39 protein-coding genes are annotated in these 42,086 nt (G+C 73.3%); 24 read left to right on the top strand and 15 right to left on the bottom strand.

All coding sequences use genetic code 11. From position 1 onward, the window contains the following. The 3 genes from ACZ3UD_RS35020 to ACZ3UD_RS35010 form a co-directional block, all read left to right on the top strand. The coding region (locus ACZ3UD_RS35020; protein ID WP_132919430.1) for an acyl-CoA dehydrogenase family protein at nucleotides 1-94 on the top strand (94 nt) is incomplete at its 5' end. A gap of 153 nt (nucleotides 95-247) precedes the next feature. Next, nucleotides 248-1,105 carry an oxidoreductase gene (locus ACZ3UD_RS35015; RefSeq protein ID WP_465597229.1) on the top strand — a complete coding sequence of 286 codons (858 nt, stop codon included), beginning with the start codon at nucleotides 248-250 and terminating at the stop codon, nucleotides 1,103-1,105. A 64-nt stretch (nucleotides 1,106-1,169) separates the two neighbouring features. After that, on the top strand, nucleotides 1,170-1,637 hold the full coding sequence (locus tag ACZ3UD_RS35010) for a GNAT family N-acetyltransferase (RefSeq protein WP_465597225.1): 468 nt from the start codon (nucleotides 1,170-1,172) through the stop codon (nucleotides 1,635-1,637). A 4-nt stretch (nucleotides 1,638-1,641) separates the two neighbouring features. Here the strand turns inward: ACZ3UD_RS35010 and ACZ3UD_RS35005 are convergent, their stop codons facing one another. Next, on the bottom strand, nucleotides 1,642-2,238 hold the full coding sequence (locus ACZ3UD_RS35005) for an NAD(P)H-dependent oxidoreductase (RefSeq protein ID WP_465597222.1): 597 nt from the start codon (nucleotides 2,236-2,238) through the stop codon (nucleotides 1,642-1,644). 108 nt (nucleotides 2,239-2,346) lie between these two features. Between ACZ3UD_RS35005 and ACZ3UD_RS35000 the strand changes: the two genes are divergently transcribed. Beyond that, the gene (locus tag ACZ3UD_RS35000; RefSeq protein ID WP_465597219.1) at nucleotides 2,347-2,796 is read left to right on the top strand and encodes a MarR family winged helix-turn-helix transcriptional regulator; all 450 of its coding nucleotides are present in this window, start codon (nucleotides 2,347-2,349) and stop codon (nucleotides 2,794-2,796) included. Between the two features lie 6 nt (nucleotides 2,797-2,802). On the opposite strand, the gene ACZ3UD_RS34995 is transcribed toward ACZ3UD_RS35000, so the two are convergent. Further along, nucleotides 2,803-3,174 (bottom strand): MerR family transcriptional regulator, encoded by a 372-nt coding sequence (locus tag ACZ3UD_RS34995; RefSeq protein ID WP_465597216.1) that lies wholly within the window; start codon nucleotides 3,172-3,174, stop codon nucleotides 2,803-2,805. A gap of 168 nt (nucleotides 3,175-3,342) precedes the next feature. Here ACZ3UD_RS34995 and ACZ3UD_RS34990 point away from each other — a divergent pair, with 168 nt between their 5' ends. Continuing rightward, nucleotides 3,343-3,837, top strand: a complete 495-nt coding sequence (locus ACZ3UD_RS34990) for a peptidylprolyl isomerase (protein WP_465597213.1) — start codon at nucleotides 3,343-3,345, stop codon at nucleotides 3,835-3,837. A 157-nt stretch (nucleotides 3,838-3,994) separates the two neighbouring features. Then, nucleotides 3,995-4,798 carry an arylamine N-acetyltransferase family protein gene (locus ACZ3UD_RS34985; protein WP_465597211.1) on the top strand — a complete coding sequence of 268 codons (804 nt, stop codon included), beginning with the start codon at nucleotides 3,995-3,997 and terminating at the stop codon, nucleotides 4,796-4,798. Nucleotides 4,799-4,843: 45 nt separating this feature from the next. Here the strand turns inward: ACZ3UD_RS34985 and ACZ3UD_RS34980 are convergent, their stop codons facing one another. Together ACZ3UD_RS34980 and ACZ3UD_RS34975 are read right to left on the bottom strand one after the other, a co-directional pair. Then, a complete protein-coding gene (locus tag ACZ3UD_RS34980; RefSeq protein ID WP_465597209.1) occupies nucleotides 4,844-5,308 on the bottom strand; it encodes an LbetaH domain-containing protein in 465 nt (154 codons plus the stop codon). A gap of 38 nt (nucleotides 5,309-5,346) precedes the next feature. Further along, on the bottom strand, nucleotides 5,347-6,633 hold the full coding sequence (locus tag ACZ3UD_RS34975) for an LCP family protein (RefSeq protein WP_465597207.1): 1,287 nt from the start codon (nucleotides 6,631-6,633) through the stop codon (nucleotides 5,347-5,349). A 370-nt stretch (nucleotides 6,634-7,003) separates the two neighbouring features. On the opposite strand from ACZ3UD_RS34975, the gene ssuE reads away from it, so the two are divergent. From ssuE to ACZ3UD_RS34950, 5 genes are all read left to right on the top strand, one after another. Next, nucleotides 7,004-7,558, top strand: coding sequence for an NADPH-dependent FMN reductase (gene ssuE, locus ACZ3UD_RS34970; protein WP_465597204.1), 555 nt, complete (start codon nucleotides 7,004-7,006; stop codon nucleotides 7,556-7,558). A 256-nt stretch (nucleotides 7,559-7,814) separates the two neighbouring features. After that, nucleotides 7,815-8,603, top strand: coding sequence for an ABC transporter ATP-binding protein (locus tag ACZ3UD_RS34965; RefSeq protein ID WP_465597201.1), 789 nt, complete (start codon nucleotides 7,815-7,817; stop codon nucleotides 8,601-8,603). A 19-nt stretch (nucleotides 8,604-8,622) separates the two neighbouring features. Beyond that, entirely contained in the window at nucleotides 8,623-11,190 is a 2,568-nt protein-coding gene (locus tag ACZ3UD_RS34960; protein WP_465597198.1) for an ABC transporter permease, read from the top strand. A gap of 184 nt (nucleotides 11,191-11,374) precedes the next feature. After that, entirely contained in the window at nucleotides 11,375-13,345 is a 1,971-nt protein-coding gene (locus ACZ3UD_RS34955; RefSeq protein WP_465597195.1) for a hypothetical protein, read from the top strand. A 161-nt stretch (nucleotides 13,346-13,506) separates the two neighbouring features. Further along, entirely contained in the window at nucleotides 13,507-14,547 is a 1,041-nt protein-coding gene (locus tag ACZ3UD_RS34950) for a glycosyltransferase family 2 protein (RefSeq protein WP_465597192.1), read from the top strand. Nucleotides 14,548-14,655: 108 nt separating this feature from the next. Here the strand turns inward: ACZ3UD_RS34950 and ACZ3UD_RS34945 are convergent, their stop codons facing one another. The 3 genes from ACZ3UD_RS34945 to ACZ3UD_RS34935 form a co-directional block, all read right to left on the bottom strand. Further along, the gene (locus ACZ3UD_RS34945; RefSeq protein WP_465597189.1) at nucleotides 14,656-16,185 is read right to left on the bottom strand and encodes an LCP family protein; all 1,530 of its coding nucleotides are present in this window, start codon (nucleotides 16,183-16,185) and stop codon (nucleotides 14,656-14,658) included. Nucleotides 16,186-16,333: 148 nt separating this feature from the next. After that, complete coding sequence (locus tag ACZ3UD_RS34940; RefSeq protein WP_465597186.1) at nucleotides 16,334-17,554, bottom strand: LCP family protein; 1,221 nt, start codon at nucleotides 17,552-17,554, stop codon at nucleotides 16,334-16,336. A gap of 36 nt (nucleotides 17,555-17,590) precedes the next feature. Beyond that, nucleotides 17,591-18,382 (bottom strand): TIGR03089 family protein, encoded by a 792-nt coding sequence (locus ACZ3UD_RS34935; RefSeq protein ID WP_465597183.1) that lies wholly within the window; start codon nucleotides 18,380-18,382, stop codon nucleotides 17,591-17,593. Nucleotides 18,383-18,527: 145 nt separating this feature from the next. On the opposite strand from ACZ3UD_RS34935, the gene ACZ3UD_RS34930 reads away from it, so the two are divergent. Then, entirely contained in the window at nucleotides 18,528-18,719 is a 192-nt protein-coding gene (locus tag ACZ3UD_RS34930; RefSeq protein WP_465597180.1) for a hypothetical protein, read from the top strand. Nucleotides 18,720-19,039: 320 nt separating this feature from the next. Then, nucleotides 19,040-19,960, top strand: a complete 921-nt coding sequence (locus ACZ3UD_RS34925; RefSeq protein WP_465597177.1) for a DNA-3-methyladenine glycosylase family protein — start codon at nucleotides 19,040-19,042, stop codon at nucleotides 19,958-19,960. 325 nt (nucleotides 19,961-20,285) lie between these two features. Here the strand turns inward: ACZ3UD_RS34925 and ACZ3UD_RS34920 are convergent, their stop codons facing one another. Genes ACZ3UD_RS34920 through ACZ3UD_RS34910 form a run of 3 tightly spaced genes read right to left on the bottom strand, consistent with a single transcriptional unit; the run spans nucleotide 20,286 to nucleotide 23,154 of the window. After that, nucleotides 20,286-21,578 (bottom strand): coenzyme F420-0:L-glutamate ligase, encoded by a 1,293-nt coding sequence (locus ACZ3UD_RS34920; protein WP_465597174.1) that lies wholly within the window; start codon nucleotides 21,576-21,578, stop codon nucleotides 20,286-20,288. Beyond that, a complete protein-coding gene (gene cofD / locus ACZ3UD_RS34915; RefSeq protein WP_465597171.1) occupies nucleotides 21,575-22,534 on the bottom strand; it encodes a 2-phospho-L-lactate transferase in 960 nt (319 codons plus the stop codon). The genes ACZ3UD_RS34920 and cofD overlap by 4 nt, the downstream gene beginning before the upstream one ends. Nucleotides 22,535-22,575: 41 nt before the next feature. Beyond that, nucleotides 22,576-23,154: a cysteine dioxygenase gene (locus ACZ3UD_RS34910; RefSeq protein WP_465597232.1), complete on the bottom strand. Its 579-nt coding sequence runs from the start codon at nucleotides 23,152-23,154 to the stop codon at nucleotides 22,576-22,578. 677 nt (nucleotides 23,155-23,831) lie between these two features. Here ACZ3UD_RS34910 and ACZ3UD_RS34905 point away from each other — a divergent pair. The 3 genes from ACZ3UD_RS34905 (at nucleotide 23,832) to ACZ3UD_RS34895 (ending at nucleotide 29,939) form a co-directional block, all read left to right on the top strand. Beyond that, nucleotides 23,832-24,104, top strand: coding sequence for a WhiB family transcriptional regulator (locus ACZ3UD_RS34905; protein WP_030062195.1), 273 nt, complete (start codon nucleotides 23,832-23,834; stop codon nucleotides 24,102-24,104). Nucleotides 24,105-24,353: 249 nt separating this feature from the next. After that, entirely contained in the window at nucleotides 24,354-28,199 is a 3,846-nt protein-coding gene (locus ACZ3UD_RS34900) for a glycosyltransferase family 2 protein (RefSeq protein ID WP_465597167.1), read from the top strand. Nucleotides 28,200-28,205: 6 nt separating this feature from the next. After that, entirely contained in the window at nucleotides 28,206-29,939 is a 1,734-nt protein-coding gene (locus tag ACZ3UD_RS34895) for a DUF5719 family protein (RefSeq protein WP_465597165.1), read from the top strand. A 171-nt stretch (nucleotides 29,940-30,110) separates the two neighbouring features. On the opposite strand, the gene ACZ3UD_RS34890 is transcribed toward ACZ3UD_RS34895, so the two are convergent. Further along, on the bottom strand, nucleotides 30,111-30,563 hold the full coding sequence (locus tag ACZ3UD_RS34890; RefSeq protein ID WP_465597162.1) for a metallopeptidase family protein: 453 nt from the start codon (nucleotides 30,561-30,563) through the stop codon (nucleotides 30,111-30,113). Nucleotides 30,564-30,647: 84 nt separating this feature from the next. On the opposite strand from ACZ3UD_RS34890, the gene ACZ3UD_RS34885 reads away from it, so the two are divergent. The 6 genes from ACZ3UD_RS34885 to ahcY all read left to right on the top strand — a co-directional run bounded on the left by ACZ3UD_RS34885 (nucleotide 30,648) and on the right by ahcY (nucleotide 36,985). Beyond that, a complete protein-coding gene (locus ACZ3UD_RS34885) occupies nucleotides 30,648-31,091 on the top strand; it encodes a DUF3499 domain-containing protein (RefSeq protein WP_465597159.1) in 444 nt (147 codons plus the stop codon). Between the two features lie 127 nt (nucleotides 31,092-31,218). After that, the gene (locus ACZ3UD_RS34880) at nucleotides 31,219-32,604 is read left to right on the top strand and encodes a phosphomannomutase/phosphoglucomutase (RefSeq protein WP_465597156.1); all 1,386 of its coding nucleotides are present in this window, start codon (nucleotides 31,219-31,221) and stop codon (nucleotides 32,602-32,604) included. Nucleotides 32,605-32,714: 110 nt separating this feature from the next. Further along, the gene (locus ACZ3UD_RS34875) at nucleotides 32,715-32,897 is read left to right on the top strand and encodes a Trm112 family protein (protein ID WP_097237660.1); all 183 of its coding nucleotides are present in this window, start codon (nucleotides 32,715-32,717) and stop codon (nucleotides 32,895-32,897) included. Nucleotides 32,898-32,953: 56 nt separating this feature from the next. Next, nucleotides 32,954-34,198, top strand: a complete 1,245-nt coding sequence (locus tag ACZ3UD_RS34870; RefSeq protein WP_465597153.1) for an SIS domain-containing protein — start codon at nucleotides 32,954-32,956, stop codon at nucleotides 34,196-34,198. 24 nt (nucleotides 34,199-34,222) lie between these two features. Continuing rightward, complete coding sequence (locus ACZ3UD_RS34865) at nucleotides 34,223-35,200, top strand: cation diffusion facilitator family transporter (RefSeq protein ID WP_465597150.1); 978 nt, start codon at nucleotides 34,223-34,225, stop codon at nucleotides 35,198-35,200. Between the two features lie 336 nt (nucleotides 35,201-35,536). Then, the gene (ahcY, locus tag ACZ3UD_RS34860) at nucleotides 35,537-36,985 is read left to right on the top strand and encodes an adenosylhomocysteinase (RefSeq protein WP_465597147.1); all 1,449 of its coding nucleotides are present in this window, start codon (nucleotides 35,537-35,539) and stop codon (nucleotides 36,983-36,985) included. Between the two features lie 92 nt (nucleotides 36,986-37,077). Here the strand turns inward: ahcY and ACZ3UD_RS34855 are convergent, their stop codons facing one another. Both ACZ3UD_RS34855 and ACZ3UD_RS34850 read right to left on the bottom strand, forming a co-directional pair. Next, nucleotides 37,078-38,148, bottom strand: coding sequence for a hypothetical protein (locus ACZ3UD_RS34855; RefSeq protein ID WP_465597144.1), 1,071 nt, complete (start codon nucleotides 38,146-38,148; stop codon nucleotides 37,078-37,080). Further along, the gene (locus ACZ3UD_RS34850; protein WP_465597141.1) at nucleotides 38,145-38,657 is read right to left on the bottom strand and encodes a SigE family RNA polymerase sigma factor; all 513 of its coding nucleotides are present in this window, start codon (nucleotides 38,655-38,657) and stop codon (nucleotides 38,145-38,147) included. The genes ACZ3UD_RS34855 and ACZ3UD_RS34850 overlap by 4 nt, the downstream gene beginning before the upstream one ends. A 118-nt stretch (nucleotides 38,658-38,775) precedes the next feature. Between ACZ3UD_RS34850 and ACZ3UD_RS34845 the strand changes: the two genes are divergently transcribed. Further along, nucleotides 38,776-39,405, top strand: a complete 630-nt coding sequence (locus ACZ3UD_RS34845; protein WP_380613547.1) for a hypothetical protein — start codon at nucleotides 38,776-38,778, stop codon at nucleotides 39,403-39,405. Nucleotides 39,406-39,433: 28 nt separating this feature from the next. Here the strand turns inward: ACZ3UD_RS34845 and ACZ3UD_RS34840 are convergent, their stop codons facing one another. Beyond that, a complete protein-coding gene (locus ACZ3UD_RS34840) occupies nucleotides 39,434-40,435 on the bottom strand; it encodes an RDD family protein (RefSeq protein ID WP_465597137.1) in 1,002 nt (333 codons plus the stop codon). A 242-nt stretch (nucleotides 40,436-40,677) separates the two neighbouring features. On the opposite strand from ACZ3UD_RS34840, the gene ACZ3UD_RS34835 reads away from it, so the two are divergent. Beyond that, on the top strand, nucleotides 40,678-41,682 hold the full coding sequence (locus ACZ3UD_RS34835; RefSeq protein ID WP_465597134.1) for a stage II sporulation protein M: 1,005 nt from the start codon (nucleotides 40,678-40,680) through the stop codon (nucleotides 41,680-41,682). 167 nt (nucleotides 41,683-41,849) lie between these two features. On the opposite strand, the gene ACZ3UD_RS34830 is transcribed toward ACZ3UD_RS34835, so the two are convergent. Continuing rightward, on the bottom strand, nucleotides 41,850-42,086 hold a 237-nt coding region (locus tag ACZ3UD_RS34830), incomplete at its 5' end, for a hypothetical protein (RefSeq protein WP_465597131.1).

The raw sequence follows: 42,086 nt of genomic DNA, 5'->3' as shown, positions 1-42,086 counted from the left end.
GGTGGAGCGGATGATGCGTGACGCGAAGATCACCCAGATCTACGAGGGCACCAACCAGGTCCAGCGCATCGTGATGGCCCGCAACCTCCCGTAACCAGGCCCGACCTCGAACTCCTCGGAGCCCCTGGCCGATTCCGATCGGCCGGGGGCTCCGGCGTTTCCGGACGGGCCTCATCACCGGCCGCGGCGGTGTCGTATAAATGATCGTCAACTTTCCTGTAGTGCACCCGAGTACGGAGGAACGCGGATGACCGCCCACGAGACCACCGGCAAGGTCTGGCTGATCACCGGTGCCAACTCCGGCTTCGGCCAGGCCATCGCCGAGGCCGCCGTCGCCGCCGGCGACACCGTGGTCGCCGCCGCCCGGCGTCCCGAGGCGCTCGCCGAGCTGGCGGCCGCCCACCCCGGCCGGGTCGTCCCGGTCCGGCTGGACGTCACCGACCAGGAGCAGATCTCCGCCGTCGTCGAGGAGGCCGTGTCCCGGCTCGGCCGGATCGACGTCCTGGTGAACAATGCCGGGCGCGGCATGATCGGCGCCGTCGAGGAGACCACCGACCGCGAGCTGCGGGACCTCATGGACCTGCACTTCTTCGGTCCGGCCGCGCTCACCCGGGCCGTGCTGCCGCACATGCGGGCCCAGGGCTCGGGCGCCGTGGTGCAGATGAGCAGCATGGGCGGCCGGTTCTCCTTCCCCGGCGTCGGTGCCTACTCGGCCACCAAGTTCGCCCTGGAGGGGCTGTCCGAGGCGTTGGCCCAGGAGGTGGCCGGCTTCGGGATCAAGGTGCTGATCGTCGAGCCGGGCGCGTTCCGGACCGGCTTCGCGGGCGGCGGCGCCCTCGCCCGCTCCGCCCCGATCGACGCCTACGAGCCGGTGGTGGGCCCGGTCCGCACCGGCCTGCCGGACTCCGACGGCAAGCAGGCGGGCGACCCGGTGAAGGCCGCCGAGGCGATCCTGACCGCGCTGGACGCCGAGCAGACCCCGCTGCGGCTCGCGCTCGGCACCGACGCCGTGGACGCGATCCTCGGCAACCTGGACGGCGCGCGCAGCGAGGCCGAGGCCTGGGCGGCGGTCGGCCGCGCCACCGACTTCCCGGCCGGGGCGTAACACCGCGGGAATCCTCGCGACGGCGGGCAGCCGGACTGCTCAGACACGCCGTAGGCTGCCCGCCATGTCCACCACGCTCAGCCTCGCCGTGCTCACCCCCGACAACATCGACGCCGCCCTCGCCCTGCGGGTGCGCCCGGACCAGGAGGGCCTGGTCACACCGGTCGCGGAGTCGCTGGCCGAGGCGTACGTGCACGGGGAGACGGCCTGGCCCCGGCTGATCCTGGACGGCGGGCGGCCGGTCGGCTTCGTGATGGCCTTCTTCGACGTCCGCTTCGGCCCGGAGCGGCCCGGCGACCGCCCCCGCTCCGGCCTCTGGCGCCTGCTGGTCGACGCCGAGCGGCAGTGCGGCGGCTACGGCCGCTTCGCCGTCGAGCAGGTTTGCGCGGAGATCCGCCGCCGTGGCGGCACCCGCGCGACGGTTACCTATCACCCGGGCCCGGACGGCCCGGCCGGGTTCTACGCCCGGCTGGGCTTCCGCCCGACCGGCGAGCTGAGCGGCGGCCAGGAGGTGGCGGAGGTCGAGCTGTGAGGGCTCAGTCGAGCAGTGCGGCGGCCTGCGACCGGGCCTGCCGCAGCCACTCGGCCCGCTCGTCGGCGGGGGAGTCGGTGACGGTGCGGAACACCGTCCGCCGGACGTCGGTGACGCCGACGTACGGCAGCACGCAGGCCGTCCAGATCCGTTCCAGCGGGTCGCCGAACTCCTCGCGCTCCCGGGTCCCGGGGGTGTCCGAGGTGTTCAGCACCAGGGCCCGCCCGGCCCGCAGCAGTCCGGCCGGCTCGCCGTCGGCGGTGCCGAGCTTGTAGGCGACGCCGGGGGCCAGCACCCGCTGCACCCAGCCGGTCAGCACGGCGGGCGGCATGCCCCACCAGTTGGGGTGGATCAGCACCAGCGCGTCCAGGGTGGCCACCTCGGCGCGGTGCAGGGCGAGTTGGGGGTCGGCGGTGGCCCCGGCGTCGGCCACCGTGCCGGTCTCCTCGGCGGTGAGCAGCGGCGCGAACCCCTCGGCGTACAGGTCGTGCGCCCGTACCTCGCAGCGGCGCCCGCGCAGCTCGTCCGCCACGGCCTGGTACAGCGCGTGGTTGAAGCTGCCCGGCCGTGGATGCGCCAGGTAGACCCCGATCCGCTTCATGTTCCGCCCCCAAGGTGTTGGAGGTCGATGCTACTGGTGCCGCCGGGGTTGCGGGGTAGGAGCCCGGGACTGTGTGCGTACGCACGCAACCTCGGTACGATGAACGCCATGGACCGCGCCGATCTCACCCTGGGCCCGCTGTCGGAGCAGGACCACGCCTTCTACGGCCTGGTCTGGGCAGGAACCACCCTCGCCGCCCGGATCGACCGGGAGCTCACCCGGGTGCACGGGCTGCCGCTGTCCTGGTTCGAGGTGATGCTCTGGCTGAACGGCCAACGGGAGCCGGTGGCCGCCTCCGACCTCGGCGCGAAGACCATGCTCAGCCGCAGCCAGGTCTCCCGGGTCGTGGACGCCCTGGCAGGGCGCGGGCTGGTGTCCCGCGCGCCCTCCGCCTCGGACGCGCGCTCGGTGCGGATCGAGCTGACCGAGCAGGGCCGCGCGGTCTTCGCCGAGGCCGACACCACCCGGCGGGCCGTCCTCGCGCCGGTCTTCACCGAGCGGCTGGACGAGGCGGACATCGCCGCCCTGGAGACGGTCTGGCGCAAGCTGAAGGCCTGAGCCCCCCTACGCCGGCGCCGACTTCCCGGAGGCGCCGGCGATCACCTCGTCCAGCACCTCCCGCGAGCGCAGCAGGTCGGTGATCATCCGGTCGATCCGGTCGCGCTCCGCGGTGAGCTCCGCGACCAGCAGCGGCGTGGCGGTCCTGTTCGGGCCGCCGTCGCAGTCCCGCATGCAGGGCAGGATCTTGTGGATGGTGCGGCTGTGCAGCCCGGCCGCGAACAGCTCCTGGATGTGGACCACCCGGTCCACCGCCATCTCCGGGTACTCCCGGTGGCCGCCCTGGGTGCGTTGCGCGAGCAGCAGGCCCTGCTGCTCGTAGTACCGCAGCGAGCGCTCGCTCACGCCCGTCCGCCGGGCCAGTTCGCCGATCCGCATGCCGTCCACCCCGTCGTCCCGGTCGAGACGCCCGTCGAGTCACTTCAAGGTTTGAACCTGACGTCGATGCTAGCTTCCGCCCGGCGCTCGCCGGATAACACGCCGATCCGACCTCGCGCGCTCCGGGGGTGGCGCGCGACGGCGGGCCGCTCGTGCCATGATCCCTGCATGGGTTCCAACGTTTTCTTCGACATCACCATCAACGACGAGCCGGCCGGCCGCATCGTCTTCAAGCTCTTCGACGACGTCGTCCCGAAGACCGCCCGCAACTTCCGCGAGCTGGCCACCGGCCAGAACGGCTTCGGCTACGAGGGCTCCGGCTTCCACCGCGTGATCCCCGCCTTCATGCTGCAGGGCGGTGACTTCACCAACCACAACGGCACCGGTGGCAAGAGCATCTACGGCGAGAAGTTCGCGGACGAGAACTTCGACCTGAAGCACGACCGCCCGGGTCTGCTCTCGATGGCCAACGCCGGCCGCAACACCAACGGTTCGCAGTTCTTCATCACCACCGTCGTCACCGACTGGCTGGACGGCAAGCACGTCGTCTTCGGCGAGGTCGTCGAGGGCATGGACCTGGTGAAGAAGATCGAGGGCCTGGGCTCGCAGAGCGGCCGCACCTCGGCCAAGATCACCATCGCCAAGTCCGGCGAGATCGCCTGATCACCGTCCTCCGGGACCGGTGACAACCCGCCGCCCCGGAGCGGGGAGTCCGGCCTGCCGACCTCCCGCTCCGGGGCGGTGGCGTTCCCGCCCGCCGTGGACGTCCTAGGTCGAAGGACCGATGGCCGATCGCCCGCCGCCCGGGTGGAATGGGCGGGTGGATCACGAGACGGCGTACGAGGCACTGGCACCGGCCGTACGGGCGGCGTACCTGGAGCGGATCGGCGTGACGGAGCCCGGGCCGCCCTCGGTGGAGGGCCTGGCGCTGCTGCAGCGGGCCCACCTGCGGGCAGTCCCGTTCGAGAACCTGAGCATCCACCTCGGCGAGCCCGTGGTGCTGGAGCCGGCCGCCCTGGTGGCGAAGCTGGTGGACCGGCGGCGCGGCGGCTTCTGCTACGAACTCAACGGAGCCTTCGCCGAGTTGCTGCGCACACTGGGCTACCGGGTGAGCCTGCTGGCCGCCCGGGTCTTCGACGGGGAGCGGCCCGGGCCGCCGTTCGACCACCTGGCGCTGCGGGTCGACCTGGACGAACCCTGGCTGGTCGACGTGGGGTTCGGCCGCTTCAGCCTGCTCCCGCTGTGCCTGGACGAGCGCGGCGCCCAGCCCGACCCGCACGGCACGGTCGTGATCAGTCCGTACGGCGACCACGGCGAGCTGGACGTACGACTGGACGGCGTGCCGCAGTACCGGCTCGACCCGCGCCCGTACCGGCTGGCCGACTTCGGGCCGACCTGCTGGTGGCAGACCACCTCGCCGCAGTCCCACTTCACCCGGTCGACCACCTGCTCGCTGCTCGCCCCGGACGGCGGCCGAACCACCCTCAGCGGCACCCGGCTGATCCGGACCGCCCCCGACGGCGGCCGCACCGAGGAGCAACTCACCGACGCCGGGGCACTGTCCGCGTACCGGGAGCACTTCGGGATCGCGCTCGACCGGCTGCCGACCCCTCCGTCGGCCTGACGCCGGGGCGGAGGTGTGCCGACGGCCGGGAACCGCGGCGTGCCGTCAGACGGGGGCGGAGCTGGGCGCCCAAGTCCCTTCCCGCATGCCCACCTTGCGAGCGGGCACCCCGGCCCAGATCTCGCCCGGCCCGGTCGAGCGGGTGAGCACCGCGTTGGCGCCGACGACGGTGCCCGCGCCCACGGTCAGCACGCCGTCCTTGCACACCACCTTGGCGCCCGCGCACAGCACCGCGCCGTCCTCGACCACCACCCGCCGCATCGCGCTGCGCTCCTGCGGCACCCACGGGTCGGCCCGGCCGACGGTCACGCCGTTGTACAGCGTCACGTTCGCGCCGAGCGTGGTGTGCGGGTGCAGTACGGTGCCGAAGCCGCGGTGGAACACGGCGAGTCCGGGCCCGATCTCGCAGGCGGCCGGCACCTCCATGCCGTAGAGCGCGAGCGCCTCCTGGACCAGGCGGCCCAGGAGGCGGTGGCGTCGGCGGTAGACGAGTGCGGTGACGAGGGACATTCACCCATTGTGGCGGAAAGGTCGCCCGGAGTCGCCGGTTACTTGAAGTCCGGCACCGCGGTGTCGTTCTTGAAGGCGTCGAAGACCTGCTTGGACTTGCCGGCGTCCCACTGCACCGCGGACTCGCCGGTCTTGGTGTGGTAGTCCGCGTTGCCGATCGGGACGGTCATGGTCTTGCCGTTGCCGCCGTTGACGTCCTTCATGGCGAGGAAGAGCGAGCCCAGGTCGGTCAGCCCGCAGTCGTCGTCGACGATCAGGGTGCCGAGCGCCGAGTCGACCAGCGGGTAGAAGGTGAACGGGTTGAGCACATTGCCCGGGGAGGCGGCCTGGTGGGCGAGGGCGCCGAGGAACTTCTGCTGGTTGCGCATCCGGCCGAGGTCCTGGTCGGCCATCTGGTGGCGCTGGCGGACGAAGGCGAGGGCCTGCTTCCCGTTGAGGGTCTGGTCGCCGGCCTTGAGGTCGAGGCCGGAGTCCTTGTCCTTGACGTCCTGGTCGATGTGCATCTCGACGCCGCCGATGGAGTCCACGATGCCGACGAAGCCGGTGAAGCCTATCTCGGCGTAGTGGTCGATGTGGATGCCGGTGTTCATCTCCACGGTCTGCGCCAGGAGCCGGCCGGTGCCGTTGGCGAAGGCCGAGTTGATCTTCGAGGTGGTGGCCTTGACGGTCTTGCCGCTGCTCGTCTTGAACTCGGGGATCGGCACCCAGGAGTCGCGCGGGATGCTCATCAGGGTGTTCCCGTTGTCCCCGATGTGCAGGATCATCATCGAGTCGCTGCGCTTGCCCTCGACGTCGTGGCCGGTGTGCATGTCCTCCATCTGGGCATCGGTGAGGCCCTCGCGGCTGTCCGAGCCGACGATCAGCCAGTTGGTGCCCTTGCCCGCCGCCGGGCGGCCCGGGTAGTCGGCCAGCACGTTCTCGTGGTTGAGCTTGGAGTCCGCCCAGAAGTAGGTGGAGACGGCGGTCACCATCACGGCGATCAGCACGCCGAAGACCGACCACTTGACGATCCGGCGCCGCGGCCAGCGCTTGGCCTGGGCACCGGCCGGCCGCGCACCGGCCGGGCCGCCGGGGCCGCCGGGGCCGCCGGGACGGCCGGGACCGCCCGGACCGCCGGGGCCACCGGGCCGGACCGGGCCGCCGGGCACGGCCTGCGGCGGGACGCCGCCGTACCGGGACGGCTCGGGCTGCCGCGGCGCGGGCGCCCCCGGCCCGCGCGGGTTCAGCGAGGCCGGCAGCGGCGGCTCGGCCGCCGCCCCGCCTCCGCCGTTGCCTCCGTACGGGTTCCCGCCGCCGCCCGGGCGGCCCTCCTGCCACGTGTTCATGCCGTCGAGGATGCCCGACCCCGCTCGGCCTGACTCCCCCCCGGGGCCCCACCAGGCCTCTTGTAGCAATTTTGATGCACGTACCGGATCGTTCCGCCGAAACGTCCCGTCACCCGCGTTCCGGCTGCCGAAACGATTCTTGACCGCCTCGAACACAGCGTGTTTGCATTTCACGCATGGATCAGCGTTGGGCACTCACGCGTCGGCGGCACGTCGATCTGCGGCGTGGGGTGGCCTGTTCGCTCTGTCGCGGCTGACACTCGCGCCTCGCGCCCGTCGAGACGCCCCCTTCCGAGCACCGAACCGCAGCGCCCCGCCCGCTGCGGCGCCGTTTCGAAGAGCCGCCCCCGCTTCCAGCCAGAGGTGAACCATGGCCACCGTCCTGTCCGTTTCCGGCTCCCCGTCCGCCACCTCCCGCACCACCCGCCTGCTGCGCCACGTCGACGCCCGCCTCGCCGACCGCGGCCACCACGTCATCCCCTTCGAGGCCCGGAGCCTGCCCGCGCACGCGCTGCTGTCGGGAGACCTCGACCACCCCGAGATCGTCGCCGTCACCGAGCTGTTCGCCCGCGCCGACGGCGTGGTCATCGGCACCCCCGTCTACAAGGCCGCCTACTCGGGCCTGCTGAAGGCCCTGCTGGACGTGCTCCCGCAGTACGCACTGGCCGGCAAAGCCGTCCTGCCGCTGGCCACCGGCGGCTCTCCCGCGCACGTCCTCGCGGTCGACTACGCGCTGCGCCCGGTGCTCAGCTCGATGGGCGCCGACCACATCACCCAGGGCTGGTTCGTGCTCGACCGCCACATCACCGCCAGGGAGGACGGCACCACCCTGGTCGAGCGCGAGACCGACGCCCTGCTGGCCCCCGTCGTGGCGGGCTTCGCCGATGCCCTGGAGCGGTCGGCCGCACCCGCGCTGACCGGCTGAGCGGCGGCCGGCGCGACCCCGTACGGGGCGACCCCGAGACGGCCCGCGGCGCCCCCTAGGGGGAGGGGGCGCCGCACCCCGTAGAACCTTGGTTGCACCGCTTCATTCCGACGGAGGACGAGCGGCCCGCAACCGACTCCTACCGTGGATCCCACGTCCCCGCCCGCCTGAACGCGGCCCGATTCCGTCGGGTCCGCGGCCGACCGCGTCGGCAGGGTGGGGGCCAACGGGTGGGCCCACTTCCTAGGAGACTCCAGTGACGACGGCAGCAGCAGCCGTGTACGACCCCCAGCTTCCCGGCGGACCGTCCGCCGTCGCCGCGTCCGCCCGTCAGGTCACCAAGGCGTACGGCTCGGGCGAGACCAAGGTGACCGCCCTGGACGCGGTCGACGTGGACATCCAGCGCGGCCGCTTCACCGCGATCATGGGCCCCTCCGGCTCCGGCAAGTCGACGCTGATGCACTGCCTGGCCGGCCTGGACACGGTCAGCGGCGGTCGGATCTGGATCGGCGACACGGAGATCACCGGCCTCAAGGACAAGCAGCTGACCAGGCTGCGCCGCGACAAGATCGGCTTCATCTTCCAGGCCTTCAACCTGCTGCCGACCCTGAACGCGCTGGAGAACATCACGCTCCCGATGGACATCGCCGGCCGCAAGCCCGACCAGGCCTGGCTGGACCAGGTGGTGGAGACCGTCGGCCTGGCCGGCCGGCTCAAGCACCGCCCCACCCAGCTCTCCGGCGGCCAGCAGCAGCGCGTCGCGGTGGCCCGGGCACTGGCCGCCCGCCCCGAGATCATCTTCGGCGACGAGCCCACCGGGAACCTGGACTCCCGGGCCGGCGCCGAGGTGCTGACCTTCCTGCGCCGCTCGGTGGACGAGCTGGGCCAGACCATGGTCATGGTCACCCACGACCCGGTCGCCGCCGGCTACGCGGACCGCGTGCTCTTCCTCGCCGACGGCGTGATCGTCGACGAGATGCACGCGCCGACCGCCGACTCCGTCCTCGAACGCATGCGCCGTTTCGACGGCAAGCGCACCAGCTGAGCGGCGGGACGACCTCACCGTGCTGCTCAAGACCTCACTGCGGAGCTTCTTCGCCCACAAGGGCCGGATGGCGCTCTCGCTCATCGCCGTCGTGCTGTCGGTCGCCTTCGTGTCCGGCACCCTGGTGTTCTCCAACACCGCCACCAGCACCTTCTCCAAGCTGTTCGCCGCGACCGCCTCGGACATCTCGGTCCAGCCGCCCAAGCCGGCCGACGACGACCAGCAGGCCGGCGACAAGCCGCCGACCGTCCCGGTCTCGCTCGCCCAGCAGGTCGCCGCGGTGCCCGGGGTGAAGACGGCCGTCGGCCAGGTCATGGTCGGCAACGCCATCCTGGTCAACCCGGCCACCAACAAGCTGGTCGGCCCGACCACCGGCGCGCCCACCCTGCTCGGCAACTGGACCGACACCCCGCGCAACCCGGTGAAGATCACCTCCGGCCACGTCCCGCAGAACTCCGGCGAGCTGGTCCTGGACGCGGACACCGCCAAGAAGGCCAAGCTCGGCCTCGGCGACAAGCTGCGGGTCGACAACACCGGGGGGCAGCACCAGTACACGATCGTGGGCATCGCCACCTTCGTCACCACCAACCCGGGCGCGGCGCTGGCCTTCCTGGACACCCCGACCGCCCAGCAGGTGCTGCTCGGCGAGCAGGCCTACACCTCCGTCGAGGCCTTCGGTGACGGCAGTCGCAGCGACGACCAGCTCAAGGCCGACGCCCTGGCCAAGGTCGGCACCGGCTACCAGGTCAAGACCGCGACCGAGCAGAAGGACGAGAACACCAAGTCGATCGGCAGCGGCCTCAGCTTCATGAAGTACGCGATGCTCGGCTTCGCCGGCATCTCGCTGATCGTCGGCGGCTTCCTGATCATCAACACCTTCTCGATGCTGGTCGCCCAGCGCACCCGCGAGATCGGCCTGCTGCGCGCCATCGGCGGCAGCCGCCGGCAGGTGAACGGCTCGGTGCTGGTCGAGGCGCTGATCCTGGGCGTGCTCGGCTCGACCCTCGGGGTGGCGGTCGGCCTGGGTGTCGCGGTCGGCCTGATCAAGCTGATGAACGCGATCGGCATGGACCTCGACGCGAGCGACCTGGAGATCGGGCCCGACGTGTTCGTGGCCGGCTACGCGGTGGGCATCCTGATCACGGTCATCGCGGCCTGGATCCCGGCCCGCCGGGCCAGCCGGATCGCGCCGATGGCCGCCCTGCGCGACCACGGCACCCCGGCCGAGGCCCGCTCCAACATCGTCCGGACGATCACCGGCCTGGTGCTGACCGGGGGCGGCGCCGCGCTGCTGGTGCTCGCGGGCTCGGCGCAGAAGGCGTCCACCGGCGGCCAGCTCCTGGGCCTGGGCCTGCTGCTCACCCTGATCGGCTTCGTGGTCCTCGGCCCGCTGCTGGCCACCGTCGTCATCAAGGTGCTCGGGGCCCTGCTCCCGGCCCTGTTCGGGCCCTCCGGCAAGCTCGCCCAGCGCAACGCGATGCGCAACCCGCGCCGCACCGGCGCCACCGCCGCCGCGCTGATGATCGGGCTGGCGCTGGTGATCGGCTCGTCGGTGTTCAGCTCCTCGGCCGTCACCTCGGCCAGCGCGCAGATCGACAAGTCGGTGGGCGTGGACTACATCATCTCGGGCGGCCGCACCCCGGTCACCACCGACATGATGGACGCGGTGAAGCGGACCCCGGGCATCGACCACATCACCACCCAGGAGGCCTTCAACCACGCGAAGGTCCAGCTGCCCGGCGGGCAGAGCGCCAAGACGGACCTGACCGCCGTGCCGACCAGCTTCTTCGGCACCGACTTCCACCCCACGGTCACCGCCGGCGCGGTGGACTCGGTCGGACACGGCTCGCTGGGGATCGGCGAGACCTTCGCCAAGGACCACGACCTGAAGGTCGGCGACCGGCTGACCGTCGACTACGGCAAGGGCCGCACCCAGACCCTGCCGGTGGGCGTGGTCTTCGAGAAGGGCGGGCTGCTGGGCGACGGCACCTTCGTCGGCCTCGACACCATGACCGAGGTCGTCCCGGCCGCCGAGCAGCCTCCGGTCTGGACCTTCTTCGCCAAGGCCGCCTCCGGCACCGACGTCGCCAAGACGCTCACCGCCCTGGAGGACGCGCTCAAGCAGTATCCGCAGCTGACCGTCAAGGACCAGGCCGGCTACAAGGAGCTGGTGCAGTCCCAGGTCAACACCCTGCTCTACCTGATCTACGGACTGGTCGGCCTGTCGATCACCGTCGCCGTGCTCGGCGTGGTCAACACCCTGGCGCTGTCGGTGGTCGAGCGGACCCGTGAGATCGGCCTGCTGCGGGCGATCGGGCTCTCCCGCCGCCAGCTGCGCCGGATGATCCGACTGGAGTCCGTGGTGATCGCGGTGTTCGGCGCCGTCCTCGGCACCGGGCTGGGCCTGGCCTGGGGCATCACCGCCCAGCGGGTGCTGCGGGACCAGGGGCTCGGGACGCTCGCCGTCCCGAGCACCACGATCGTGGTGACGCTGGTCTCCTCGGTGGTGATCGGCCTGGTCGCCGCACTCGTCCCGGCCTTCCGGGCCGGACGCATGAACGTCCTCGCGGCCATCGCGACGGACTGACCCGGCGACGGGGGACGTCGGGTCGAACCCCCACGGGGGAACGGGGGAACGGGGGAACGGGGGAAACCGGGGGGAACGGGGGGGAACGGGGGCCAGGGGCCGGGCGCGCACAGCGCCCGGCCCCTGCGGCATGGACGGCCACCGGACGGCCGAGACGATCATCCGATACTGAGATGATCGCCGAATGCTCCCCTCGGACGCCCCGCCCCTGCCCAGCGCCGCACCCCTCACCGCCGCCGCGGCCGCCCGCTGGCGCGCCGCCCGGACCGCCTGGCGGCTGGACACCCGCCGGCTCGCGCTCGCCCCGGCCGCCTTCCTCGTCCTGGCCACCGCCGTGGAGCCGACCGACACCGGCGGCTGCAACGTCCATGGCGTCTGCCAGGACACCTGGGGCTCCACACTGGCGTTCTGGACGGTGCTGGCCGAGGTGGTCCTGCTGATCGCCAAGCCCCGGATCCGGGCGCTGGTCCCCCCGGTCGCCCTGGCGGTGCTCTGGTACGCCCCGGGCGGCCTGGTCTCCCCGCTCGGCCGCTGGTCGGCCGTCCTGATGAACCTGCTGCTCGCCGCCGTGCTGATCGGCGCCGAACTCGGCCGCCGCCGCGCCCGCCAGCAGCTGGACGAACTGGCGGCCCCGCCCGTCCCCTTCCCGTGGACGGCCGCCGGGGCGCCCTCGCCCGTCCACCCCGAGAAACCGCCGGTCGCCCGCCGCGCCCTCGGCGGCCTGCTGCTCCTGGCCGCCCTGGCGCTCCCGCTGTACGGCCTCTGGGCGCAGGCCGGGCAGCGGGCCGCCGACGAGCGGGCCACCCGGGTGGTCGGCACCGCCGGGGCGAGCGACCAGGACGGCGTGCTGACCGTCCGCTTCCGGCCGCCCGGCGGCGGCCCGGAGCGCACCGCCGCCCTGGACGTTCGGTGGCAGCGGCAGCCGCAGCCCGGCGAACCCGTCCCGCTGCTGGTGGACGGCGACTCGGTGCGCGCCCTCGGCGACGACTACGACCTCTCCGACGAGGTGACGCTCGGCGGCCTGAGCGCCCTGCTCGGCCTCCTGCTGCTCGGCTCGGACGCCGTCGCGCGGGCCCGCCGGGCCCGGCCCGCCTTCGAGGGCTCCGCGCCCGCCCTGGCCGTCCGGGTCCGCGCCGATGCCCGCGGCGACCTGCTGGTGCTGCCGCTGGACGGCCCGCCGGACGGGCCCGCGCTCTGGCGCGTGGTCGAGCGCGACCGCTACCGCTGGGCCCGCCACGGCGACCCGGACACCGACGGCCCGGCCTGGGTGCCCGACCTCCCGGAGAGCGAGGACGACGAGGACCACTCCGACCCGCCGTCCGACGAGGCCGGGCCCTACGACCGGCCGACCCCCGCGCAGGCCGTCGCCCGGCTGGCCCGGACCGGCCGCAGTGTCCCCGCCGTGCTCTACCGCGGCCCGGACGGCCCGGACCGGCAGCTCCTGGTCCGCCCCGGACTGCTGGACCACGACCCGCACTGGGTGGCCGCCGAAGTCGCCCCCGTCGCCCGGGCCCCGCGGCCGAACCGCAAGGCCGAGCGCGAACGCGAGCAGGAACTCGCCGTCGCCGAGCTCACCGCCGAGACGGTGGCCGCCGCCCACCCGGCCGGTCCGGACGCCCGACCGGTGGCCGCCCGCCGCTGGGAGATACCCGTGCCGCTGCGCGTGCTGCCCGGGCCCGCGATGGCGCTGCTGCTCGGCGTCGCCGTGGTGTTCCTGAGCGGCGGGGGCTGGTGGCAGGGGCTGCTGCGCCCGCTCTGGTTCGGCTCCTCGGCGATCCTCGCCTGCGGCCGTGCGCTGTCCTGGCAGATCGTGGCCGACCGGGACGGCCTGCGGGTGGCCGCCGCGCTGCGCGTCCGCCACTTCCGGTGGCAGCAGATCACCGCCGCCGCCGTGCACCGCCAGCGGCTGATCATCCGGCTGCGCGGCGGCGAGGACCTCTCCGTGGCCGGCTGGCCGATGTCCCGGCTGGCCCGCCACCTCGGCGAGCGGTACGACCCGGTGGAGCTGGCCCGGGTGGTCGCCACCGCCGCCCACCGCCCCGACCTGCGCCCCAAGCAGGCGCTGCCGGACCAGCTGGGCCGTCCGCAGCGCCTGGTGAACATCCTTGCGGTGGCCGGCTTCGCGCTGTTCACCGTCGTTCACCACTGGCTCTGAACCTGCCCCGAACCTGCACCGTTCCCACTCCGATTCGGGCCCGGGGGAACGGAGCGGTACGGTGGGCGTGATCACAGCGCCGGTACCGCCCTTCGGGGTACCCGAGGCCGCCCAGACCGGGACAAGACGGATACGCGTCGGCACCGGTACGGTTGGCCCCGATGAACACCAAGGCTGCTGAGGAGCTGCCGGCTGTTTCCGTGATCATGCCGGTGCTCAACGAGGAACGACACCTGCGCACGGCGGTACGGCGCATCCTGGACCAGGAGTACCCCGGGCCGATCGAAGTGGTGATCGCCCTCGGCCCCTCCACCGACCGTACCGCCGAGATCGCGGCCGCGCTGGTGGCCGAGGATCCGCGGGTGCGCACGGTGGAGAACCCCACCGGCCGGACCCCCGCGGGGCTGAACGCCGCCATCCGGGGCTCGCAGCACCCGATAGTGGTGCGCGTGGACGGCCACGGCCTGCTCACCCCGGGCTACATCACCACGGCGGTCCGGCTGCTCGGTGAGATGGACGCGGCCAACGTCGGCGGCATCATGCACGCCGAGGGCGAGACCGAGTGGGAGCACGCGGTCGCGGCCGCGATGACCTCCAAGATCGGTGTCGGCAACGCGGCCTTCCACACCGGCGGCCTGGCCGGCCCGGCGGACACCGTCTACCTCGGGGTGTTCCGGCGGGAGGTGCTGGAGAAGCTCGGCGGCTACAACGAGGAGTTCATCCGCGCCCAGGACTGGGAGCTGAACTACCGGATCCGCCAGGACGGCGGGCTGGTCTGGTTCACCCCGCAGCTCAAGGTGACCTACCGGCCCCGGCCGTCGGTCCGGGCGCTGGCCAAGCAGTACAAGGACTACGGCCGCTGGCGCCGGGTGGTCACCCGCTACCACCGCGGCTCGGTCAACCTGCGCTACCTCGCCCCGCCGTCCGCGCTGCTCGCGGTCGTGCTCGGGCTGGTGCTCGGAGCCGCCGTCCACCCGGCGTTCCTCGCGGTGCCCGGCGCCTACCTGCTGGGCATCCTGGGCGGCGCGGTGGTCGAGGGCCGCGGCCTGTCCCTCAAGGCCAAGGCGCTGCTGCCGGTGGCGCTCGCGACCATGCACCTCAGCTGGGGCTTCGGCTTCATCACCTCGCCCCGCTCACTGGCCCGCCGGGTGATAAGGAGCATCGGCCCGTCCTCGAAGGACGTGCTCTCCCGGGCGGGTTGAGGGTGGTGACCGCTACCGCCGTCACCCCCGGGGGCGGTTGAGGGCGGGTCGAGTGCGAGCCCGGCCGCCGTCCTCACCGATGACGACGGAACCCCCGCCCGCTGCCGGCTACTTGGCGCAGGCGTCGGTGTCGTCCGCCTGCACCCGCTGGAGGTCCTTCGGCGCCTCCGCCGGTGCCTGGGCGGGGGCCGCGAGGACGTCCTTGCCGAGCACCAGTACCAGTGCGCCCTTCGGGTCCGCCTTCGGGGCCTGCCGTGCGGCGTCCGCGGGCAGCCCGAGGGCGGCGGCCAGCGCGGCGGCCTCGGCCTCCTGGCCGGTCGGGTACGACACCGTGGTGGTCGCCGTGACCGCCGCGTCGGAGGCGACGGCGGCCTTGGCGAAGCCCTTCTCCTTCAGCTTCTCCACCGTCGGACCGGACTGCCCGCGCGTCCCGCTGCCGTTGCGCACCGTCACCCGGACGTCCTTGGCGTCCACCGCGGGAGCCGTGGTGGCCGGGGCGGTGGTGGCCGGGGCAGCGGAGGAGGGGGCGGCCGGGGCCGGGGTCTCGGCGGTCGGCGGGGTGGCCGTCCCGGTCAGCGAGCGGTCGCCCGCGATCATCGAGAACACCTGCCCGGCGTCGGGCTGCTTGAGGATCAGCCGGTCGTTGTCCCTGGGGTCGTCCAGGACCGGCACGGTGGCGAAGGTGATGTTCTTGGTGTCCACCTTGCTGATGTCCTGCGCCAGGTCCTTGAGCTTGTCGACGCTGCCGATGCCGGAGTCCACGGTGAGCGCCTTGGTGGCGGCGTCCGCGAGCTTGTAGAGCTTGGCGGGGCTGGTCAGGGTGTCGTCGCTCTTGATCTTGCGGATCATCGAGCTGATGAACTGCTGCTGGAGCGGGATCCGGGTGAGGTCGCCGCCGAAGCCGACCGCGTGCCGGGTGCGGACGAAGGCCAGTGCCTCCTCGCCCTGGACGGTGTGGCGGCCCTTGGACATCCTCAGGTGCGAGTCCTTGTCGTCGATGTCCTTGGCCGCGCAGACCTCCACGCCGCCGACGGCGGTGGACAGGGTCTTCACCGCCTCGAAGTTGACCTGCACGAAGTGGTCGACCCGGATCCCGGTCATCTTCTCGACGGTCTTCCAGGTGCAGCCCGCGTCGCGCCCGTCCTGGCCCAGGCTGGTGTTGAACATCTCCCGCGCCGAGCCGGGGATCTTCTTCCCCTGGTCGGTCCGGCACTCCGGGATCGGCACCATCAGGTCGCGCGGGATGCTGATCACGGTCGCGTTGGTGCGGTCCTTGGCGATGTGGAACAGCAGCGTCGTGTCGGCGTGCCCGGTGCTGCCCTCGTCGCCGTACTCGCGGCCGAGGCCCTGCCGGCTGTCCGTGCCGATCACCAGGATGTTCAGCGCGTCCCCGGCGGCCCGGGGCCGTTCGGCCTCGTCGCCCAGCTGGACCTTGACCGAGGTCAGGTTGTTGTTGAAGTGCTGGTAAAGGTAGTACGCCCCGCCGCAGCCCGCGACCATCACCAGCGCGCCGGTGCCGGCCGTCCACTTGAGTATTCGTCGGCGCCGGTTCCGCTTGGCGGCGGCCGCGGCCCGGCGCCTGGTCGTCCGGCGGCCCTCCCCGTTGCCCTGGCCGGTTTCCGGTATGTCCTGCTGCACGGGGCTCCCTACGTCCGGCCGGTCACGGGGGCGGCCCACTCGGGTAGCGGGCTGATCCGGACACACTAGACGAGCCGAACGGGGGAATCGTTCCTGATATGACATCCGTCACGAAAGAGCAATGGAGAGGTAAAGCCGACGTGGGGCGTCAGTGCTGCGCGCAGGCGTCCACGTCGGCCGTGCGTCCCTCGAAGGTGGGTGAGGCGCTCGCCGAGGGTGACGCCGTCGCCTGGTCCGACCCCGCCCCGGCGGACGGGCTCGCCCCCGCCGTGGGCACCGAGCCGGGCGGCTGGACGGCGATCGGCCGGTCGTCCCGCAGCGCGGTGAACAGCTGGGTGGTCTGCGGTTGCACGAACTCGTCCCGGTCCGAGTCGTAGCGGTACGGGCGGCGCGGCGCGGTCAGGAACACCACGTCCGGCGAGGGGATGCCGCGCAGGTCCTGGGTGAGGTCGTACAGCGCGCCCAGCGACGACAGTCTGCCGTCCGCCTTGATCGAGGAGGTGGCCGCGTCCAGCACCGGCCACAGCTTCGCCGGGTTCAGCAGCACCCCCTGCGACTGCACCTTGCGGATCAGCGAGGCCAGGAACTGCTGCTGACGGCCCATCCGCTGGGTGTCGCTGCCGTCGCCCAGGCTCTCCCGGGCCCGGACGTAGCCGAGCGCCTGCTCGCCGTGCAGCACCTGCCGGCCGGCCGGCAGGTCCAGCTTGGCGTCCTTGTCGTGGATCGGCTGCGGCACGCACACGTCGACCCCGCCGATCGCGTCCACCATCGTCTTGAAGCCGTTGAAGTCGAGGATCAGGTAGTGGTCCATCCTGATGCCGCTGAGCTGCTCGACGGTACGGATCGAACAGGCCGGGCCGCCCAGCTCGAAGGCCCAGTTGAACTGCATCAGCCCCGGCTTGCTCCGGGTGCTGTCCGGCTTCTCGCAGGCCGGGACGGTGACCATGACGTCGCGCGGGATGGAGACCGCCGTCGCGTGCTTACGGTCGGCGGCCAGGTGCAGCAGGATCGTGGTGTCCGAGCGCCGGGTGCCGGCCTCGCCGCCGTAGGAGGAGTTCGCGCCGGAGCGGTCGTCGCTGCCGATCAACAGGAGGTTCTCGGCGCCGCCGGCCCCGGCCGTACGGCTCGGGCGTTCGGCCTCCAGCTCGGCCAGCAGCTTGTCGGTGACCGAGTCGGTGCGGATGTTGCCGTCCAGCTTGCGGTAGGCGGTGTAGAGCAGCGCTCCGATGGCGACCAGCAGGAACGCGACGACGCCGGCGGTGATCATCAGCCACCGCCGGCGCCTGCGCGGGCGTCCGGGTCCGCTCGGGGGAGTGTCCGTCGGGGGAGCGTCATCGGTCGGGGGGTGCTCGGTGTCGTCCTCGGCCATGGCAGGGATCCCTACCCGCCGGGCCCTCGCCGGGGGTCAGCCGACGCGCAGTGTCACCCGTTCGGATTCGACCCGCTTCTCCCACTGCTCGGCGCTCAGGCCCTCGGAGTTGCGGCACAGCACCACCGAGGCGCCGGCCGCCAGCGGGGCCAGCAGACCGGCCTCCAGGCCCGCCCAGTCGTCGAAGGAGGACGTGGACAGGACGCGCGCGCCGGGTTCCAGACCGAGGCGCACGGCCCCCTCCCGGGCCAGCGCGACGGTCTGCTCGCCGGTCAGCTTCAGCGGCAGCCCGTCCACCGAGGTCTCCAGCGACGGCCCCTCCGGGGGCACGGGGGAGTACGGCGCGAAGCGGTCGCCCTGGCCGGGCACCTCGGCGGCGTAGTCGAGGAAGCCGTCCGGGCGCTGCGGGAAGCGGCCACCGAGCGGCCGCAGCGCGAGCGCGACGCGCTCGCCCTCGCACGCCTGGGCGGCCTCCAGGCCGTCCGGACCGCTCACCACCAGGTCGGCGGCGGCCGGGTCGCCGCCCGGCACCGCCGTCACCCCGACCGACCAGCAGGCCAGCAGCCAGACGGCGCTCTGCCAGTGGGCGGGCAGGAGCAGCGCGGCGCGGTCGCCCGGACCGGCGTTCAGCTCGTCCTGGAGGAGGTTGGCGGTCTTGGCGACCCAGTTGTCGAAGGTCCGGGCGGAGAGTTCCACCCGTTCGCCGGTGGCGTCGTCGTAGAAGGTGACCAGCGGGGCCGCGGGATCGACCGAAGGGGTGCCGCCGCGCAGGTATGCGTGCAGCAGCTCGACGGGGGTGCGGGCATCGGCAGCGAATGGCGCAGTCATGGTGCGCCCCAGCCTACGGCCTTCGGGTGGGAGGCAGGGAGGGGCGGCCGAGCGGGCGCGAGGCGGCACGGCGGGCCGCCCGGTTTGCGGCGACGATCCCCCTCATGTGCTCCCCGTCCAGGCCGTGTGCTCCTCAACCAAGGCTGTGAGCCCCTCGACCCAGGCCGTGCGCCGTTCGACCAGGGCCGCGCGTCGCGCCCTCCCGGCCGCGCTGCTCGCCGGATGCACCGCCGCCCTGCTGCTCCAACCCGCTCCCACCGCCACCGCCGCGCTCCTTGCGCCCGCCGCCGAACGCCGTGACTTCCCCGGCGGCGGCACGACCCTCTCGCTCCCCTGACCACCGGCCACCGGCTCGCGCCACGCGCCACCCGGCCGTTCGGACTCCTCGGCGTCGGCTGGGACGGTCCGGCGGCGGCGAAGGCCGGCGCCACCGTCCGGGTCCGCACCCGGGACGCCGCCGCCGACACCGAATGCCCCGGCGCCGCGCTCTACTCCCGGCCCTACGCACGGCCGCGGCGCGGCTGCAGGCGCGGTGACCGGAGCGTCGTCTGGCCGTTCGCCGATGTCCGGGGTCGCCCCCGCCCACTGGCCGCCCCGAAAGGCCCCCGCCTCAGCCCGTATCGTTCATAGCCCCAGGGACCACAGGAGGCGACGGCAGTGACGGGCGGCGAGGCGGTACGGCGCTGGCGGCCGGGCTTCCCGCTCGACGTGGCCCGGACGCTGCTGCCACTGCGCCGGGGCCCCGCCGATCCCTCCTACCGCACCGCCGGTGACGGCGCCGTCTGGCGCGCCTCCCGCACCCCGGCCGGCGTCGGCACCCTCCGGCTGCGGCCCCACCCCGCCGAGGGCGAAGTCGAGGCGACCGCCTGGGGCCCCGGCGCGCAGTGGCTGCTGGACCGGCTGCCCGCGCTGCTCGGGGCGGAGGACCACCCGGAGGCGCTGGTGCTGCCGCCCGGCCCGCTGCGGGACGCCCAGCGCCGTACGGCTGGGGTGCGGATCACCCGCACCGGCCTGGTGATGGAGTCCCTCGTACCGGCGATCCTGGAGCAGAAGGTCACCACCGACGAGGCCTACCGCGCCTGGCGCACCCTGCTGCGGGACTTCGGCACTCCGGCACCGGGCCCGGCCGAGGGCATGCGGGTGGCGCCGTCGGCCCGGGAGTGGGCGATGGTCCCGAGCTGGGAGTGGCACCGGGCGGGCGTGGACCCGAAGCGTTCGGCGACGGTGATGCGCGCGGTGCGGTTGGCACCCCGGCTGGAGGAGGCATCGGCGATGGGCCACGAGGAGGCCTTCGCCCGGCTGACGGCCGTTCCCGGCATCGGCGTCTGGACGGCCGCCGAGACGCTGCAGCGCAGCAACGGCGACCCGGACGCGGTGTCGGTCGGCGACTTCCACCTCCCCAACCTGGTCGGCTGGGCCCTGGCCGGGCGTCCCCGCAGCGACGACGCCCAGATGCTCGCCCTCCTGGAGCCCTACCGCCCGCACCGCTACCGCGTCTGCCGCCTCCTGATGGCCACCGGCGCCCGCGCCCCCCGCTACGGCCCGAGGCTCACCCCCAACGACCACCGCCACCGCTGACCCGGACGCCCACCAAAAAACCCACCCCCACCCACCCGCAGCCCACCCCCAGCAACCCCCACCCACCACCCCGTACCTCTCCCGCTAGCGAGAGGGACGCGCTGCGGAAGGGGGCGGCGCAGGGGGTGGCCCGGAGAGGGGCGTGACGGGTGATTTTCAGACTGCCACCGCACCCAACGCCCCACCCAACCGAATGGGCAGTCTGAAAATCATCCAGCCCCCGGAGCGGCCACCCCCGGAGCCGCCCCCGGCCACCCACCCTCCCGAAAGCCCCCCACAACAGACACCCCCACGCAACAGACACCCCGCTGCCCAGGCGCAGCCGCTACCGCACCTCGATGAAGCCGTCCACGCTCCGCTCCGCCCGCTCCCGCGGCGCCTGCGCCGGCCGGCCGACCGCCACGGCCCCCATCGGGTCCCACCCGTCCGGCAGGTCCAGCGCCGCCCGGACGGTGTCACGGCAGAACATCGTGGACGACACCCAGGCGGAGCCGTAACCCTCGCCGGTCAGTGCGACCAGCAGGTTCTGCACGGCCGCACCGGCGGCCACGGTGAACATCTCCCGCTCCGCCGTGGCCCGGCGCAGGTCCGGGTAGGCGTGCGAGCCGTCCATCACCAGGCAGGGGACCACCAGGTACGGCGCGTCGCGCAGGACGTTGCCGCGGGCGGTGCGGCGGGCGATCTTGGCGTCGTCCCAGCCGTCGAGTTCGCGCAGGTCGCGCCGCCAGGCCGCGAGCATCGCGTCCAGCAGCCGAACCCGGGTCTCGGCGGACTCCAGTAGGACGAACCGCCACGGCGTCGTGTGGTGCGGGGCCGGCGCGGTGACGGCGGCGGCGACGGCGCGGCGGACGGCGGCCGGGTCGACCGGGTCGGCGGTGAAGGCGCGGACGGTGCGCCGCAGGGTGACGGCCTGGCGCAGCGCCTCGGAGGTGCCGAGCCGGAACATGTCGTCGACGGCGGGCCGCACCAGCGGCCGGGTGCCGGCGCCGTCCTCGTCGGTGACGAGGTGTCCGAGGCCGCGCACGATCGCGACCGGGACGCCGGTGGCCTTGCCCTTCACCAGGTCGGCGGCGGCGGCGAGTTCGTCGGCGGTGGCGGTGACGGTGAGGACCAGCTCGTTGCCGTGGCTGTCGGTGCGGCCCCGGTGGTCCTCCAGGACGGACAGTCCGGCGGCGCCGATCGCGACGTCGGTGAGCCCGTTGCGCCAGGGCCGTCCGAAGGTGTCGGTGACGAGGACGGCGAGCCGGCGGCCGGTGAGCCGCTGGAGCCGGGCCCGCAGCGCGCGCGCCGAGGCGTCCGGGTCCTCGGGGAGCAGCAGGACCGTGCCGGGGGCGGTGTTGGAGGCGTCGACCCCGGCGGCGGCCATGACGAAGCCGTTGCGGTTCTCGACGATCCGGGCCGGTCCGCGCCGGGCGACCACCCGGACGGTCTCGGCGTCGATCGCGGCCTCGCGGTCGGCGGCGCGCAGCAGCCGGCCCTCGGCCTTGCTGACGATCTTCGAGGTGACCAGCAGGATGTCGCCGTCCTGGTACGTCCCGGCCTTGGCGATCAGCCCGGCGAGGTCGGCGCCCGCGTCGACCTCCGGGATCCCCTCGACGCCGAGGATTTCCAGTGTCACTTCCGCACCTGTTCCGCCAGCGCCAGCGCCGCCCGGGCCATCTCGGCGGTGGCCTCGACGTCGGTCATCAGCAGCGGGACGGCCCGGCAGGCGATCCCGGCGGCCTCGACGGCGGTGACGGCGTTCTCGTCCGCGGTGTCCACCAGCCAGCCGTCGATCAGCGCCGCGCCGTAGTCGAGCGCGACCGCCTCGGCGGTGGCCTCGACGCCGACGGCGGCGAGCACCTTGTCGGCCATGCCCCGCACCGGCGCCCCGCCGATGATCGGGGAGAGCCCGACCACCGGCGCCGGCGCGGCGGCGACGGCCTCCCGGATGCCGGGGACGGCCAGGATGGTGCCGATCGAGACGACCGGGTTGGAGGGCGGGAAGAGGATGACGTCGGCCTCGGCGATGGCCTCCAGCACACCGGGCGCGGGCTTGGCGGTGTCCGCGCCGACCGGGATGATCGCCTCGGCGTCGACGGCGGCGTGCAGCTTGACCCAGTACTCCTGGAAGTGGACCGCCCGGGTGCCCTGCTCGTCGGTGATCCGCACATGGGTCTCGACCCGGTCGTCGCTCATCGGGAGCAGCCGCACGCCGGGCTTCCAGCGCACGCACAGCGCCTCGGTGACCTGGCTGAGGCTGTACCCGGCGGTGAGCATCTGGCTGCGGACGAGGTGGGTGGCGAAGTCCCGGTCACCGAGCCCGAACCATTCGGGGCCGACGCCGTACTCCTTCATCTCGGCCTTGATCGACCAGGTCTCGTCCGTCCGGCCCCAGCCCTGTTCCTCGTGGATACCGCCGCCGAGGGTGTACATCACGGTGTCGAGGTCGGGACAGACCTTGAGGCCGTAGAGGTGGATGTCGTCGCCGGTGTTGCCGATGACGGTGATCTCGTCCTGCGGTCCGACCGCCGCGAGGAGTCCGCGCAGGAAGCGCGCCCCGCCGATTCCGCCTGCCAGTGCCACGATGCGCATGGAGCCATCCTGCCACGGTCGGACTCTTCGTCAGTCCGCGCTCAAGGCCTCTCGGCCCGCGCCCGCGGGTGCGGCTCCGGGTGCGGCCGGGGGTGCTGCTCGGGGACGGCGGTGGCGGCGCCGTACTGGTTCATCTCGGTCAGGCCCGGGGTGTAGAGGTGGATGGAGACGGCGGGTTCGAGCGCGCCGTTGACCACCTCGTGCAGGTAGCCGGAGGAGAACACCCGCTGGCCGCCGGGGCGCAGGGTGCGCACGCCCTCGCCTGCCCGGGTGAGGGAGCGCTCGATCAGCTCGCCCTGGACGACGGTCAGCACGCCGGAGGACTCGCCGTGGTCGTGGAAGCCGCTGCTCTGGCCGGGCAGCCAGCTGAGCAGCCAGACCTCGTAGCCGGGGCCGGTCTCCAGCCGGGCGTACCAGCGGGTGAGCGCGTCGTAGCGGACCAGCGGCTCCCAGCGGGCGCGGTCGGCGGCGATCTCGCGCACCAGCCGGGCGTACTCGGCGACGGTGCCGGGATGCCCGGGCAGGTCGGTGCGGGTGAGGTGGGGGAAGGCGAGCGGGTCGCCGGCGATGGAGACGTCGCTGAGCCCGTCCGTCCAAGGACGGGTACGGGGGAGGCCCAGGCGGGCGAGCTTGTTGCGGTCGCGGTTCCGTTTGCGGATGCGGATGATGCGCACGGGAGTCGTCCTCGGAGGGGTCGGCTGGTTCGTCGGGATCAGCCGGATCCGGGATGTCCTGGGGCGGGAATCGCGGGCGGCCTCTGTGTTTCCTGGGGGCGGCGCGCGGTGGGACGCGGGCGCCTAGATACAGCAGGAACAGAGGCGACAACAAGAGTTCACGGCACGGCGGAGGGTGGAACCGCTCCGGGGGCTGGCGAACTCTGACATAGGGGCAAGGACACCGCATGTGCGGGGTCGGTGTCAACCCGAAGGATGCGGCATTCGAGTGGGTTAGGTCCGGATCTTTCCCTGATGGGGTGATTCATCACCCTCTATGTTTCGATGGGAAGATCGCCGGGAAGGCAGGCCGATGACCGGCCTGTGATAGTGACGGGGCGTCATTCCGCGAATGGTTGGGGATGGTTCGATGCCGCCCGAGGCTTTCGAGCCAAAAGTCCGATGTGTCCGGATATGTATACTATTCGTAGCGGTTTGGTGCCAGGGAGTGAATCCCGGCCCCAATACCAGAGCTCGGCTTGACTGGGTCAGAGTGACGCAACTGTAATTTCACTCGTGTCGTCGGCCGCACGAGGCAACGGCAACCACGGGGACGCCAAGTAGGGGCAGAGGAGGCGCGCCACATGAGCGAGCTCTTTGAGCTGTTGATCGGGGACGGCATCGCGGAGGACGAGGAGGAACTCGGCTGGCAGGAGCGCGCGTTGTGCGCCCAGACCGACCCGGAGTCCTTCTTCCCCGAGAAGGGCGGCTCGACCCGCGAGGCCAAGAAGGTCTGCCTCGCCTGCGAGGTCCGATCGGAGTGCCTGGAGTACGCCCTCGCCAATGACGAGCGCTTCGGCATCTGGGGCGGCCTCTCCGAGCGCGAGCGCCGTCGGCTCAAGAAGAGCGCGGTCTGACCGGGGCGACCCCTGGCCCCCGCTGACCCTCCGACAACGACGGACAACCACACAGCTGAACGAGCGCCTCACCGCGACGGTGGGGCGCTTTCGTGTTCCCGGGCAGTACTTCCGGTGTTCCGAGCCCCTCCTTCACCGCCTCCGCACCGGCACCGCGCACGAGGCGGCCATCCGGAGCCGTTAGTGTGGTGCGCCATCCGGTTGCCGTTCACCGGCTGTGTCCACCGAGAACTGGGGCCCGCGCACTCGATGACCGTCTACAGCCACCAGAGCGGCTTCACCGCTTCCAGGCCGCCCGCCTACCCGCGTCACCTGGTCACCGCGGTGATCGTCTCGCACGACGGCGCCCGCTGGCTGCCGCAGGCCCTGGCCGGCCTGCTCGGCCAGGACCGCCAGGTCCAGCGGATCCTCGCGGTCGACACCGGATCCACCGACAACTCCCCGCAACTGCTCGCGAAAGCTCTCGACGACTTCGGCCTCGCCGACGGGATGCCCGAGAGCGGCCCGCTGGTCCTCGGCCGCCGGGCCGGCTTCGGCACCGCCGTCGCCGAGGCCGTCTTCAACAGCCCGCCGCTGCGTCCGGAGGACCTCCCGTACCGGCTCGACCCCTCCGGCTACGACCCGGTCACCGGCGGCTGGGACGACTTCGGCGACCCGCTCGCCCAGGAGGACGACCTCGGCCGCGGCGGCCCGCGCGAGACCCAGCCGGTCGAGTGGCTCTGGCTGCTGCACGACGACTGCGAACCGCAGACCGACGCGTTGCGCCGCCTCCTCCAGGTCGCCGACTCCACCCCCGGCGTCGGCGTGGTCGGCCCCAAGCTGCGCAGCTGGTACGACCGCCGCCAGCTCCTTGAGGTCGGCGTGACGATCGCCCGCTCCGGCCGCCGCTGGACCGGCCTCGACCGCCGCGAGCAGGACCAGGGCCAGCACGACCAGGTCCGCCCGGTGCTCGCCGTCTCCAGCGCCGGCATGCTGGTGCGACGGGACGTCTTCGAGGAACTCGGCGGCTTCGACAAGGCCCTCCCGCTGATGCGGGACGACACCGACTTCTGCTGGCGGGTCAACGCCGCCGGCCACCGCGTGGTGATCGCCCCCGACGCCGTGCTGCGGCACGCCGAGGCGGCCAGCCGCGAGCGCCGCGCCATCGACTGCGGCTCCTCCCACCCGCACCGGGTGGACAAGGCCGGCTCCGTCTTCACCTTGCTCGCCAACTGCAAGGGCGCGCTCTTCCCGTACGTGCTGCTGCGCCTGGTGCTCGGCACCCTGCTGCGGGCCGTCACCAACCTGCTCGGCAAGGACCCGCGCCAGGCCGTCGACGAACTGGCCGGCCTCGGCCACGAACTCATCCGCTTCCCGAGGGTGCTGGCCGCGCGCAAACGCCGCTCCCGGACCAGGGCGGCGGACGCCCTGGACGACCGCACGCTCTTCCCGGCCCCCGGCGCCACCGCCCGGCTGGCCGTCGAGGGCGTCATCGGCTCGCTCGGGATAGGGGGCGGCGACGACACCGGCAGCCGGCACGGCAGCGTCGAGGCCGGCGGCGACGAGGAGTCCGAGGACCTGGTCGTCGAGCAGTTCGCGCTGCTCAAGAAGCTGGCCCGGCGCCCCGCGCCGGTGCTGTTCGCAGCCCTGCTGGTGTTCGCCCTGGTCGCCTGCCGCAGCCTGCTCGGCGGCGGCGAGCTGTTCGGCGGCGCGCTGCTGCCCGCCTCCGACGGCGCCGGCGGCCTCTGGTCGATGTACGCGGACGCCTGGCACCCGATCGGCACCGGCTCCACCGCCGCCGCGCCGCCGTACCTCGGCGTGCTCGCGGTGTTCTCCTGGCTGCTGTTCGGCCACGCCGACCTCGCGCTCACCGTGCTGGTCGTGCTCACCGTCCCGCTCTCCGCGGTCAGCGCCTACCTGGTGTCCCGGCCGCTGCTGGACTCCAAGCTGGTCCGCGCCTGGGCCAGCGCCACCTACGCGCTGCTGCCCGCCGCGACCGGCGCGCTCGCCCAGGGCCGGATCGGCACCGCCGTCCTCGCCGTGCTGCTGCCCCCGCTGGCCCGCGCCGCCGCGATCGCGGCCGGCCTCGGCATCCGCGCGGAGAGCGCGGCCAAGGGCGCCCGCCCCGGCTGGCGGCCGGTCTGGATGACCGTCCTGCTGCTCACCCTGACCACCGCCTTCGTCCCGCTGACCTGGGCGCTCGCGGTGCCGCTGTGCCTGGCCACCCTGCTCGTCGCGGTGCTGCGCGGCGGCGCCTTCGGCTCCGGCGGTACGACGCTTCGACTGCTCGGCCTGCGCGTGCTGGTGATCCTCGCGGTGCCGGTCGCCGTGCTGGCCCCCTGGTCCCTGAAGGTGCTGTCGCACCCGCAGTGGCTGCTGCTGGAGGCCGGACTGCCCGGCCTGCACGGCGCCGGGGCGAGTGCGGCCGGCCTGCTGCTGGTCAACCCGGGCGGCGCCGGGGTGCCGCCGGTCTGGCTCTCCGCCGGTGTGGTGCTCGCCGCGCTCGCCGCGCTGCTGCGCGCCGACCGCCGCCGCGCGGTGCTCGCAGCCTGGGGCGCGGCCGGCGCCGGCCTGGTCTTCGCGGTCGCGGTGGCGGGCACCTCCGTCACCCCGGCCTCCGGCGGCCCGGTGGTGCCCGCCTGGGCCGGCCCGGCCACCCTGATCGCCGGGATCGCCCTGCTCGCCGCCGCCGCGATCGGCGCCGACGGCGCCAACGCCCGCGTCGCCGGGATCGCCTTCGGCTGGCGCCAGCCGGTCGCCGCCCTGGTGGTGGCCGCCGCCGTGCTGGCTCCGCTGGGCACCGGCCTGTGGTGGGCGCTGACCGGTGCCGGCGGCCCGCTGCACCGCGGCGACGCCGGCCAGGTGCCCGCCTTCATCGCCGAGGAGGCCGGCACCACCGACCGGTCCCGCACCCTCGTCGTCACCGGGGAGAAGGGCGCCGTCCGCTACACCGTGGTCCGCGGCGCCGGCCTGACGCTCGGCCAGGCCGAGTCCACCGTCGACCCGGCCACCGGCACCCAGGACGGCCTCAACAAGATGGTCGGCAGCCTGCTGGCCGGCTCCGGCGCCGACCAGGCGAACGCCCTGGCTGGCTACGGCATCGCCTACGTCCTCGTCCAGCGCCCGGTGATCGACGCCTTCAAGGACGTCCTGGACACCACCCCCGGCCTGGTCAAGGCCAACCAGGACGGCGACGCCGCGCTCTGGCAGGTCAACGGCGCCCCGGCGGTCCGCGCGGTGATCACCGCCCCGGGCGCCAACCCGGTGGTCGTCCCGGCCGGCGTGCGCGACCTCAGCACCACCGTCCCGGCCGGCCCGGAGGGCCGGGTGCTGCGCCTGGCCGAGGCCGCCGCCCCCGAGTGGAAGGCCACCGTGGACGGCACCGCCCTGGAGCCCACCACGGTGGACGGCTGGGCGCAGGGCTTCAAGCTCCCGGCCGCCGGCGGCAAGCTGTCCGTCACCCGTGCGGGCAGCCTCGCCCACACCGGCTGGATCTGGGCCCAGGTGCTGCTCGGCCTCACCATCCTGGTGTTGGCCCTGCCCGGCCGCCGCAGCCACAAGGACGACGACCTGCCCGAGGAGGTGGTGGCCGCCGCCGCGTTGGCCGCCGCCGCCCAGGCGCAGGCCCCCGCCCCCGGCAGCCGCCGGGCCCGCCGGATGGCCGAGCGCGGCGAGGGCGCCGAGCCCGGCGCCGAGGAGCCCGGGGTGTACGAGGGCCGGCCGGGCGCGGTCCCGGCCCAGTCGGCCGGCGAGCCGGTGACCGAGGCGGTCCAGGCGGCCGCCGCCGTCCAGGAGGCCGAGCCGTACAGCGACCCGTACCAGACCTACCAGCAGGCCGACCCGTACAGCTACGACCAGTACGCGGCCCAGCAGCCGGTGGCCGCGCCGTACGGCGGCCAGGGCTACGACACCCAGGGGTACGACGGCCAGCAGCAGGCCTACCCGCAGCAGGGCTACGAGCCGTACCAGCAGGGCCAGTACGGCTACGACCCGTACCAGCAGCAGCCCGAGCAGCACCAGCAGCCCTGGCTGCCGGGCCAGCAGCAGGGCGAGCCCTACTACGACCCGAACGACCCAGGCGGCCGGTACCCGCACCAGCACGGATCGGGGAGCTGACCCGCGATGAAGAAGCCCGCTTTCAGGAAGAAGTCCGGCGGCCGGGCCGAGGAGCCCTTCGAGCCGGCCGAGGCCATCGAGCCGGCACAGGCCTTCGAGCCGGCGCAGGCCGCCGAACCCGCCCGCGCCGAGGCGAAGGCCCCCGGCCGGTCCGCGGGGACGAAGACCACCCAGTCCCTGCTGGCCGCGGCCGTGGTGCTCGCGGCGGTGTTCGGGATCGCCCAGGTCCGCCAGCCGGCCGGCCCGGCCAAGGCGGACGGCGTCGCCCCGACCACCGCGCAGGTCGAGCGGACCGCGGCGGTCTGCCCGCAGCCGCTCCAGGGCCTGACCGGCTCGACCACGCTCACCGCCTACACCCCGCCCGGCACCGGCTCGGCCGCCGGCGGCGCCGGCTGGCTCTCCGACCAGGCCGCCCCCGCCACCCCGCCGACCACCGCGCCCTCGGCCGCCCCGACGGCGGGAGCCCCGGCGACCCCGGCCCCGAGCGGCTCGGGCGCCCCGGCGACCCCGGCCCCGGACAAGAACGCCGCGCCCGCCGACGCCAAGCTGACCGTCACCAAGCCCGGCACCCCGGCCACCGGCCCGGCCACCAACGGCGACGCCGCGCCCGGCACCGGGGCCGTCGCCACCGGCGCGCTCGCCCCCGGCTTCACCGTCACCCAGACCACGGTGGTCACCGAGCAGCGCGGCCTGGGCCTGTCCGGTCTCACGTGCACCCCGGCCGGCACCGACTTCTGGTTCGCCGGGGCCAGCACGGCCGGCGACCGGGTCGACTACGTCAGCCTGGTCAACACCGAGTCCTCCGCCGCCGTGGTCGACATCAAGCTGTACGGCGACAAGGGCCTGATCGACAACGACGCCGCCAACGGCATCACCGTCGCACCCGGCAGCTCGCAGTCGGTGCTGCTGTCCACCATCAGCAAGGGCGCCGTCACCGACCTCGCCGTGCACGTGGTGGTCCGCTCCGGGCGGGTCGGCGCAGCGCTGCACGCCGCCGACGGCAACAAGGGCGCCGACTGGATCCCCGCGTCGGCCGACCCGGCCGCCACCCAGGTGCTGCCCGGCCTGCCCGCCGACACCTCGGCGGCCCGCCTGGTGGTCTGGGCACCGCCGGAGGACGACGCCGACCTGAAGATCCAGCTCTCCGGCAAGAACGGCTGGTTCACCCCGGCCGGCAACGAGTCGATCCACGTCAAGGCGGGCATGGTGGCCGCCGTCGACCTCGGCAAGATCACCCGCGACGAGGTCGCCGGGCTGCGGCTGTCGCCCAGTGACGACAAGCACCCCACCCCGATCGTGGCCGGCCTGCGGGTCGACCGTACGGGGAACAACGGCAAGAGCGACGCGGCCTGGCTCACCGGCAGCAACCCGATCGGCGCCCGGGCCACCGTCGCCGACAACCGGGCCGGCGCCTCCACGCTGTTCCTGACGTCCACCGGCGACGCCGCCACCGTCAAGGTCACCGGCTCGGCCGGCAGCGGCGGCGGCACCCCGGCGACCAAGGAGGTCCAGATCCCGGCCGGCGGCACGGTGGCCGTCCCGGCGCCCGAGCCCGCCGGGCTGAACGGCGTCTTCGCGCTCACCGTGGAGACCGAGTCCGGTGGCCCGGTGGTGGCCGCCCGGATGCTCGCCGTCCCCACCAAGGACGTGCCGATGTTCACCGTCCAGGCACTGCGCGACGACCACAGCACCGTCAAGGTCCCGCAGGCCGCCCAGGACCCGGCCGTCGTCCTGCGCTGACCGCGCGCCAGGGGCGGGCACCCGTTCGCGGGTGCCCGCCCCTGGCTGTCACTCCTCGCTCGCCTCCGGGCGCTTTCGACCCGGTGCCGACGCTCCTCGTTCCGGCACTCGCTGCGCTCGTTTGTCGTTCGTCGCTTTCGGCACCGGTGCGCCCTTCGGCTCCCGAGGGGGTCACTCCTCGTCGTAGCGCGGGTCGATCGCGTCCGGCGACAGCCCCAGCAGCTCGGCCACCTGCTCGATCAGGATCTCGTGCACCAGCGCCGCCCGGTCCTCCCGGGTCTTCGCCCGGATCTCCACCGGCCGCCGGTACACCACGATCTGGCTCTTGCGCCCCTTCTCGCCCGGCGACACCCGGCCCAGCGGCACGCCGTCCTCGGTGTCGGCGCCGCCCGCCTCGTGCAGCGGCACCTCCTGGACGGCGAACTCCACCTCGATCAGCTGCGGCCAACGCCGCTCCAGCCGCTCGACCGACTCGCGCACGTAGTCGTCGAACAGTTCGGAGCGGGTGAGCGAGATCGGCACCTGGGGTGGCGCCAGGGGGCCGCGCAGCCCTCTGCCGTGCCGGTCGCGGTGCCGGGGGCGGCGCGTGGGCCCTGTCGATGACTGCGGTGCGGAGCTGTCCATATCACTGCCGAGAGTAGTCCTTGGGCGGTCGGAAGTGGACCACTCCGACGGGGAAACGCCCGGGGGATCGGCGCACTGACGAGCGTGCGGCGGGCGACACGGCACCGCCTCCGGGCAGGCGGTCTTCGCTCCCCGGCGGGGAGTGCGGTACCGTCCACCCTCGTGAGCTCTGTACGTCGTTGTTCGCGGACCGCGTGCGGCCGACCGGCCGTCGCGACGCTGACGTACGTCTACGCGGACTCCACCGCCGTACTGGGCCCGCTCGCCACCTACGCCGAGCCGCACTGCTACGACCTGTGCGCCGAGCACGCCGAGCGGCTCACCGCCCCGCGCGGCTGGGAGGTCGTCCGGCTCGCCGCCGAGGCCGGGCCGCTGCGCCGCAGCAGCGACGACCTGGAGGCCCTCGCCAACGCCGTGCGCGAGGCCGCCCGCCCGCCGACCCCCCGTCAGGGCCGCGCCGCCGAGGGCGAGTCCACCGAAGGCAGTCGCCGCGGCCACCTCCGGGTGCTGCGCTCTCCCGACAACTGACGCGTCACCCGGCACGGAGCGTTCGCCCGGCCCGGGTACGCTGCCCGTCTGACGTCACCGTGACCCGTCGACCGGACGGGCCGGTGGCCCGACGTATCGATCAGCACAGAACCAGGGTGGAGCCGCAGTGCGCGACCTCAAGCAGCTTGTGAAGGCGTACGACGTCCGAGGCGTCGTCCCGGACCAGTGGGACGAGAGCCTCTCCCGGGCCTTCGGAGCTGCCTTCGTGCAGGTCACCGGCGCGTCCGCGATCGTGGTCGGCCACGACATGCGCCCCTCCTCCCCGTCGCTCAGCCGGGCCTTCGCCGAGGGCGCCGCGGCCTACGGCGCCGACGTGGTCGAGATTGGCCTCTGCTCGACCGACCAGCTCTACTACGCCAGCGGCAAGCTCGACCTGCCCGGCGCGATGTTCACCGCCAGCCACAACCCGGCCCAGTACAACGGCATCAAGCTCTGCCGGGCCGGCGCCGCCCCGGTCGGCCAGGACACCGGCCTGGCCGAGATCCGCGAGCTGGTCGAGTCCTGGACCGCCGAGGACGACACCGTCACCGTCCCGGCCAAGGCCGTCAAGCCCGGCGCGCTCTCCGAGCAGGAGACCCTGCGCGGCTACGCCGACCACCTGCTGGGCCTGGTCGACCTCACCGCGATCCGCCCGCTCAAGGTCGCGGTGGACGCCGGCAACGGCATGGGCGGCCACACCGTGCCGACCGTCTTCGACGGCCTGCCGATCGAGCTCGTCCCGATGTACTTCGAGCTGGACGGCACCTTCCCCAACCACGAGGCCAACCCGCTCGACCCGAAGAACCTGGTCGACCTGCAGGCCAAGGTCCGCGAGGTCGGCGCCGACATCGGCCTGGCCTTCGACGGCGACGCCGACCGCTGCTTCGTCGTCGACGAGCGCGGCGAGCCGGTCTCCCCGTCCGCCATCACCGCCCTGGTCGCCGTCCGCGAGATCGCCCGCGCCAAGGCCGCCGGCGAGGCCGAGCCGACCGTCATCCACAACCTGATCACCTCCTGGACCGTCCCCGAGGTGGTCCGCGAGCTCGGCGCCACCCCGGTGCGCACCCGGGTCGGCCACTCCTTCATCAAGCAGGAGATGGCCGTCACCGACGCCGTCTTCGGCGGCGAGCACTCCGCGCACTACTACTTCCGCGACTTCTGGCGCGCCGACACCGGCATGCTGGCCGCACTGCACGTGCTGGCCGCGCTCGGCGGGCAGCAGGGCACGCTCTCCGCGCTGACCGCCGAGTACGACCGCTACGCCGCCTCCGGCGAGATCAACAGCACCGTCGCCGACCAGGCCGACCGCTCGGCCGCCGTCCGCGCCGCCTTCGCCGGCCTGGAGGGCACCACCGTGGACGAGCTGGACGGCCTCACCGTGGCCGGCCCGGACTGGTGGTTCAACCTGCGTGCCTCCAACACCGAGCCGCTGCTGCGCCTCAACGTCGAGGCCAAGGACCCGGCGAAGATGGCAGAGCTGCGCGACGGCGTGCTCGCCATCGTCCGCGCCTGACCGACGCCGCTGAGCGAAGCGCGCCTGGCAACAGGCCCCAGTGCCCCGGCCGGTAGGGTTGCCTATCGGCCGGGGCACCTCCGTGCCACCCCCGAACTTTGGAGAGCCCCATGAAGCTCGAATCCTTCCTGCTGGAGATCCTGGTCTGCCCGCAGTGCCGGGCCGCGCTCGCCGAGGGCGGCACCGAGGAGCAGCCCGAGCTGGTCTGCACCGGCGCGGACTGCGGCCTCGCGTACCCGGTCCGGGACGGCATTCCGGTCCTCCTGGTGGACGAGGCCCGCCGCCCGGCCTGATCCTGGGAAGCCCCCACCCGCGCCCGCCGCCCACAGGACAGCCGGAGGCCTGCCGCATGCTCGACGACACCCTGCTCGACGACCCGGCCGCCCTCCAGCGCGCCGACCACGACCGCGCCCTGCTGGCCCTGGCCGGCGCCGGCGCCCGGGTCCGCACCGCGGTGCGGCAGGCCGACGCGGCCGGCCTCGACCGACTGCGCCCGGACGGCCGCCCGCGCGCCGTCCTGGTCGCCGGGCACGGCAGCGCCCTGACGGCGGGCGAGATCCTGGCCGCGCTGGCCGGGTCCGCCAGCCTGGTCACCCCGCTGCCGCCGACCGAGGCCGCCGCCCCGCGCACCGACCGGACCGGCGCACCGCCCGCCTTCACCGCCGGACTCGGCTGGCAGCTGCCCGGCTGGGCCGGCCCGCTCGACCTGCTGGTGATCAGCTCCGCCGACGGCGGCGAGCAGGGTTTGATCAGCCTCGCCGAGCAGGCGTACGCGCGCGGCTGCTCCCTCGTCGTGACCGCTCCGGCGGGCAGCCCGCTGGCCGAGGCCGCGCTCCAGGTGCGCGCGCTGCCGCTGCCGTACACGGCCTCGGTGCTGCCCGACGAGGGCCTGCCGGTCGTGCCGGCCGCCGAGCCGGACCTCCCGGCCGAGGACCCGGCCGCGCTCTGGTCCCACCTGACCCCGATGCTGGCGCTCGCCCAGAAGCTCGGCCTCACCCAGCTGCCGTACGACGCCCTGCCGAGCGTCGCCGACCTGCTGGACGCCGCCGCCGTGCGCTGCCGCCCGGACGCCGCCGCGTACACCAACCCGGCGAAGGGGCTGGCCGCCCGGCTGGCCGGGACCGTCCCGCTGCTGTGGGCCGAGGGCCCGATCGCCGGGGCGGCCGCCGCCCGGTTCGCCGGCCAGCTGGCCGACCGGGCCGGGCGTCCGGCGCTCGCCGGGCCGCTGCCCCAGGTGCTCACCGCCCACCGCGGCATGTTCACCGGCCAGTTGGGCGCGGGCGCGGATCCGGACGACTTCTTCCGCGACCGGGTCGAGGAGCCCGACCCGCTGCACCTGCAGGTCCTGCTGCTGCGGCACGTCCCCGGCACCGGTTCGCCGGAGGAGCCGGAGGGCCCGGCCGAGGTGCCGGAGGACGACGTGCGCCCGCGCAGCTTCGGCGTCAGCCGCGCGCACCGGCTGGCCGTCGCCCACGACGTCCGGCTGACCGAGTACGCGAGTACCCTGGCGGACCCGCTGCTCGCGCTGGCCGACCTGATCGCGCTGACCGACTTCGCCGCCGTCTACCTGGGGCTCGCCGCCGCGCAGTCCTGAGCCGGCTGCCGCTACTCTCGGCGCATGAGTGCAGAGGGCGGGACGAGGGCACTGGTCGCGGCGCTGTCCGCGAACCTGGCGATCGCGGTGGCCAAGTTCGCCGCCTTCGGCTTCACCGGCTCCTCCTCGATGCTGGCCGAGGGCGTGCACTCGGTGGCCGACTCCGGCAACCAGGTGCTGCTGCTGGTCGGCGGCAGGCGGGCGCGCCGGGCGGCGGACGAGGAGCACCCGTTCGGGTACGGCCGCGAGCGTTACGTGTACGGCTTCCTGGTGGCCATCGTGCTGTTCAGCGTCGGCGGCCTGTTCGCGATCTACGAGGGCTGGCACAAGGTCAGCCACCCGGAGGCGCTGGACTCCTGGGGCTGGGCGGTCGGCGTGCTGGTCTTCGCCATCGCGATGGAGGGCTGGTCCTTCCGCACCGCGATGCGCGAGTCCGCCAAGGCCAAGGGCCGTCAGGGCTGGGTGCAGTTCATCCGCACCGCCAAGGCGCCGGAGCTGCCGGTGGTGCTGCTGGAGGACACCGGCGCGCTGATCGGCCTGGTGCTCGCGCTGTTCGGCGTCTCGCTCACCGTGATCACCGGCAACGGCGTCTGGGACGGCGTCGGCACCCTGTGCATCGGCGCGCTGCTGGTGGTGATCGCCGTGGTGCTCGCCCTGGAGACCAAGTCGCTGCTGCTCGGCGAGTCCGCCGACAAGGAGTCGGTGCGGCGGATCCGCGCCGCGCTGGTGGACGGCGAGGCGGTCACCGGGGTGATCCACATGCGCACCCTGCACCTCGGCCCGGAGGAGCTGCTGATCGCCGCCAAGGTCTCCGTCAACGCGCAGGACAGCGCCGCCCGGGTGGCGCAGGCGATTGACGCGGCCGAGGAGCGGGTCCGCGCCGCCGTCCCGATCGCCCGGGCGATCTACCTGGAACCGGACGTCTACAGTGCTGAGAAGGCCGCCGCGGGCGAGGACCCGGCCGCCACTCCGGGCGGGCCCGGCCCCGGCGCGGCGCACTGACGGACCGTCCTGGCCCGGGCTGGTGCCCGGGTCGAGCGGCGGTCGGATCCGCGACCTAAATCGGTCATCGGCGGACGGCCGGTGGGGCCGCCGGTGTAGATTCGTCACCAGAGCCAGAACGTCGCTGCTGATGGCGGTCGATCGGCGGTCCGTGCCCGTAGGGTGTGCGCCGGTCGAGGGAGAGAGGTCCTCCGACGGTTTGTGCTGCGCAGCAGGGAGTCGACCCGCCACCACGGGAGCCGACAGCCCCGGCGTAGCCGTGCGTCCGTACGGCCCGCCATGCGCGACACATCCGGACCATGGCCGTGCCCCACCCCATCAGCGAGGAGCAGACGCATGTCGACCGACATCACCGGTGACTTCAAGGTCGCCGACCTTTCCCTGGCGCCGTTCGGCCGCAAGGAGATCCAGCTGGCCGAGCACGAGATGCCCGGCCTGATGGCGATCCGCGCCGAGTACGCCGAGTCGCAGCCGCTGGCCGGCGCCCGGATCACCGGCTCGCTGCACATGACCATCCAGACCGCCGTGCTGATCGAGACCCTGACGGCGCTCGGTGCCGAGGTCCGCTGGTGCTCCTGCAACATCTTCTCCACCCAGGACCACGCGGCCGCCGCCATCGCCGTCGGCCCGGAGGGCACCCCGGAGAACCCGCAGGGCGTGCCGGTCTTCGCCTGGAAGGGCGAGACCCTGGAGGAGTACTGGTGGTGCACCGAGCAGGCGCTGACCTGGCCTGACGGCCAGACCCCGAACATGATCCTGGACGACGGCGGCGACGCCACCCTGCTGATCCACAAGGGTGTCGAGTTCGAGAAGGCCGGCGCCGCTCCGGACCCGTCCACCGCGGACAACGACGAGTTCCGGATCATCCTGGAGCTGCTCAACCGCACTCTCAAGGACACCCCGAACAAGTGGACCGAGGTCGCCGCCACCATCAAGGGCGTGACCGAGGAGACCACCACCGGTGTCCACCGCCTGTACGAGATGCACCGTGACGGCAAGCTGCTGTTCCCGGCGATCAACGTCAACGACTCGGTCACCAAGTCGAAGTTCGACAACAAGTACGGCTGCCGCCACTCGCTCATCGACGGCATCAACCGCGCCACCGACGTCCTGATCGGCGGAAAGGTCGCGGTCGTCTGCGGCTACGGCGACGTCGGCAAGGGCTGCGCCGAGTCGCTGCGCGGCCAGGGCGCCCGCGTCATCGTCACCGAGATCGACCCGATCTGCGCGCTCCAGGCGGCGATGGACGGCTACCAGGTCGCCACCCTGGACGACGTCGTCGAGACGGCCGACATCTTCATCACCACCACCGGCAACAAGGACATCATCCTGGCCTCCCACATGGAGCGGATGAAGCACCAGGCCATCGTCGGCAACATCGGCCACTTCGACAACGAGATCGACATGGCCGGCCTGGCGCAGCTGCCGGGTGTCGTGAAGACCGAGGTCAAGCCGCAGGTCCACGAGTGGCGCAAGGCCGACGGCCGCACCGTCATCGTCCTCTCCGAGGGCCGCCTGCTGAACCTGGGCAACGCGACCGGCCACCCGTCCTTCGTGATGTCCAACTCCTTCGCGAACCAGACGATCGCCCAGATCGAGCTGTTCACGAAGACCGAGCAGTACCCGATCGGCGTCTACGTGCTGCCGAAGCACCTGGACGAGAAGGTCGCCCGCCTGCACCTGGACGCGCTGGGCGTGAAGCTGACGACCCTGACCCAGGACCAGGCCGACTACATCGGCGTCCCGGTCGAGGGCCCGTACAAGTCGGAGCAGTACCGCTACTGATGCGGTGAGCCGCCGCTGGCGCGGTGACGGACGAACGCCGGTGGCCGGCACCCCCCGTGGGTGCCGGCCACCGACGCGTGTCGTCCGGCTGTTCAACGGACGAACACGTCGGTGGTCCAGTCGCGCTCGTTCACACCGATCGGCTCGGTGCGCGCGAGCAGCCCGGACAGCCCGCCGATCTGCTCCAGGGCCGGCGGCGTGCCTCCGAAGGCGTTGGCGCAGATCCACACCCCGTTCCGGGACTCGCAGGTCGGGGCCGGGGTGGGGTGCCCGGTCGGCATCGTGCCGGGCTCGTCCGTGTCCGGCCGCAGTTCGAGGGTGACGGTCTTCCCCTGGACCTTGAAGTTCAGGTAGAGGTTCCAGGCCCCCCGGCCGCCCGGGTCCGGGCGGGAGAGCTGCACCACGTCGGGCGTTCCGAACTCCTCGGGCAGGCTGGTGAACTGGACCGGCAGCGGGACGTCCCGATGTCCGTACTTGACGCCGTTGGCCACCTTGAGCAGCACGTCACGACTGGTCTGCTCCGGGGTGCCGTTGCTCGCGATGAGTTCCGCCCAGCGGCCCGAGGGGGTCAGCCAGCGCAGCGACCACGTCGCCGACCCACTCGACAGGGTCGTCCAGTAGGCCGTTCGCCCGTTGATCGGCGGGGCGTCCTCGCGCACCAGGTGCGTGCCGTGCGGGAACGCCTGGTTCTCCATCGGTGGCTCGACTCCGGCCGGGTAGAGGTGGAGGTTCAGGCGAGGGATGTTCCGACCGGTGTCCTTGTCCGCGTAGTAGCCGGCGTCCGGGTTCGATCCCTCGCGGGTGATCCGGCCCGGCTGGTCCACCCAGTCGGGCAGCCAGCCGTAGGAGATCTCGGTGCTGAGCGGGTCCGCGGCGGCTCCGGTGGCGGTCGACGTCGGAGTCGGGGTCGGCGTCGCCGGCGCGGCGACCGCCGGGAGGGTCTGCGCCGCCGGTGCCGTGGTGCCGGGCTTCATCAGCATCGTGGCCGTGAGGGCGGCGGCCGCCACGACGGCCACCGCGCCGGCCGTGGCCCGGTACCGGCGGTGCAGGCGGGCCCGTCCGCGGGTGATGGACGCGGTGATGTCGAAGGCCGCGGGCGGGGCCGGCTCGTCGGCCAGGGCCGACAGGGCGGCGGTCAGCTCATAGTGATCGGTGGCGGTCATGACGTCCTCTCTGCGAGGGCCGGGACGAGAACGAGACTGCGGCGGAGGGTGTCCAGGGCGCGCGCGCTCTGGCTCTTCACGTTGCCGGAGGAGCAGTTCAGTGCCTCGGCCGCCTGATCGATCGACAGATCGCAGTAGTACCGGAGCACGACCGTCGCGCGCTGGCGCGGCGGGAGCGCCGCCAGGGCCTTTCGCAGGTCGAGCGAGACGTCCAGGTCGATGCTCGCGGCCGCGATGTCCGGCTCGGTGCCGGTCCGTACCGTCCGGCGCCACCAGGAGGTGCGCTGCTCGGCGAGGAACGTGTTCACCAGTGTCCGGCGGGCGTAGCCGTCCACGTTCTTCGCGCGGCTTGCCTTCGCCCAGTGCACGTACAGCTTGGTGATGGTCTCCTGCACCAGGTCGTCGGCCCGGTGCCAGTCCCCGCACAGCAGATAGGCGACCTTCCGCAGCCAGCCGCTCCGGGAGGCCACGTACTCCGTGAACTCCGCGTCGCGTGTCTGCTTCGCCATCCGCACCCCCTCTCGTCGTGGCGGCGGCGCCTCTCCCGCGCCGTCCACCTCCCTAATGCGGGCACCCGCCCCGAACGTTGCATGCGACCTGCCAACGGCGTCCGCGTAGGCTTCCGGCATGCCCAACGGCCGGTACTCGCTCCACGACACCCACGACCACCTGCTGCTCGGGGAGGAGCGCTTCAGCTGCGCGCCCGGGGCGGCCGGGTGGCGGTACGTCTCCAAGACCTACGCGCCGGACGGCCGGGTGATCGGCAGCGTCGACCTGACGCTGGACTCGCGCGCCCGGCCGCTGCGGATGGAGCTGCGGGCCGGCGGCTGGCAGGTGCGCGGCGGTGCGGTGGACGGGGTGGCCTGGGTCCGTACCGACGCGGCGGACCCGGGTGGCGCGTCGGCGGTGGAGGGGCACGACCGGGCACACGGCTTCACCGGGCGCTCGCCGGGCTTCCTGGTCGCCACCGCCCGGATGCTGCGGCTGCGGGAGGGGGCGAGCGCGCGGGTGCGGCTGGTGGCGTTCACCGAGCCGGTGCTGGCGCCGCGGACCTTCGACCAGGGGTGGCTGCTGGAGGGCGTCGACACCCATGAGACGGACTCCGGGCCGCTGCTCGTCGAGCGGTACCAGGTGGCTGACCTGGAGACGGGGGAGCAGCAGGTCGTGCACCTGGCGGGGGACGTGGTGCTGGCGGCGGAGGGGATCGAGCTGGAGGAGCTGGCGTCGCCGCCGAACGCCTGGCCGGTGGGGGAGTAGCCGGTGGGGGAGTAGGGCGCGACCGGGCTCAGGCGGGCGGGGCGAAGCCGGTGTCGGGGGCGGGCTTGTCGAAGGACGGGACCGCGGGGGGCAGGGGTGCTGCCGGGGCCGGCGCGGGGGAGGTCGGCGCCGGGGCGGGCGCGGGCGTTCCGAGGACGCGGTGGGGCCGTCCGTCGACCGGTGCCACCGGTGCCATCGGGGCCGTCGGAGCCACCGGGGTGGCCGGGTGCGGGGCGGTCACCTGCGCGGCTGCGTATGCCGCGAACTGCTGCTGGGCGCGCAGCCACTCCCGGCGCTGGCGCTCGGTGAGCACCGCGCCCAGGTAAGCGGCCGGGTGCAGCCCCGGCGGTACCGGGTGGCCAGTCCGGGCGGACAGGTCCCCGGCCAGCCCGACGGCCATCCGGAGCGCGACGGACGGATCCAACTGGCCTATCCGACCGAGCAGTTGGCGGACTGCGAGCCAGAGCGGCTCGGGCACCGCGGACAGGTCCATCGCGACCAGCTCGCGGCCCATGTCGTGGAGCAGCTGCGGGTGCACCGGGGGCAGCGGGTTGGTCGGCCCGCCCGCACCCGGGGTGCGCTCGCGGACGACCACCGTCCCGGCGAAGATGTCGCCGAGCCGCTTGCCGTCCGAGTTCACCGCCGAGGTGATCACGGCGGCGGCGCCGGTGGTCACGATCAGTTCGATGAAGCCGACCAGCCCGCGCACCAGCGAGTGCCGGAACCGGACCGGGCCGCCGTCGGTGCGCACCACCCGCAGGCCGAGCGCGGCCTTGCCGAGCGAGCGCCCGCGGGTGAGGGTCTCGATCATCACCGGCAGACCGACCAGGAAGAACACCATCAGGCCGAGCAGCGCGGCCGCCGCGGCGGCGCCGTCGAGGTCGATCAGGGTGACGCTCAGTACCAGAGAGACGATGAACAGGGCGGCGAACTCGACGAGCAGGTCGAGCACGATCGCCAGCGCCCTGCTCGGAAGCTTCGCCGTCTGCAGGTCGAGGACGACCGCCTCACCCGTCACCAGGTCGCTCAAGACACCTGTCCGTTCACGCTCATGCGGGGAAAGGGGAGTTCGAATGGATCGGCCCCCACGACCCGCTCTCCGCAGTCCGATCCGCAGCCGCCAACATACGGCGCCCGGTGGGCGCACGGGAAGTGAGATCCCGACGGCCGTGGCGGCGACGGCTCCTGGCATGCTGGGCCGCACGTGTCCGTACGTACCTGCCCGACCGCGTACGCGCGCCACGCGCCCACCGCCGACCATGGAGCCGCCGAATGGACCTGGACGTCTTCGTCGCCACCCACCAGGGGGAGTGGGCCCGGCTGGACGCCCTCGCCCGTCGGCGCCGGCTCAGCGGCGAGGAGGCCGACGAGTTGGTGGGGCTGTACCAGCGCGTCACCGGCCACCTGGCCAAGGTCCAGGCCGCAGCGCCGGACCCGGCCGTGGTCAGCCGGTTGACCGGTCTGGTCTCGCGGGCACGCAGCGCGGTGACCGGCGCCCGGACCAACGGTTGGCGGGACGTCGCGCGCTACTACACGGTGAGCTTCCCGGCCGCGCTGTACCGCGCCCGCCGCTGGTGGGTGCCGGTGGCGGTCGTGTCGATGATCGCCACCGTGCTGCTCGCCTGGTGGATGGCGACCCACCCGGAGGTCCGCAACAGCCTCATCGCCCCAGACGAGCTGCGGGAGCTGACTCGCCCCGGCGGCCAGTACGAGGCGTACTACTCGGACCGGCCGGCCAGTTCCTTCGCGGCGCAGGTCTGGACGAACAACGCCTGGATCGCCGTGCAGTGCCTGCTGTACGGAGTCGCGCTGGGCATCCCGGTCCTGTGGGTGATGTGGAGCAACGTGGTCAACCTCGGCATCGGGGTCGGACTGATGGCCTCCGCCGGCAGGCTCGACATCTTCCTCGGTCTGCTCATTCCGCACGGCCTGCTGGAGCTGACCGCGGTCTTCGTGGCCGGCGGCTTCGGCCTGCGTCTCGGCTGGACCGTCATCGACCCCGGCCCGCGCACCCGTACCGTGGCGCTGGCGGAACAGGGTCGCTCGATCATCGGGATGTCGATGGGTCTGGCGACCGTACTGGCGGTTTCCGGCGTCCTCGAAGCCTTCGTGACCCCGTCCGGTCTGCCCACGTGGGCGCGCATCTCCATCGGCGCGCTGGCCGAGGTGGCCTTCCTTCTGTACGCCCTGGTGCTGGGCCGAAGGGCTGCCGAGGGCGGAGAGTCCGGTGATGTGGATGCGGCCGATCGGGCGGACCTGCAGCCTGTCGCGGCCTGAGCTGGCGTGATCAACAGGCCGCTGACCTGCTACTCTTCTCGCATCCCGGCCAAACCATTGACGTGGCGAGGGTGGGCTAGTAGGTTTGAACGGTTGGGACTGACTGGACAACGGTCAGGACCGGGCGTTAGTGTCTACGACACCGCCGAAATCGAGGCGAGCGCGTTTCACGAAATGCGCGCCCTCCGACGAAGCAAATCCTGCGGACTGAGCACACTGAAAGCTTTGATAAGCTTCGGCGCGAAGCTCGAAGGAAATCCCGCCAGCGGGAATTCAGAGAAAACGAAGCCGGTAAGAACGGCCGAGAAGATCTGATAAGCTGGAAACACGAAAGAACGAAGCGCCCGGAGGGCCCGCTGGAAGGCGGTCCGAAGGAAGCGTCCGTTCCTTGAGAACTCAACAGC

Source organism: Kitasatospora sp. NPDC023118 (assembly GCF_055560875.1).
This window is presented reverse-complemented; position numbering and strand designations above follow the sequence as displayed.

Bases quoted from the DNA above. Each gene is read 5' to 3' on its own strand.
- ACZ3UD_RS35015 (WP_465597229.1), top strand. From the start codon at position 248: ATGACCGCCCACGAGACCACCGGCAAGGTCTGGCTGATCACCGGTGCC.
- ACZ3UD_RS35010 (WP_465597225.1), top strand. From the start codon at position 1,170: ATGTCCACCACGCTCAGCCTCGCCGTGCTCACCCCCGACAACATCGAC.
- ACZ3UD_RS35005 (WP_465597222.1), bottom strand. From the start codon at position 2,238: ATGAAGCGGATCGGGGTCTACCTGGCGCATCCACGGCCGGGCAGCTTC.
- ACZ3UD_RS35000 (WP_465597219.1), top strand. From the start codon at position 2,347: ATGGACCGCGCCGATCTCACCCTGGGCCCGCTGTCGGAGCAGGACCAC.
- ACZ3UD_RS34995 (WP_465597216.1), bottom strand. From the start codon at position 3,174: ATGCGGATCGGCGAACTGGCCCGGCGGACGGGCGTGAGCGAGCGCTCG.
- ACZ3UD_RS34990 (WP_465597213.1), top strand. From the start codon at position 3,343: ATGGGTTCCAACGTTTTCTTCGACATCACCATCAACGACGAGCCGGCC.
- ACZ3UD_RS34980 (WP_465597209.1), bottom strand. From the start codon at position 5,308: ATGTCCCTCGTCACCGCACTCGTCTACCGCCGACGCCACCGCCTCCTG.
- ACZ3UD_RS34975 (WP_465597207.1), bottom strand. From the start codon at position 6,633: ATGAACACGTGGCAGGAGGGCCGCCCGGGCGGCGGCGGGAACCCGTAC.
- ssuE (WP_465597204.1), top strand. From the start codon at position 7,004: ATGGCCACCGTCCTGTCCGTTTCCGGCTCCCCGTCCGCCACCTCCCGC.
- ACZ3UD_RS34955 (WP_465597195.1), top strand. From the start codon at position 11,375: ATGCTCCCCTCGGACGCCCCGCCCCTGCCCAGCGCCGCACCCCTCACC.
- ACZ3UD_RS34950 (WP_465597192.1), top strand. From the start codon at position 13,507: ATGAACACCAAGGCTGCTGAGGAGCTGCCGGCTGTTTCCGTGATCATG.
- ACZ3UD_RS34940 (WP_465597186.1), bottom strand. From the start codon at position 17,554: ATGGCCGAGGACGACACCGAGCACCCCCCGACCGATGACGCTCCCCCG.
- ACZ3UD_RS34935 (WP_465597183.1), bottom strand. From the start codon at position 18,382: ATGACTGCGCCATTCGCTGCCGATGCCCGCACCCCCGTCGAGCTGCTG.
- cofD (WP_465597171.1), bottom strand. From the start codon at position 22,534: ATGCGCATCGTGGCACTGGCAGGCGGAATCGGCGGGGCGCGCTTCCTG.
- ACZ3UD_RS34905 (WP_030062195.1), top strand. From the start codon at position 23,832: ATGAGCGAGCTCTTTGAGCTGTTGATCGGGGACGGCATCGCGGAGGAC.
- ACZ3UD_RS34900 (WP_465597167.1), top strand. From the start codon at position 24,354: ATGACCGTCTACAGCCACCAGAGCGGCTTCACCGCTTCCAGGCCGCCC.
- ACZ3UD_RS34895 (WP_465597165.1), top strand. From the start codon at position 28,206: ATGAAGAAGCCCGCTTTCAGGAAGAAGTCCGGCGGCCGGGCCGAGGAG.
- ACZ3UD_RS34890 (WP_465597162.1), bottom strand. From the start codon at position 30,563: ATGGACAGCTCCGCACCGCAGTCATCGACAGGGCCCACGCGCCGCCCC.
- ACZ3UD_RS34875 (WP_097237660.1), top strand. From the start codon at position 32,715: ATGAAGCTCGAATCCTTCCTGCTGGAGATCCTGGTCTGCCCGCAGTGC.
- ACZ3UD_RS34870 (WP_465597153.1), top strand. From the start codon at position 32,954: ATGCTCGACGACACCCTGCTCGACGACCCGGCCGCCCTCCAGCGCGCC.
- ACZ3UD_RS34865 (WP_465597150.1), top strand. From the start codon at position 34,223: ATGAGTGCAGAGGGCGGGACGAGGGCACTGGTCGCGGCGCTGTCCGCG.
- ahcY (WP_465597147.1), top strand. From the start codon at position 35,537: ATGTCGACCGACATCACCGGTGACTTCAAGGTCGCCGACCTTTCCCTG.
- ACZ3UD_RS34855 (WP_465597144.1), bottom strand. From the start codon at position 38,148: ATGACCGCCACCGATCACTATGAGCTGACCGCCGCCCTGTCGGCCCTG.
- ACZ3UD_RS34850 (WP_465597141.1), bottom strand. From the start codon at position 38,657: ATGGCGAAGCAGACACGCGACGCGGAGTTCACGGAGTACGTGGCCTCC.
- ACZ3UD_RS34845 (WP_380613547.1), top strand. From the start codon at position 38,776: ATGCCCAACGGCCGGTACTCGCTCCACGACACCCACGACCACCTGCTG.
- ACZ3UD_RS34835 (WP_465597134.1), top strand. From the start codon at position 40,678: ATGGACCTGGACGTCTTCGTCGCCACCCACCAGGGGGAGTGGGCCCGG.